The 57,671-nt window shown below is 37.5% G+C and carries 44 protein-coding genes and 1 pseudogene (1 of these 45 running past the window's edge); 37 read left to right on the top strand and 8 right to left on the bottom strand.

The window, feature by feature from the left end; all coding sequences use genetic code 11:
* From SP041_RS21350 to fliD, 3 genes are all read left to right on the top strand, one after another.
* Positions 1–1,661: the 3' portion of a flagellin gene (locus SP041_RS21350; RefSeq protein ID WP_025563173.1), read on the top strand. It extends 13 nt beyond the left edge of the window; the window shows 1,661 of its 1,674 coding nt (coding positions 14–1,674); its start codon lies beyond the left edge, outside the window; it ends in the stop codon at positions 1,659–1,661.
* Between the two features lie 88 nt (positions 1,662–1,749).
* Positions 1,750–2,184, top strand: coding sequence for a flagellar protein FlaG (locus tag SP041_RS07355; protein WP_025563174.1), 435 nt, complete (start codon positions 1,750–1,752; stop codon positions 2,182–2,184).
* Positions 2,185–2,490: 306 nt separating this feature from the next.
* Positions 2,491–4,551 carry a flagellar filament capping protein FliD gene (gene fliD, locus SP041_RS07350; protein WP_025563175.1) on the top strand — a complete coding sequence of 687 codons (2,061 nt, stop codon included), beginning with the start codon at positions 2,491–2,493 and terminating at the stop codon, positions 4,549–4,551.
* A gap of 140 nt (positions 4,552–4,691) precedes the next feature.
* Here the strand turns inward: fliD and SP041_RS07345 are convergent, their stop codons facing one another.
* Both SP041_RS07345 and fliS read right to left on the bottom strand, forming a co-directional pair.
* A complete protein-coding gene (locus SP041_RS07345) occupies positions 4,692–4,991 on the bottom strand; it encodes a hypothetical protein (protein ID WP_025563176.1) in 300 nt (99 codons plus the stop codon).
* Positions 4,992–5,046: 55 nt separating this feature from the next.
* Positions 5,047–5,442 (bottom strand): flagellar export chaperone FliS, encoded by a 396-nt coding sequence (gene fliS / locus SP041_RS07340; protein ID WP_025563177.1) that lies wholly within the window; start codon positions 5,440–5,442, stop codon positions 5,047–5,049.
* Positions 5,443–5,792: 350 nt separating this feature from the next.
* Between fliS and SP041_RS07335 the strand changes: the two genes are divergently transcribed.
* From SP041_RS07335 to SP041_RS07305, 6 genes are all read left to right on the top strand, one after another.
* Entirely contained in the window at positions 5,793–7,238 is a 1,446-nt protein-coding gene (locus tag SP041_RS07335; protein WP_025563178.1) for a sigma-54-dependent Fis family transcriptional regulator, read from the top strand.
* A 207-nt stretch (positions 7,239–7,445) separates the two neighbouring features.
* Positions 7,446–8,552, top strand: a complete 1,107-nt coding sequence (locus SP041_RS07325; protein WP_025563179.1) for an ATP-binding protein — start codon at positions 7,446–7,448, stop codon at positions 8,550–8,552.
* Between the two features lies 1 nt (position 8,553).
* The gene (locus SP041_RS07320) at positions 8,554–10,110 is read left to right on the top strand and encodes a sigma-54 dependent transcriptional regulator (RefSeq protein WP_025563180.1); all 1,557 of its coding nucleotides are present in this window, start codon (positions 8,554–8,556) and stop codon (positions 10,108–10,110) included.
* Between the two features lie 267 nt (positions 10,111–10,377).
* A complete protein-coding gene (locus tag SP041_RS07315; RefSeq protein ID WP_137297506.1) occupies positions 10,378–11,397 on the top strand; it encodes a Fe(3+) ABC transporter substrate-binding protein in 1,020 nt (339 codons plus the stop codon).
* Entirely contained in the window at positions 11,387–13,021 is a 1,635-nt protein-coding gene (locus SP041_RS07310; protein WP_025563182.1) for an iron ABC transporter permease, read from the top strand. Before SP041_RS07315 ends, SP041_RS07310 begins: the two co-directional genes overlap by 11 nt.
* Entirely contained in the window at positions 13,021–14,088 is a 1,068-nt protein-coding gene (locus SP041_RS07305) for an ABC transporter ATP-binding protein (protein WP_025563183.1), read from the top strand. Before SP041_RS07310 ends, SP041_RS07305 begins: the two co-directional genes overlap by 1 nt.
* A 107-nt stretch (positions 14,089–14,195) precedes the next feature.
* On the opposite strand, the gene glnD is transcribed toward SP041_RS07305, so the two are convergent.
* Entirely contained in the window at positions 14,196–16,808 is a 2,613-nt protein-coding gene (gene glnD, locus SP041_RS07300; protein WP_025563184.1) for a [protein-PII] uridylyltransferase, read from the bottom strand.
* Positions 16,809–16,868: 60 nt separating this feature from the next.
* Positions 16,869–17,657, bottom strand: a complete 789-nt coding sequence (map, locus tag SP041_RS07295; protein WP_025563185.1) for a type I methionyl aminopeptidase — start codon at positions 17,655–17,657, stop codon at positions 16,869–16,871.
* A 399-nt stretch (positions 17,658–18,056) separates the two neighbouring features.
* Between map and rpsB the strand changes: the two genes are divergently transcribed.
* The 17 genes from rpsB (at position 18,057) to tilS (ending at position 37,960) form a co-directional block, all read left to right on the top strand.
* A complete protein-coding gene (gene rpsB, locus SP041_RS07290; RefSeq protein WP_025563186.1) occupies positions 18,057–18,788 on the top strand; it encodes a 30S ribosomal protein S2 in 732 nt (243 codons plus the stop codon).
* A 100-nt stretch (positions 18,789–18,888) separates the two neighbouring features.
* Complete coding sequence (gene tsf, locus SP041_RS07285; protein WP_025563187.1) at positions 18,889–19,758, top strand: translation elongation factor Ts; 870 nt, start codon at positions 18,889–18,891, stop codon at positions 19,756–19,758.
* 196 nt (positions 19,759–19,954) lie between these two features.
* A complete protein-coding gene (gene pyrH / locus SP041_RS07280) occupies positions 19,955–20,695 on the top strand; it encodes a UMP kinase (protein ID WP_025563188.1) in 741 nt (246 codons plus the stop codon).
* Positions 20,696–20,779: 84 nt separating this feature from the next.
* Positions 20,780–21,337 carry a ribosome recycling factor gene (gene frr / locus SP041_RS07275; protein ID WP_025563189.1) on the top strand — a complete coding sequence of 186 codons (558 nt, stop codon included), beginning with the start codon at positions 20,780–20,782 and terminating at the stop codon, positions 21,335–21,337.
* Between the two features lie 72 nt (positions 21,338–21,409).
* Positions 21,410–22,138 (top strand): polyprenyl diphosphate synthase, encoded by a 729-nt coding sequence (gene uppS, locus SP041_RS07270; protein WP_025563190.1) that lies wholly within the window; start codon positions 21,410–21,412, stop codon positions 22,136–22,138.
* 50 nt (positions 22,139–22,188) lie between these two features.
* Entirely contained in the window at positions 22,189–23,040 is an 852-nt protein-coding gene (locus SP041_RS07265) for a phosphatidate cytidylyltransferase (protein WP_025563191.1), read from the top strand.
* Between the two features lie 2 nt (positions 23,041–23,042).
* Complete coding sequence (gene ispC / locus SP041_RS07260) at positions 23,043–24,239, top strand: 1-deoxy-D-xylulose-5-phosphate reductoisomerase (RefSeq protein WP_025563192.1); 1,197 nt, start codon at positions 23,043–23,045, stop codon at positions 24,237–24,239.
* Positions 24,233–25,609, top strand: a complete 1,377-nt coding sequence (gene rseP, locus SP041_RS07255) for a sigma E protease regulator RseP (protein WP_025563193.1) — start codon at positions 24,233–24,235, stop codon at positions 25,607–25,609. Before ispC ends, rseP begins: the two co-directional genes overlap by 7 nt.
* Positions 25,610–25,724: 115 nt before the next feature.
* The gene (gene bamA / locus SP041_RS07250; RefSeq protein ID WP_025563194.1) at positions 25,725–28,142 is read left to right on the top strand and encodes an outer membrane protein assembly factor BamA; all 2,418 of its coding nucleotides are present in this window, start codon (positions 25,725–25,727) and stop codon (positions 28,140–28,142) included.
* A 98-nt stretch (positions 28,143–28,240) separates the two neighbouring features.
* Positions 28,241–28,750: an OmpH family outer membrane protein gene (locus SP041_RS07245; RefSeq protein WP_025563195.1), complete on the top strand. Its 510-nt coding sequence runs from the start codon at positions 28,241–28,243 to the stop codon at positions 28,748–28,750.
* A gap of 8 nt (positions 28,751–28,758) precedes the next feature.
* Positions 28,759–29,781: a UDP-3-O-(3-hydroxymyristoyl)glucosamine N-acyltransferase gene (lpxD, locus tag SP041_RS07240; RefSeq protein WP_205961181.1), complete on the top strand. Its 1,023-nt coding sequence runs from the start codon at positions 28,759–28,761 to the stop codon at positions 29,779–29,781.
* A gap of 11 nt (positions 29,782–29,792) precedes the next feature.
* Positions 29,793–30,245: a 3-hydroxyacyl-ACP dehydratase FabZ gene (gene fabZ, locus SP041_RS07235; protein WP_025563197.1), complete on the top strand. Its 453-nt coding sequence runs from the start codon at positions 29,793–29,795 to the stop codon at positions 30,243–30,245.
* The gene (gene lpxA / locus SP041_RS07230) at positions 30,245–31,033 is read left to right on the top strand and encodes an acyl-ACP--UDP-N-acetylglucosamine O-acyltransferase (protein ID WP_137297505.1); all 789 of its coding nucleotides are present in this window, start codon (positions 30,245–30,247) and stop codon (positions 31,031–31,033) included. Before fabZ ends, lpxA begins: the two co-directional genes overlap by 1 nt.
* Before the next feature lie 119 nt (positions 31,034–31,152).
* Positions 31,153–32,292 carry a lipid-A-disaccharide synthase gene (gene lpxB / locus SP041_RS07225; protein WP_137297504.1) on the top strand — a complete coding sequence of 380 codons (1,140 nt, stop codon included), beginning with the start codon at positions 31,153–31,155 and terminating at the stop codon, positions 32,290–32,292.
* A gap of 42 nt (positions 32,293–32,334) precedes the next feature.
* Positions 32,335–32,946, top strand: coding sequence for a ribonuclease HII (gene rnhB / locus SP041_RS07220; RefSeq protein WP_137297503.1), 612 nt, complete (start codon positions 32,335–32,337; stop codon positions 32,944–32,946).
* 6 nt (positions 32,947–32,952) lie between these two features.
* On the top strand, positions 32,953–36,495 hold the full coding sequence (gene dnaE, locus SP041_RS07215; RefSeq protein ID WP_240791432.1) for a DNA polymerase III subunit alpha: 3,543 nt from the start codon (positions 32,953–32,955) through the stop codon (positions 36,493–36,495).
* Between the two features lie 7 nt (positions 36,496–36,502).
* Positions 36,503–37,960 (top strand): tRNA lysidine(34) synthetase TilS, encoded by a 1,458-nt coding sequence (gene tilS / locus SP041_RS07210; protein ID WP_137297502.1) that lies wholly within the window; start codon positions 36,503–36,505, stop codon positions 37,958–37,960.
* Here tilS and SP041_RS07205 read toward each other — a convergent pair.
* Positions 37,940–38,833 carry a GGDEF domain-containing protein gene (locus tag SP041_RS07205; RefSeq protein WP_137297501.1) on the bottom strand — a complete coding sequence of 298 codons (894 nt, stop codon included), beginning with the start codon at positions 38,831–38,833 and terminating at the stop codon, positions 37,940–37,942. The two genes, tilS and SP041_RS07205, sit on opposite strands and share 21 nt — an antisense overlap.
* 366 nt (positions 38,834–39,199) lie before the next feature.
* Entirely contained in the window at positions 39,200–40,393 is a 1,194-nt protein-coding gene (locus SP041_RS07200; protein WP_137297500.1) for an NnrS family protein, read from the bottom strand.
* A gap of 81 nt (positions 40,394–40,474) precedes the next feature.
* On the opposite strand from SP041_RS07200, the gene frsA reads away from it, so the two are divergent.
* The 4 genes from frsA to SP041_RS07180 all read left to right on the top strand — a co-directional run bounded on the left by frsA (position 40,475) and on the right by SP041_RS07180 (position 44,750).
* Positions 40,475–41,734, top strand: a complete 1,260-nt coding sequence (gene frsA / locus SP041_RS07195) for an esterase FrsA (RefSeq protein ID WP_137297499.1) — start codon at positions 40,475–40,477, stop codon at positions 41,732–41,734.
* 53 nt (positions 41,735–41,787) lie between these two features.
* Positions 41,788–42,159, top strand: a complete 372-nt coding sequence (gene crl / locus SP041_RS07190; protein WP_137297498.1) for a sigma factor-binding protein Crl — start codon at positions 41,788–41,790, stop codon at positions 42,157–42,159.
* A 191-nt stretch (positions 42,160–42,350) separates the two neighbouring features.
* Positions 42,351–43,460: a glutamate 5-kinase gene (gene proB, locus SP041_RS07185; protein WP_137297497.1), complete on the top strand. Its 1,110-nt coding sequence runs from the start codon at positions 42,351–42,353 to the stop codon at positions 43,458–43,460.
* A 42-nt stretch (positions 43,461–43,502) separates the two neighbouring features.
* Positions 43,503–44,750, top strand: coding sequence for a glutamate-5-semialdehyde dehydrogenase (locus SP041_RS07180; RefSeq protein ID WP_137297496.1), 1,248 nt, complete (start codon positions 43,503–43,505; stop codon positions 44,748–44,750).
* 163 nt (positions 44,751–44,913) lie between these two features.
* Here the strand turns inward: SP041_RS07180 and xseA are convergent, their stop codons facing one another.
* A complete protein-coding gene (xseA, locus tag SP041_RS07175; RefSeq protein ID WP_137297495.1) occupies positions 44,914–46,245 on the bottom strand; it encodes an exodeoxyribonuclease VII large subunit in 1,332 nt (443 codons plus the stop codon).
* A 178-nt stretch (positions 46,246–46,423) separates the two neighbouring features.
* Between xseA and guaB the strand changes: the two genes are divergently transcribed.
* The 7 genes from guaB to lpdA all read left to right on the top strand — a co-directional run bounded on the left by guaB (position 46,424) and on the right by lpdA (position 57,409).
* Positions 46,424–47,890 (top strand): IMP dehydrogenase, encoded by a 1,467-nt coding sequence (gene guaB / locus SP041_RS07170; RefSeq protein WP_137297494.1) that lies wholly within the window; start codon positions 46,424–46,426, stop codon positions 47,888–47,890.
* A gap of 183 nt (positions 47,891–48,073) precedes the next feature.
* Positions 48,074–49,654 carry a glutamine-hydrolyzing GMP synthase gene (gene guaA / locus SP041_RS07165; RefSeq protein WP_137297493.1) on the top strand — a complete coding sequence of 527 codons (1,581 nt, stop codon included), beginning with the start codon at positions 48,074–48,076 and terminating at the stop codon, positions 49,652–49,654.
* 111 nt (positions 49,655–49,765) lie between these two features.
* Positions 49,766–50,311 carry a 1,6-anhydro-N-acetylmuramyl-L-alanine amidase AmpD gene (ampD, locus tag SP041_RS07160; protein ID WP_137297492.1) on the top strand — a complete coding sequence of 182 codons (546 nt, stop codon included), beginning with the start codon at positions 49,766–49,768 and terminating at the stop codon, positions 50,309–50,311.
* Positions 50,312–50,630: 319 nt separating this feature from the next.
* A complete protein-coding gene (gene pdhR, locus SP041_RS07155) occupies positions 50,631–51,380 on the top strand; it encodes a pyruvate dehydrogenase complex transcriptional repressor PdhR (protein WP_137297491.1) in 750 nt (249 codons plus the stop codon).
* 196 nt (positions 51,381–51,576) lie between these two features.
* A complete protein-coding gene (gene aceE, locus SP041_RS07150) occupies positions 51,577–54,237 on the top strand; it encodes a pyruvate dehydrogenase (acetyl-transferring), homodimeric type (RefSeq protein WP_137297490.1) in 2,661 nt (886 codons plus the stop codon).
* Positions 54,238–54,294: 57 nt separating this feature from the next.
* Positions 54,295–55,872 (top strand): dihydrolipoyllysine-residue acetyltransferase, encoded by a 1,578-nt coding sequence (aceF, locus tag SP041_RS07145; RefSeq protein WP_137297489.1) that lies wholly within the window; start codon positions 54,295–54,297, stop codon positions 55,870–55,872.
* A gap of 106 nt (positions 55,873–55,978) precedes the next feature.
* A complete protein-coding gene (lpdA, locus tag SP041_RS07140) occupies positions 55,979–57,409 on the top strand; it encodes a dihydrolipoyl dehydrogenase (protein WP_137297488.1) in 1,431 nt (476 codons plus the stop codon).
* 54 nt (positions 57,410–57,463) lie between these two features.
* On the opposite strand, the pseudogene SP041_RS21035 reads toward lpdA, so the two are convergent.
* Positions 57,464–57,671 (bottom strand): annotated as a pseudogene (locus tag SP041_RS21035) (IS4 family transposase); the annotation flags it as partial.

Raw genomic sequence — 57,671 nt, 5'->3', positions numbered from 1 at the left:
TAAACACAAATGTAATGTCGCTTAATGCACAACGTCAATTAGGCAAAACACAAATGGCGTCTAACGAAGCAATGGAACGTCTATCTTCTGGTTTGCGTATTAACAGCGCAAAAGATGATGCAGCCGGCCTTGCGATTTCAACCAATATGAATTCTCAAATCACAGGTTTGAATCAAGCAGTACGTAACTCAAATGACGGTATCTCAATGGCACAAACTGCCGAGGGTGCGATGGATGAAATGACCAATATCCTACAACGTATGCGTGAATTATCGGTTCAATCTGCCAATGATACAAACTCTGCAGAAAACCGTGGTGCAATTCAAGAAGAGGTCGATCAACTACACCAAGAACTTGACCGTATTGCAGATACAACAGAGTTTAATGGTAAGAAATTACTAGATGGTACTATGGGGTCAACTACCTTACAAATTGGTGCTAACGAAGGTCAAACATTGAGTTTTTCAATTGATTCTGTAACAACAAATGATCTTGGTTTGAATGGTGGTTTAAACAAAGATGAATTAAATAGTGGACGTGTTACTGCAGTAACAACGGGTACTGCTGGCGATCTATTAATTAATGGTGTTGATGTGGCTGCTTCTGACAGCGCTTCTGCAACTGATATTGCTAAAGCGATTAACTTAGATACTGCTGAAAGTGGTGTTACAGCAAGCGCATACAACGTTGTTCAAGGTGACCATGAAAGTACTACTGTTGATGGTATTACAAGTGGTATGTCGATTCAAGTTGGGACTGGTGCAGCAGTTGAACTAGGGGCAACGTCTTCTATGGATAACTTAGTAGAAACGATTAATCGTGATGTAGAGGGGGTGAATGCTTCTATAGGTGATGATGGTGAACTCATTATGACTAATGATACAGGGGAAGATATCACTGTTGCTGTGGGAACGGGAGGCGATATTGCCGGTTCTGGTATTGCAGCTGGTACATATAGTGGTTATCTAGCTTTAGATAGTGTTTCTGATGAACCAATTGCTGTTACAGGTACTGCTGCAGGTTTAGCTGTTGGTGGATTTGAAAAATCAAATGGTGCAGACTCAATGGTAGTTGCAACTGCCGGTGCTGGTGCTTTCACTGATGCTGATGCACTCACTATTAATGGTGTTGAAATCGCAGCTTCTACTGCTGCTTCTCCTGCGGATATAGCTGCACATATAAATTCATATAGTGATCAAACAGGTGTTACATTAAGTGCTGATGCTTTAACATTCTCAGCTGAACCTGGTAAGGGAATCGAAATCGGCTCAAATGCGGCAACTCAAACTGAACGTACAGCTGCACTGGCTAAGCTTGGATTGACAACTGAAATGGGTGGTAAACAAATAGATTCATTAGGCACAAACGTATCAACGATGGCTGGTGCTTCAAGTACGATCACTAAAGTTGATGATGCGTTAGCTCAAATCAGTGCTTCACGTGCGGGTCTAGGTGCGATTCAAAACCGTTTAGATTCAACTATCTCTAACTTAGAGAATGTTTCTCAAAATCTATCTGCCTCTAACTCTCGTATTCAAGATGCCGATTTTGCTGCTGAAACCTCTAACATGAGTAAAGCGCAAATCTTACAACAAGCGGGTACGTCAATCCTTTCACAAGCTAACTCATCTGCACAAAGTGTACTTTCACTACTTGGTTAAGCCACTAGGGTAAGCTAAGTAATTGATTTAAAGCCCCCTAGTGATAGGGGGCTTTTTTGCTTAATAGAGATACTGAAAGAGGTTGATTATGTCAGAACTCAATATCACTAATCCTGTCATGGGAAATCAAACGGTAAACACCGAAAAACCAATAGACGCTACAATACAATCAACAGCATCATCGACAAAAGAATCTGCTGCATCTTCCGTTTTAACAATAGGTAATGATGTAGATAAAATAGAAAAAGCGACTGCTGCTTCTGATCAGCGTGAAAATAATGAAGAAACCAAGGTGCTCACTGCAGATGAAATATCTGAAACAGTAGAAGAGATGAATAGTTTTTTACAGGAAATGAAGCGAAACTTATCTTTTTCGGTGGATGAGGATTTAGGTAAAAATGTTATTACGGTTAAAGACACTGAAAATGATGAAGTTATTCGCCAGATTCCATCAGAAGATTTAATGGTATTACGTAAAAAAATGGATGATGTTGCCGGTATTTTATTTGATACTAAGGTTTGACTTTTAGCATTACGTTTTAGCTTTCATTTCTCTTAGTTATTTTATGCGATAGATTTTAGTTTTTACCTTGGTTTGATATTACAGCGCTATATTAACTACCTATATTAAGCGTTTATATTAATTCGTTAATTCGTTTACTGAACTAAGTTAAATTGACTTTACAGTTAGTAAGATGGCTTGTTTTTTGCATTTCATATTAAGTTAATAACTTAACTGCTTTATAAGCATAAACTATAAAGCGTTAATAACATCAATAACGCACAAAGAAATAATACATTAGATTCAGTGAATGATTAAGGAACAACAATGACTTCAATTACATCAACAGGTTTAGGCTCTGGACTTGATATCAATAGTATTGTCACAGCCATTGTTGCTGCCGAGCAAGATCCCGCTGCCGCTTCTTTATTAGCGGATGCCACTGAAGCGACCGAAATGATTTCAGCTTTTGGTACTATTAACAGTGCGTTGTCTGATTTTCAAGATTCCTATTCAGACCTGTCTCGAGCGTCCACTTTTTCTGCTACTAGTTCAACGAGTAGTGATGAGTCTATTATAAGTGCAACACTCGGTATCGGTGCTGCAACGGGTAGCTGGAGTTTTGAGGTTGAACAACAAGCTCAAGCACAAAGTATTGTTTCCTCGTCTGCCAATTCTTATTCTGAAGCAACGTCTGAAATTGGCACTGGCACCATTAGTTTTAGCTACGGCACTTATGAAGATGATGGTTCTTTCTCAATTAACCCTGATAAAGCGGTTGAAACCTTAACCATTGATCCCGCTAATAACTCGCTTGATAAAATGCGAGATGCGATTAACGAGGGTGATTATAGTGTGTCAGCTTCTATTATCAATGATGGTACTAATTACCGTTTAATATTAACCAATAAAGAAACCGGCGCAGAGAACGCTCTGCAAATAACCGTTGCTGATGATGATGGTGATAATGTAGATGCCTCAGGTCTTTCTTCGTTGACTTACTCTAGTAGTGTCAAGCATATGGACGAAACCACTGTCGCTCAAGATGCTAAAATCATGATGAATGGCATTGAAATTACTCGACCAACCAATGATATAGCAAACGTGATTGAAGGGGTAACGCTCAACGTTGGTGGTAAAACTGAAGTGGGAAGCACTGTTTCTTTAACTATTAGCCCAGATAACAGTACCGTTGAAGAGCAAATTAATGCATTTGTTGAAAACTATAATAGCACGATCGCACAAATGAATACCTTGAGCGCCTATGGTGCGGACTCAGAAAGCAATGGCATACTAAGTGGCGATTCAACGGTACGTAATATTAAAAATCAAATGCGTGGTATTTTAAATACTTCTATATCTCATCTTGATGGTGCAGTGCGTAGTTTTGCTGATATCGGCATGCTAACCAATCGAGATGGAACGTTATCAATCGATTCGGAAACATTAAGTAATGTGATGGCTTCTGATATGGAAAGCCTTGCCGAATTTTTTACTGCGTCAGGTGGCGCATCAGATTCATTTATTGATTATGAAAGTAAAAGTAGCTTTACGATACCAGGCGCCTACGATATCGAGGTTACTAAATTAGCGACTCAAGGTGCATTAACGGGGTCATCTTCTTTCTCTGTGCCATTAACGATAGATTCAAGTAATGATACTTTTAAAATGCGTTTAGATGGCTTTTTATCTGATGATATTACGTTAACGTCGAAGACGTATAACACCATTGAAGAGTTTACCACTGAGCTTCAATCTAAAATTAATTCAGATACTAATTTTGTAGAGAATGGGCTCAATGCAAGCATTCTTGAAAGTGCAGGTATGTTGTCAATGACCTCCAATAGTTACGGCTCCTCTTCAACGGTTGCAATAACCGAAATTGAAGATGCTAGCTTTTTTGCTTCAGCATTAGGTTTATCTGTTGCTGGAGGCATTAATGGTGAGGATGTAGAAGGGTTAATTGATGGAAATGTTGCATTAGGTGATGGCCAGTCGCTGTTATCTGATATAGGCGATTCAAAAGGCCTGCAAGCCGTTATTACTGGTGGCGGCTTAGGTAATAGAGGAACTGTTTCTTATTCTCAAGGAATAAGTTCATTATTAGACAATACGTTAGATGGCATTATTGACTCTAATGTCAGTGCAACCGATGGTGATATCAGTAGTAGTGGTTCGACTATTGATAGTAAGTTAGATTCGTTATACAAAGAAATTACCTCATTGGAAGAGCAAGAGGTCACCTTAAATTATAGAATGGATAACTTGGAAGAACGTTTATATACGCAGTTTAATGCCATGGATATTGCGGTGTCTAACTTAAACTCGTTAATGGATTACTTAGATTCGGCTTTAGACTCATTACCTGGCTATACAAATAATAATTAATCGTTTTTTGGCGAATTAGATAAAACGAGTAAAGACAATTATTTATAGGGGCAATAAATATTGATTCATTCCCTTTACTCGTATTTAATATTAAAATTAGCATTGGATTTTTAATATATTCAAAACACAGTAAAACAATACTATTTATAGGCTTTTATCTTCTTTTTGTTACGTTGCAACATTAATGATTTTTCTTTAAGTTGCTTGGTGCATTGGTCTGCTCTATTTTGTAACTCTTTTACCATTACTTTCAAACGTTTCAATGACTCAATGACGGTTAATAAGTCCTCTTCTGAGTAGCTATTTAAACAGTCTTTAACTTGATCTCCAAAAAGATTTTGCTGTTGCAAAAAAAGTTCATGCTCTTCATCATCAAGTAGTTGATTTAGCTTTTTATCAAACTCGAATAAGATTTCAATTTTGGCTTGGATATTCGTCATTGTTACCTCTACTAACGCGCTTTGTTAGCGATGATTCTTTTGAACGATGTTACTGTTAACGACTATATTGTTGACGTATATCCAGAGGAATACCATCCCAACCCGATTTTATTTCTGTGATTAGTTTAAGGACCTCGGTTAAAGGATCTGCACTGTTTTTTCGTGTTGCTTGGTTAACTTGACGTATCATATAAGCGTATAAGTCATAAAGGTTCGTTGATATTTCACCTCCTTTCTTCATATCTAAGCTGTTTTGTAACTCGCCTATTAAACCGATAACTCTGGTTAACATTTTATTTCTATTTTCTATGTCTTTACGCTCAATCGCTCCTTTAGCACCGGCTAAATTTCCTTGTATATGCTGCATTATTAAAGAAATCAAAGTATGTGGATCTGCTTGTTCGATATTATTTAAGTTTGAGTTTTGGTATTTTTGGACCGAGCCGCGCATAGTACTTTCCTTGAAAAAAATTAATCTATTGTTATCAGCATGCTTTTACAGTTTGTAAATGCACTTTTATTTATTATTGTTTTTTATTTTTGAGATTCTTTGATCTCTCGCTTACTTAATTGTTCAACATCGTCACCTTTATGACAATATAAATAGCAATACTATTAACTAAGCAATATTTGAGCCTATTATTTTTATCGGTTATTTTACCTATTACTTTAGAAGTATTTTATTAAATGCTAAAATTAATGTGCCATTTTATAGTCATTGTCATATTTTTGACGATTTTTAATACAAATATAAAAAAATACTCTACACTGATGCTAGTTTAATTTTTATGGATATTGATTATGCAGCAAAGACAGCCTATTTATTTAGTTGATACAACAACGCAACAAACTGAAATATTACAAACTGTTTTACACTTTGTAGGTGAATCTTATCTAACTGTTAATGTTGAGGAACTAGGTAAACACGTAAATCAATTATCCCCTTCAGCGGTGATTTATAGTAACCAAGAGAATAACCTTTCTTCAATTGTTGCCAATTTCCCGAAGGTGCCATTTATTAGTTTAGCTGGAGAAGTAGACAATACTAATAGTAACCATATTGGCGTGCTTAATTTACCTATTGTTTATTCTGAATTAACGCAGTTATTGCATTACTGTCAAACTTTTCAAATCCCTAATCATCAATTAAATAAAGCCAATAAATATTTGATTTCTTCTTTAGTTGGTAAAGGTTTACGTATTCAAGAAATTCGCTATTTAGTGGAACAAGTGGCAGAAAGTAATGCGAATGTTTTAGTGTTGGGTGAATCAGGAACAGGTAAAGAGGTTGTTGCTCGCGCAATTCATGAAGTCTCTAATCGTAACAAAGGTCCTTTTGTACCTGTTAACTGTGGTGCCATACCCGCTGAGTTATTAGAAAGTGAATTATTTGGTCATGAGAAAGGGGCTTTTACAGGTGCATTTACTGCTCGTAAAGGTCGTTTTGAACTAGCTGAAGGCGGTACGCTGTTTTTGGATGAAATTGGTGATATGCCAATGCCCATGCAAGTTAAATTGTTACGAGTGCTACAAGAAAGAACTTTTGAACGTGTTGGTGGTACTAAATCATTACAAGCTGATGTGCGTATTATTGCTGCGACACATCGTAATTTGGAAGATATGATCATCGCTGGAACATTCCGAGAAGACTTATTCTACCGTTTAAATGTATTCCCAATTGAAAAACCTGCATTACGAGATCGCCAAGAAGATATTCCACTTCTTTTACAAGAGTTATTATCTCGCTTAGAAGTTGAACATAAAGCAACATTGCGTTTTACTCAGCGTGCGTTAGAGTCGTTAATGCAACATAGTTGGCCTGGTAATATACGTGAATTATCTAACTTATTAGAGCGCTTGCTGATATTACATAGCAATAAGATTATTGATATTAATGAGTTACCTGTTAAATATCGCTATCTTGATGATCAAGGCGTAATGGTTGAACATGTTCAATATAACCCTGAAGAAGAAGCACTACTGGAACGTGATGCTTTGTCGGGTATGTTTGGAGATGCGCCGATTTTATCTGACGAAAGTGACGAAGAGTCGCAAGGTTTTTTAGGGAATTTACCTGCTGAAGGAATGAATTTAAAAAATAAATTGGTTGAATTTGAAATGGAAATGATTCGTCAAGCAATTGATTCACAAGATGGTGTGGTATCACATGCTGCTGAGTTGTTATCTATGCGCCGTACGACGTTAGTCGAAAAAATGAAAAAGTATGGATTAAATAAAGAAGGCTAGCTCACTTACCTTTTTTCATCTCTAAAAATAGACCTAAAAATACATCTAAAAAACCGTGTAATGTTAATAGATTACACGGTTTTTTTCTGTCATTTTTATGGCGGGTTACTTTTATTTTTCTGTTATCTTACTGTTAAGTAATAGTATTTTTTGATTGGCATAATAAGTGCTTAGTAGTGATATCTATACTCATTTTTAGGTGTTGCTATGACAATCCATCAATCAACGAAGAATCCATCATTAGAAACAGAAAGCTATGTCGGCGAGCTTCAGCAATTACGTGCCCAAGCTAACTACATGGGGCAATTGTATAATGAATTACCTTCAGGACTTATTGTTATTGATGGGAATGGCATTGTTGGTCAAGCAAACCGTGTTGCCGTGCAATTATTAGGTGAGCCGCTAGAAAATATGCGCTGGAGCGATATCATTAAACGCTCATTTAGCCCTAAAAATGATGATGGCCATGAAATATCATTAAAAAATGGTCGTCGTATTCAATTATCAATTTCTTCATTAAAAGGTCAACCAGGCCAGCTTATTCTATTAACGGATTTAACACATACACGTCAACTACAAGAACATGTTGCTACCTTAAAACGTTTATCTTCTCTAGGTAAAATGGTGGCATCGTTAGCTCATCAAATCCGTACTCCATTGTCAGCCGCTATGTTATATGGTGCTAATTTAGCGAATAAAACCCTTAATGAAAGTTCTCGTTTACGTTTTCAAGGTAAGTTAATGAATCGTTTGCAAGATTTAGAAACACAGGTAAACGACATGTTGTTATTTGCTCGAAGTGGTGATCAAAAAATAGTTGAGGAAGTCTCTGTCGCAACATTGTTAGAACAAGTACAAGAGGCAAGTGATGCGATGATCAGTCATGTTGAAGGTAACTTACAATGTAAATTGCCTAACCCAGATTTGTTTATTTTAGCCAATAAAAATGCCTTAACGAGTGCAATGACTAATCTCATCTCTAATGCAGTTGAAGCGACTGGAAAAGGTGCTCAGCTTTATATTAGTGCAGTACAAAGAGGGGAAGATAAGGTAGAAATATCGGTTATGGATAATGGCCCAGGCATTGAAAAACAACGCTTAGCAAAAGTAATGGAAGCTTTTTATACCACCAAAGCGCAGGGCACTGGTCTAGGTTTAGCAGTGGTACAAGGGGTGGTTCAGTCACATAAAGGCAATGTTGAAGTGAAGTCTGAAGTCGGGAAAGGTAGTTGCTTTACACTCGTTTTGCCATTGCATCGTATCGGTGAATCTAAGCAATTCAACGCTCAACTTAATAAAGCGATAGGAGCTTAATATGTTGAATGCGAAGGCACAGGGTAAATTATTAGTTGTTGAAGATGATGCGGGTTTACGTGAAGCCTTAATTGATACGTTATTATTAGCAGGCTATGACTGCCAAGAAGTTGATAGTGCGGAATCTGCGTTAGTTGAGCTTAATAATGCAGCGCTCAATAAATTACATTACGATTTAGTGATTAGCGATATACAAATGGGGGGGATGAGCGGCTTAACCTTATTAAAAAACATTAAAAGTAAATACCCTGACACCCCTGTATTGCTTATGACTGCTTATGCCACGATCGACGATGCAGTCAAAGCAATACGCGATGGTGCGATCGATTATCTTGCAAAGCCTTTTTCTCCTGAAGTGTTGTTAAATCAAGTTAGTCGTTATGCACCTGTCTATAAAGTTTTGTCACAAACACCCGTGTTTGGCGATTCAAGTACAGCTGCGCTATTTAAAGTGGCAGATAAAGTCGCTGTAACAGATGCTTCCGTAATGATTACTGGGCCTAGTGGTTCTGGTAAAGAGGTTTTATCTCGATACATACATGATAAATCGACACGACATGATCAAGCATTTGTAGCGATTAATTGTGGTGCGATCCCAGATACTATGCTCGAATCTACTTTATTTGGTTATGAAAAAGGTGCCTTTACCGGTGCTATTCAAGCGTGTCCTGGTAAGTTTGAACAGGCACAAAACGGCACTATTTTATTAGATGAAATTACAGAAATGCCGTTAGAACTTCAGGTTAAATTATTACGGGTTTTACAAGAAAAAGAAGTAGAACGTTTAGGTTCTCGTAAAACCATTAAATTAAATGTGAGAGTGTTAGCGACAAGTAACCGAGACCTAAAAAAAGCCGTCGAAGCGGGCACTTTTCGTGAAGATTTATATTATCGTCTTAATGTATTCCCACTACAGTGGTTACCATTACAACAGCGCAAAGGCGATATTCTTCCACTTGCTGAGCATTTGCTAGCGCATCATGCGATGGAGCAATCATCGGCTATTCCTGTGCTATCTGAACAAGCGAAGCAGCGTTTATCGACTTATGCTTGGCCTGGTAATGTGCGGGAACTTGATAATGCCATGCAACGTGCATTAATTTTATCAAATAATCAGGTCATTGATTGTGATGCTCTCATTTTAGAAGATCAGCAGTTTGAACATATTTTGCAATCAATGAGTGATCAAACTTGTTTTGAGGAAGTCATTGATAGTAGTCACTCTATTCAAAACTCGGTAAGCAATGGTACCGGAGAAGCCAGTATTACTGAAGTTCATAGTGCTGCCGACGAAATGACAGAGATTGAATTTAATGTAACAGATAAAAAGAGTATAAATAGTGATTCTACAGTTAAGGTCACTGAAGGAATTAAACCGATTATCGAGGAAGTCTTAGGTAAAGGGTTAAAGCAACAAGAACAACAAATTATTTTAGATGCATTACAAACTTGTCGAGGCAAACGTAAAGACGTCGCTGAATTGTTAGGTATTAGCCCTCGTACTTTACGTTATAAAATAGCACGTATGAAGGAGCAAGGTATTGCTTTACCTGCCTAAGTCTTTTGATTTTTAAAACAACAATCAATAAACAATAATCAATAAACAATAAACAATAATCAATAATTATAAATAAGAAAAACTATATTTTATAGCTCGAACGTTGAGCATTGGCACTAATGTTATTACTTTTGCATTGTTTAGGTTTGTCGATATTTTTATATTATTTCTTATCATAAATAGTTATAAATATTAAGCTTGTAAATAGTAATTGTTATCATTACAATGCTTGCTCTTAATAATTATGGTTATTTAAAGGATTAATTTATGTTTATTAAAAAAGGTTTAACTGTCTTACTTGCAGGTGCATCAGTACTAACAAGTTCAATGTCTTTTGCTGCAGAAGAAGTCAATGTTTACTCTTACCGTCAATCGTTTTTAATTGAACCAATGATGAAAGAGTTTACTGCTGAAACTGGCATCAAAGTAAATATTTTATTTGCTAAGAAAGGTTTAATCGAACGTATTAAGCGTGAAGGCAATTTGTCTCAAGCTGACCTTATGTTAACGTCAGACTTCAGTCGCTTAGCTTTATTTACTGAAGATGGCTTAGCACAACCAGTTGAAAGTGAGATATTAGATAAAAATATCCCAAGTAAATTCCACGGTGCGACAAAAGAATGGTTTGCATTAACTAGCCGAGCTCGTAGCATTTATTCTTCAGTTGAGCGTGTTGGTCCTACACCAAATATTACTTACCAAGATCTAGCAACTCCTGCTTTTAAAGGTAAAGTATGTATGCGTTCTGGTAAACATCCTTACAATATCTCATTATTAGCCTCTATCATTGCTCACGAAGGTGAAGCGAATGCAAAAACATGGTTAGAAGGTTTAAAAGCTAATTTAGCACGTAAACCACAAGGTAATGACCGTGCTCAAGTGAAAGCGGTTAAAGAAGGTTTATGTGATTACGCGTTAACTAACAGCTATTACTTAGGCAAAATGTTAAACGATCCTAAACAAGTTTCTTGGGCTGAAGCGGTTCACATCAACTTCCCGAACCAAGCTACAACGGGTACACACGTAAACGTAAGTGGTGTTTCTTTAGCTAAATACTCTCCTAATAAAGAGAATGCTATCAAACTGATGGAATTTTTATCAGGTGATGTAGCACAAGGTATGTACGCTGAAATTAACTATGAATATCCTGTTAAAGAAGATGTTAAACCTTCTAAGTTAGTTGCATCTTGGGGCGAATTTAAACAAGACGATATCAAATTGTCTGATATCGCTGCGCAACATAAAACGGCTATTAAGTTAATGGATGAAGTGAAATTTGATCTCTAAGTCTTCAAACTTATACAAGTTACTGCCTTGGGTAGTAACTTGTATTTTATTATGTCCAATAATTGCTATTTTCTTAAGTGCTTTTGTCATCGATGAAAGTGGCAGTTTTTCACACCTTGTTGATACCGTTTTATTCACCTACATTAGCAATTCCATTCTGGTTATTTTATCCGTTGTGCTACTGAGTATTCTATTCGCCATGCCCAGTGCTTGGTTTGTCGCTTGTTGTGATTTCCCCACACGTAAAAAACTACAATGGGCATTAATGTTGCCTCTGGCTATGCCGCCTTATATTATTGCTATCGTTTATACTGATTTATTAGATTTCACCGGCCCCGTGCAACTGACTTTACGAAGGCTGTTTAGTTGGCAGTCTATTGATGATTATTACTTTCCTGATATTCGCACCATTTTTGGTGCTTCTGTCATTTTGGCGTTATCACTTTTCCCTTATTTATATTTGTTATTACGTAGTGCTTTTTTAACGCAATCTGCAGGCTTGTTTCAAGCGGCTAGAACACTGGGTTTATCTCCAATCCAAGCATTTTGGCGAGTCAGTATTCCTCTCTCTCGTTCTGCTATGGCGGTTGGTGTTTCATTAATTGCGATGGAAACCTTAGGTGATTTTGCGACGGTGAATTATTTTGCTGTGCATACTCTAACCACTGCAATATACGACACTTGGTTGGAACTCGGAAGTTTAACTACGGCTGCCAAAATATCTTCAATGATGTTATTAGCTATTGTGGTTCTTATCTCTTTAGAAAACTATAGTCGCCGTAAACAACAAGTTTATCAACGTAATAGTAATGGCAGTGTAGACCTTCGTTTTACCTTAACCGGTTGGAAGAAGTGGGGCGTATTGGGTTTTACTTGGTCTTTAGTCAGTTTTTCGCTGTTTATTCCTATTGCTACTTTAGTATATTATGCCGTTCACTATTTTACAGAGTCGTTAAATGATGACTTAATTCATTATACGATGAACAGTTTATGGCTCGCTTTTCTCGTCGCTATCTTAGCGTTAGCAGTTGCACTCATTGTTAATTTTTATCAACGTTTAAGCCCCGGGTTTGCTGCTAAATCAGCGATACGCTTATCTTCTCTTGGTTATGCCGTACCTGGCACGGTCGTTGCGATTGGTGTTTTGATACCGTTAACCAGTTTTGATTTATTGTTAAACGATTTCTTATTAAGTTGGGATTTACCTCCCGTAGGCTTAATACTATCAGGTTCATTAGTTATTTTAGTACTTGGTTATTTAGTACGCTTCAGCGCAATTGCGGTAGGCAGTGTGGATAGTAGTTTAGTGCAGGTTTCACCTTCTCTGGAACTGGCTTCTAGAACATTAGGCAATGGACCTATTAAAACATTGTGGCGAGTTAATATTCCTTTAATTAAAAAAGGTATGTTAACCGCATTTATTTTGGTATTTATCGAAGCAATGAAAGAGTTACCTGCCGCGTTACTTTTGCGCCCATTTAATTTTGAAACATTAGCAACTTATGTTTATCAATTTGTTTCTGACGAAATGATAGAATACGCAGCATTGCCTGCTTTGATGATAATCGCATTAGGCTTAATTCCATTTATTGTTGTGAATCGTTTGCTGGAGAAAAAGCGTTAATGAGTGCGTTAAAAATTGAAAACCTCAGTTGTTCATATCAAAAAACAGCTGTTTTAGAAGCCTTAGATTTAACTTTAAATGATAATGAAATAGTGTGTTTATTGGGTGAGAGTGGCTGCGGGAAAACAACATTGCTAAGAGCTGTTGCCGGCTTACAAACAGAACTAACAGGCAAAATTAGCATTCGACAAAAAGTGTTAAACGATGAAAAAACTTATACACCACCAGAGCAAAGAAAAATAGGGCTGATCTTTCAAGATTATGCACTTTTCCCGCATTTAAATGTATTTGATAATGTGGCTTTCTCATTGACTAATAAGCTCTCTAAAGCAGAGAAACAGCAGCGTGTTGACAGTGTTTTATCATTAGTTCAATTGAGTGAGTTGGCTAAACGCTTTCCACATCAGTTATCGGGTGGGCAACAACAACGTATTGCTATTGCACGAGCTCTCGCTTACCAACCTGAATTAATGTTATTAGATGAACCCTTTTCTAACTTAGATCAACATGTTCGTTTTCAACTTATTAATGAAATCCGCCAACTATTTAAACAACATCAAATGAGTGCATTATTTGTTACCCACTCGAAAGAAGAAGGTTTTGCTTTTGCGGATCGTATTGCATTAATGCAAGCGGGGAAAATTGTACAAATAGATACGGCACAAAAGTTATATCGTCAACCTAGTTCAGCGTACGTTGCTGACTTTATGGGGCAATCAAATTATATTGATGTCACTGTCGTTGATAAATTCAGTTATCAAGGCTGTTTTGGTTTATTAGGCAGTAATAGTGTCATTGAGCATAGTATTGGTAAACAACTGCGTTTATTACTTCGTCCGGAGCATATTAATATTATGCCTGATTTAAATGGATTGGCGATGGTTAAACAAGTCGATTTTCAAGGGGCAATGCAACAAATTACGGTTCAGTTTAATCAACAGAGTTTCATTGTTAGGCATAGTAATCACTGTAATGATTGTTTACAGTTTGAGGTTGGTGATAAAGTCACTTTAACTGTCTTAAACCATGACTTTGTAACCTTTGAGTCTGAAACTAATACTGAATAATATTAATGAAATGATTCATCATTAAAAAGCCCGTTATGTGGAAAACATAATGGGCTTTTTTTGTGATTTGAACTAAACGCTTTCATTTAAATAAGTTATTTAGAAAATTAAGTGCTTGGACTCAATTCATACATCAAACTCGCTTTTAAACTTTCTTCTTGCTCTTTAGTTAATGAATCGCCATCAGCTGTAGAGACAATAAATAAATCCTCTGCTCGTTCACCTATAGTCGATATTTTCGCGGTATCAAGCATTAAACCATGATCTACAAAAACCGTTCCAATATTGGCTAAAATACCTGGTGCATCAAATGCGACAACTTCGATTTGTGTACGTTTACGACGCGTTGGTAAGAAGGTGATTTTAGGTTCAAATTTAAAGGGACGTTTAACACGCTCTAATCGAATTAAGTTTGAGTTAATCACATCAGGTTTTAATAATGTATCAATAATGGCTTCACGTAAACGTTGGATTTTATCGTCATCAATATGTTCGCCATCTTCTTCCAATACTGTAAAAGTGCTTAGCGCATAGTTATCTCGACTGGATAGAATTTTTGCATCATGAACACTGAGCTTTTTATTATCGATTTCAGTCACAACAGAAGAGAACAAGATCGGCATATCTTTATGATAGACAAAGATCTCGCTACCACCGCGTGCATTTTTAGTACTTATTAATACCATAGGCTTGCTATGATCTTTATGCTCTAACAAGTGCTGCGTGTGCCAGCAAATTTGTGCCGAGGTATAACGGAAAAAGTAGTTTAATCTAAAACGTTTCCACAACGGTTTAACTTTATCTTCACTAATCCCTAACCCTGCTAAAATACCAAGCGCCTTAAGCTGACGATCGCGAATACGATCGCGAATATCTGGTGGGTTTTCTAAACCACGTCGTAACATGGTGAGTGTCTTATAATATAAATCTCTTAATAGAGAAGCTTTCCAACTATTCCATGTGTCTTCATTGGTTGCACAAATATCGGCAACGGTTAAGCAATATAATAAGTTAAGGTGTTTTTCATCTCTGACTGTTTTAGCAAATTCAATGATCACATTTGGATCACTAATATCTCGACGTTGAGCAGTCACTGACATGGTTAAGTGATGTTCAACTAACCAAGCAACCGCTTTACTTTCATAACGGCTAAGGCCATGCAACCCACAAAAGGCGAGTGCATCGACGGCACCTAAAGTTGAATGATCGCCTTGTTGCCCTTTGGCAATATCATGAAATATAGCCGCTAAAAACAATAACTCAGGTTTTTCTAATGATCGAAATATTTCATGTGCTAAAGGGTGATCGCTTTTACTTTTTGGATAATTATAAATAAATTTAGCAAGTTTATGTGTATGCGCATCTACGGTATAAGCATGGAATAGATCAAATTGCATTTGCCCCACAATACGGCTCCACTGTGGGATATAAGCGGCTAATACACCGTATTCATACATTAATGTGAAAGGCAGTCCCATACCGCGAGGATGCTTAATAATTTCCATAAAAATAGTGCGACACTCTGGAATATTTTGTAGCCAGTGTGTTAAACAACGTCTTGCTTCTCGAAGCTCACGTAAAGTGCTCGAGTAAATTCCTTTAATGCGTTTATCATCGGCAATGTGTACAAATAATTGTAAAATAGATTCAGGGTTATCCTGGAAATAACCAGAAGAGGTTAGCTCTATCTTATTACCTCGGATTCTAAAGTGTTCATCTATCTCATGAAACTCTGTCGCGACATTACCTAAAATAGCCTCATTAAAATATTGTAATAACATTTCATTAAGCTCTTTCACTCGGCGAATGGTTTGATAGAACATTTTCATCATTTGTTCTACGGCTTCATTACGTTGACCGGTATAACCTAGCAGTTTAGCAACATCACTTTGGAAATCGAAAAGTAAACGGTTATCAGGGCGGTTTGTAACAGTATGCAGGGCAAATCGAATTGTCCATAATTGCGACTGACAATCACTTATTTCATGATATTCAGCCTGAGTAATATAACCATATGACGTTAACTCTAAAAGGCTATGTGCATCAAAATGACGTTTTGAAACCCACGCAATAGTTTGTATATCACGTAGTCCACCACAGCCATTTTTAATATCAGGTTCTAGATTGTAACCATCGCCTCGGCAGTTTTTATGACGTCCAAACTGTTCTTCTTTTTTTACGGTAAAAAATTGTGCTGATGGCCAGAAGTCACTTTCACCAATGACGTTTTGTAATTTTTCAAAGGTTTTTTCATTACCTTTAATTAAGCGTGATTCGATCATGCTGGTTGCGATGGTAATGTCTGCTTTACCTTGTTCTATGCAATCATTTATTGTGCGAACACTATTACCAACATCAAGTTTTAAATCCCATAGTAGGGTGATCAGTTGTCCTATTTTTTCTTCAGACTCTTTACTAAAACCATGATCAGATAAAATTAATAAGTCGATATCAGACTTTGGATGTAATTCACCTCGACCATATCCGCCAACCGCAAGTAGACTTAAATCAAAGCTTTCATTTAACCCAACTAGATCCCATAAACGGCTTAATAATTCGTCCACATAAAGTGCACGCATTGATACGATATCATTAATGTGCTTTTTAGCTTTGAATTGTTCAAGTTGCCAGTCTGAAAATTGTTGTAGGTGTTGTTTGATAAAAGAAATGGTGAGATCTTGTTGCTGAATATGTAGCGGGGAATAGTGTTCAAAGTCCATTTAAAGCCTCAATGTTGAAGCCTGCATTACTTACGTTAAGAAAGCAGGCTTAATTCATATTTATTCTGGGTTAATGATACGCTCAATTGTTTCTTCTGGGCGCAGTGTCAAAATCTCAACACCTGTTTCAGTCACTAATAATGTATGCTCCCATTGCATAGATAATTTTTTATCTTTGGTTACAACAGTCCATTCATCTTTTAATACTTTACAATCACGTTTACCGGCATTAAGCATTGGTTCAATAGTAAAACATTGACCCGCTTTTAATACTTCGCCAGTGCCTTTCTTACCGTAGTGCAATACTTGCGGTTCTTCATGGAATCCAGCGCCAATACCGTGTCCACAATATTCACGTACGATTGAATAGTTGTGATTTTCTGCGTGTTTTTGGATAGCCGCACCGATATCGCCTAAACGAGCACCAGGCTTAACCATTTTAATACCGATGTATAAACATTCTTGTGTTACACGCGCTAAACGATCAGCTAAGATAGATGGTTTTCCAACCATAAACATTTTAGACGTGTCACCGTGATAACCATCTTTAATAACAGTGATATCAATATTTAATACATCACCTTCTTTTAACGGTTTATCGTTGGGAATGCCATGGCATACGACATAGTTTAATGAAGTACAAATAGATTTAGGAAAACCGTGGTAATTCAATGGAGCTGGAATCCCTCCTTGCTCATTAACAATAAAATCATGGCATAGTTGATTTAGTTCGTTAGTGGTAACCCCTTTTTTAACATAAGGTTCAATCATGGTTAATACATCTGCAGCTTGTTGGCCAGCAATACGCATTTTTTCTATTTCTTGAGCAGTTTTAATTAGTCCAGACATGTCATATCTCTATACTTTGAATAAAATGTTTATACCGTAACTATAAAGAGTTTTAGTCTCTGGTGCTAGATAAAATAACACTAACAAACCCTCACAGCGAACGTGGATTTCATCTCAGAAAAGGATGTTTAAAAATATGGTAATTAATACACTATTTATTGAGATATTTGCTTCGCTGTGGTATAAAGCGCTCCGAGATTGATAGATTAATTTTTTAGTCGCTTTCTTAAATAATCAGGATAATCCATTCATCATATTTAATGTGTTGAATTTAAAGGATTATTACTTAAATAACACACACGCATCGACACGTCACTCGGGGTGCCTTTTTCTGTTTAAGAAATTAATGGTCGAGTGTATGGGATGTGTGGAGGCCTAACCCCCTAAAAGGAAATTCAAATGGCAACAGTATCAATGCGCGATATGCTACAAGCAGGCGTTCACTTCGGTCACCAAACTCGTTACTGGAACCCAAAAATGAAACCATTCATTTTTGGTGCTCGTAATAAAGTTCATATCATCAACCTTGAAAAAACAGTTCCTATGTTTAACCAAGCGCTTAACTTCCTAGAAGCTAAAGCATCTAAAAAAGGTAAAATCCTTTTTGTTGGTACTAAACGCGCAGCTTCAGAAGCTGTTAAAGAAGCTGCAATCGCATGTGACCAATTCTACGTTGATCACCGCTGGTTAGGTGGTATGTTGACTAACTGGAAAACAGTTCGTCAATCAATCAAGCGTTTGAAAGATCTTGAAGTTCAAAGCCAAGACGGTACTTTTGACAAGTTAACTAAGAAAGAAGCGCTTATGCGTACTCGTGAATTAGAGAAACTTGAAAAAACACTTGGTGGTATCAAAAACATGGGCGGTATCCCAGATGTAATCTTCGTAATCGATGCTGATCACGAGCACATTGCAATTAAAGAAGCGAATAACCTAGGAATTCCTGTTATCGCTGTTGTAGATACTAACTCTTGTCCTGATAACATCGATTACATCGTACCTGGTAATGATGATGCTATCCGTGCAGTTAAGCTTTACTTAAATGCAGCTGCTGAAGCTGTTAAAGAAGGCCGTACTGTAGAAGTAGTAGTAGCTGAAGGCTTCGTTGAAGAAGAAACAGCTGAAAAATAAGTTCTTCTAATAATAGAAGCTCTTATTAACCAATCATTGGTTGGTTATCAGGGGTCTATATGACCCCTTTTTTTATAGAATTAAAATAGGAAATCAAACAATGGCTATTACAGCTCAGCAAGTTAAAGAACTTCGTGACCGCACAGCTGCGGGTATGATGGATTGTAAAAAAGCATTAGTTGAAGCAGATGGCGACATCGAGCTTGCAATTGAAAATATGCGTAAATCAGGTGCAATCAAAGCAGCTAAAAAAGCAGGCCGTATTGCTGCTGAAGGCGCTATTTTTGCAAAAACAAATGGTGCTACTGCGCTAATCATCGAAGTTAACTGTGAAACAGACTTCGTTGCTATGGATAAAAGCTTCTTAGCATTTGCTGAAAAAGTAGCTGATATCGCACTTGCAAACAAAATTGATACAGTTGAAGCACTTAGCTCACAAGCATTTGACGATTCTACAGTTGAAGAAGCACGTGAACTTTTAGTGGCTAAAATTGGTGAAAACATTTCTGTACGTCGTTTACAAATCGTTGAAGGCGAAAACCTTGGCGCTTACGTACATGGCCGTAAAATCGGTGTTATCTCTGTGTTAACTGGCGGCGACGCTGACCTAGCTAAAGATATCGCAATGCACGTTGCTGCAGCATCTCCTCAGTTTGTTAAACCTGAAAATGTACCTGCAGACGTAGTTGCTAAAGAAAAAGAAATTCAATTACAAATTGCAATCGAAAGCGGTAAGCCTGCTGAGATCGCAGAGAAGATGGTTAATGGTCGTATGGCTAAATTTACTGGTGAAGTAAGTTTAACTGGTCAATCTTTCATTAAAGACCCATCAATCTCTGTTGCTAAACTTCTTAAAGGTGCGAATGCAGACGTTGTCTCTTTCATCCGTTTAGAAGTTGGTGAAGGTATTGAAAAGAAAACTGAAGATTTTGCTGCTGAAGTTGCTGCTACAATGGCCGCTGCTAAGTAATTTTATTCAGACACAATAGGTGATGTTTTTTAGCATTGATCCGTTGTAAAAAAGAACCGCGGCATAGCTGCGGTTCTTTTATATTAAAAAGTAAGATAATTTGCCTGTTTAATGGCCAATTTAAGACCTATTTTTTAAATTTATTTTTATAATTTTTTTAAAAAATCGGTATTATTTCAACTTAAGGAATGAAATTATGAGCACTAACCCTAAATCTGCTTATCGTCGTATTTTATTGAAATTGAGTGGCGAAGCACTCGTTGGTGAAGAAGGGTTCGGTATTGATCCTAAAGTATTGGATCGCATGGCATTAGAGATTAAATCTTTAATCGAATCTGGTGTGCAAGTTGGTTTAGTTATTGGTGGTGGTAATATATTTCGTGGTGCAGGTCTAGCACAAGCTGGTATGAACCGCGTTGTTGGTGATCACATGGGAATGTTAGCAACAGTGATGAATGGACTAGCAATGCGTGATGCATTACACCGTTCACATGTAAACTCTCGTTTAATGTCTGCAATTCCATTAAATGGCGTTTGTGACGATTATAACTGGGCTGAAGCGATTAAATACTTGAAACTAGGTACGGTTGTTATTTTTGCCGCTGGTACAGGTAATCCATTCTTTACGACTGACTCTGCTGCTTGTTTACGTGGTATTGAGATTGAAGCCGATGCTGTACTTAAAGGTACAAAAGTAGATGGTGTTTATGATGCAGACCCAGTTAAAAATCCAGATGCTAAATTGTATAGTGTTTTAGATTACCAGACGGTTTTAGAAAAAGAATTACAAGTAATGGACTTAGCTGCCTTTACGCTTGCAAGAGACCATAGTCTGCCGATTCGTGTATTTAACATGAATAAACCAGGTGCATTAAGCCGTGTAGTATTAGGTGGTGATGAAGGTACAACGATCACTCATGCAGCAGAAAATATTTAATTAAATAAATAACTATCAAGAATTATTGTTGCCCAAGTACGTAACAAAATCTAATAATGATCTAATAAGTTAGGAAAGTAGAATATGATTAATGAAATCAAAGATGATGCTCAAACGCGTATGAATAAAAGTATTGAGTCATTTAAGAGTCAATTAGCGAAAGTCCGTACAGGTCGTGCTCATCCAAGTTTATTGGATGGTATTATGGTGCCATATTACGGTTCAAATACACCGCTACGTCAAGTAGGTAATGTATCGACAGAAGATGCTCGTACATTAACGATTACTGTATTTGACGCAACATTAATTGCAGCGGTAGAAAAAGCAATCATGGGTTCTAACTTAGGTTTAAATCCTATGTCTGCCGGTACTGTGATTCGTATTCCTTTACCGCCATTAACAGAAGAGCGTCGTAAAGATTTGATCAAAGTTGTTCGCGGAGAAGCTGAAAGTACTCGAGTTGCTATCCGTAATATTCGTCGTGATGCAAATGGCGATTTTAAAGAGCTAGAAAAAGAAAAAGAAATCAGTGAAGATCAACAACGTCAAGGTGAAGAATTAGTGCAGAAAGTAACTAATGAGAGCATCAAAAAAGTAGACGAAGTCTTAGCTGTTAAAGAAGCTGAATTATTAGAAGTTTAATTTTTAGTTCATATTCAATTTATGCACCTTTACCTCGTATTTGGTGCATTTTATTTTTTGTAAAGGATTACTGTGACGCCTGAAAATAATTTCCCTAAGCATGTTGCTATCATTATGGATGGCAACGGCCGTTGGTCTGAAAGGCAAGGAAAACACCGTATTTTTGGACACAAACACGGTGTAAAAGCGCTGCGTAAAACAATTACTTTTGCAAGAGATAGTAAACTTGAAGCGTTGACTATTTTTGCTTTTAGTAGTGAGAATTGGAAACGTCCTGAACAAGAAGTCAGTATGTTAATGGAGTTGTTTTTTATTGTGTTAGGGCGCGAAATAAAAAAACTGCATAAAAGTAATATCAAGCTAAACATTATTGGTGACATATCTGGTTTTAGTGACAGATTACAAAAAAAAGTACATGAAGGCCAAGAGTTAACAAAAAATAATACTGGTTTAGCATTAAATGTTGCTGCGAACTATGGTGGTCGTTGGGATATGACTAATGCGACTAGAAAGATTGCAACTCAGGTTCAAAATGGCGAATTAAATATTGATGATATTGATGAAGAGTTAGTCGGTCATACATTAACATTAGGTGATTTACCCGATGTTGATTTAATGATTCGTACTGGCGGTGACTATCGTATTAGTAACTTTTTATTGTGGCAACTTGCTTATGCTGAAATGTATTTTACTGATGTATTATGGCCAGATTTTGATGGCGAAGCCTTCCAATTAGCATTAGATGTATTTTCAGGTAAAGAGCGACGTTTTGGACAAACTAGCGCGCAAGTGAACTGCTAATTTTACCGGAAGCAACTTTATAGCCTACAGATAAAAAACGGGAATTTTCTGTGAAGCAACGAATTATAACTGCGCTTGTATTAGCGCCATTAGCCATTGCGGCTATTTTCTTTTTACCACTTAAATTCTTTATGTTATTTGCCGCTGGTGTGTTTTTACTTGCAAGTAAAGAATGGGCTGGTTTTGTGAGTAAAGAACCTTCTTCTGCCATTCTTTATATTTTTGGTTTAATACTGGGTATTACGTTAATGTTAATGCCAGTAAATGCTATTTGGGCTGGTGAGTTACCAAATCAATATATTATTTATGGACTTTCTGTTGCTGCTGTTTGGTGGTGTATTGCTTTAGTCATGGTCGTTCGCTACCCAACCTCGGCAACACTTTGGCGATCAAATAAAGTGATCAAAAGTATTTTTGGCTTATTAACGTTAATTCCATTTTTTTGGGGACTCGTTGTATTACGTTCAATGAATATGCATCATGACTTTTATTTTGGTGCACAACTCGTAATGTACGTGTGTTTATTGGTCTGGTCTGCAGATTCTGGTGCTTACTTTGCTGGCAGAAAATTTGGTAAACGTAAATTAGCCCCTAACGTGAGCCCTGGTAAAACAATTGAAGGATTGCTTGGTGGTTTATTAAGTGCGCTTATTGTTGCTTATTTCGCGAGCTCTTTCTTTGCTATATCGTCTGATAAAATGACATTGTTTTTTGCTGCTTCAGTCATCACGACTTTAGTCTCAGCTTTAGGTGATTTAACTGAAAGTGTGTTTAAGCGAGAAGCTGGCTTGAAAGACAGTAGTAATTTATTACCAGGACATGGCGGCATATTAGATCGTATTGATAGCTTAACAGCTGCTGTTCCGGTATTTGCCTTTATCTATATCTACTGGCTAATTTAATGATGAAAAATCTAGCGGTATTGGGTGCGACAGGGTCTATTGGTGATAGCACGTTAAGTGTATGTCGTCATAACCCTGGTTTATACAATGTTCAGTTTTTATATGCAGCAACTAATGTCGATAAGATGTTAGCACTGTGCATCGAATTTGAACCTGCTTATGTCGCGTTATCTAATGAGCTAGCTTCATTAAAGTTAAAACAACAATTAAAAGATCACAAACTCAATTGCCAGGTGTTACCTGAAACTGAAGTACTTTCTTTATTAGGTAGTGCTGAAATAGATTCTGTTATGGCTGCAATTGTAGGCGCAGCAGGTTTGCAAACAACACTTGCTGCAGTTTATGCAGGGAAAGAAATTTTCTTAGCGAATAAAGAATCATTAGTCATGTCCGGTGCATTGTTTATTGATGCAGTGAAGCAGTCTGGTGCCAAATTATGGCCAGTGGACAGCGAACATAATGCCATCTTTCAATCTATGTCACCAACGTTACAAGATAACATTGGGCATTGCGACTTAAGTTTAGGTGGTGTTTCAAAGATCTTATTAACGGGATCTGGCGGACCATTCTTAAATAAACCATTAAATGAATTTAGTGCGATTACGCCTGATGCTGCTATTAAACATCCTAATTGGTCGATGGGACCTAAAATTTCTATCGACTCTGCGACAATGATGAATAAAGGCCTTGAGTACATCGAAGCAAGGTGGCTATTTAATACGAATAAAGATCAGCTAAAAGTGATCATCCATCCTCAATCAGTTATTCACTCAATGGTTCAATATAAAGACGGTAGCGTTATTGCTCAAATGGGTAATGCCGATATGAGAATCCCTATCGCTCATGTGATGGGAGGAGAAAAGCGAATTATAAGTGGTGCAGAAGGCTTTGATTTCTTCAATAGTGCTAACTTTACTTTTGTTGAACCGGACTATAATCGCTACCCATGTTTGAAATTAGCAATACAAGCCTGTTATGAAGGGCAACATGCAACCACTACACTTAATGCCGCTAATGAAATAGCAGTACAAGCCTTTTTAGATGAACGTATTAAATTTACAGGTATTCCAACTGTTGTCGACCATGTGTTAAATCAATTAACGCATCAAGCTGTATCTTCAATTGACGAGTTGTTAGTTATAGATAAAATGGCAAGAGATTCTGCTGTTGGATTTATTAATAGAGGTACAGTTTGTTAGATTTTATTTGGAATACTGCTGCATTTATTATTGCTTTAAGCATCTTAGTCGCGATTCATGAATATGGTCATTTCTGGGTAGCTCGTCGTTGTAATGTGAAAGTACACCGTTTTTCTATTGGTTTCGGTAAAGTACTTTTTAAAAAATTAGATAAGCATGGCACTGAGTTTGTTATTGCTGCTATTCCATTAGGCGGCTATGTTAAAATGCTTGATGGACGTGTCGAAGAGGTATCAGATGAATTGTCTGAATTTGCCTTTGATAAAAAAACAGTTTGGCAACGCATTGCGATTGTTGCTGCAGGGCCTATTGCCAACTTCTTATTAGCAATTGTTGCATTTTTCTTGATGTATACTATTGGTGTAAACAGTGCTAAGCCTATTATTAGCCATGTTGCTGACAATTCACCTGCAAGTGTTATCTCCGAACAAAAACAATTTCAAATAACATCAGTAAACGGACATGTTGTTAACGACTGGGAAGCTTTAAATCTGCTACTTGTTGATCAAATTGGTGAATCTAATTTCGAACTACGCATTACACCATTTATGAGTACTGACTCACAAATAGTTAATGAACCAAGCCAAACTTATACAGTCTCATTAAACAATTGGAAATTTGATCCCAAAAAAGAATCTGTTATCAGAAGCTTAGGTTTTGTTCCTTACTCTCCTAAAGTGTACCTTGTAGCTGACTCTATTGCTGATGATAGTGCATCTCAACGCAGCGGTTTAATGGTAGGCGATAAACTTATTTCAATTGACGGCATCGAGTTAAATGACTGGCAACAGTTTGTTAAACTTATTCAAAAAAATGCTAATAATTCACTTAAATTGACCATTGAAAGAAAAGGTGATGAACAAGTTTTAGCTTTATCGCCGGATTCTCGTGAAACTGCCGATGGCATACTTCAAGGCTATATAGGGTTAGCGCCAAAGGTAGATGTATATCCTGATGAGTTCAGAGTTAGTTTAAAATATGGTGTAGTAGAAGCGTTTACTAAAGGCCTTGATAAAACATGGCAACTAACAGAATTAACTTTTTCTACTCTTGTTAAATTAGTAACGGGTGATTTGTCTGTTAAAAACTTAAGTGGCCCGGTTGGCATTGCAAAAGGTGCTGGAATGAGTGCTGATTATGGGTTAGCTTACTTCCTAGGTTTTATTGCCTTAATTAGTGTTAACTTAGGCATTATGAATTTAATTCCATTACCGGTGTTAGATGGCGGACACTTAATGTATTACTTTATTGAAGCAATAACAGGGAAACCTGTTTCTGAAAAAATACAAGAAGTTGGCTTTAAAATAGGAGCAGCTGTATTAATGACATTTATGTCAATTGCACTGCTGAACGACTTTAATTTATTATAAAATACGAACACAATCATGATGATAACTGTTATCATTTGGTTGTGTTGGTTTTTAGCTCTATTACGAGTGCATTTTAATTATTTTGCACAAAGTGCACTAAAGGATTTTGTAAATAATGTTTAAGAAATATTTATTGGCTATGACGTTAACGGTCACAGGGTGCTTTACGAGTCTTGCTTCGGCGGAAGAATTTACTGTCTCTGATTTACAGTTTAAAGGACTTCAACGCGTTACTACTGGGGCTGCCTTGTTAAGTTTACCAATACGTGAAGGCGATGTGGTCGATGATTATGATTTATCACAAGCAGTTAAAAAATTATATAGCACAAGCTACTTTGAATCTATTCAACTATTTAGAGATGGCTCTGTTCTTATTTTTAAAGTTAAAGAACGCCCTACGATCAGTGCCATTGAGTTGACGGGGAATGATAAATTATCTGAAGAGCAAATATTAGACTCACTTAAATCTTCATCTATTCAAGTGGGTGATGCGCTTGATAGAACAACATTAAGTAGTATTGAAAAAAGTTTAGAAGATTTTTATCACAGTGTGGGTAAATATAGCGCACAAGTTGAAACTATTATTACACCTTTACCAAGAAATCGAGTTTCGGTACAGTTTGTATTTCGTGAAGGTCTAACCGCAAAAATAGAACAAATTAATATCGTTGGTAATAATGTTTATTCAGATACGCAATTATTGAAACGATTAACGTTGAGTGACTCTGGTGGTTGGTGGGATCTATTCGCTGATGATAATTATCAGAAACAAAAGCTAGCGGGTGATTTGGAAGTTATTAAAAGTTATTACTTAGATCGAGGTTATATTCGTTTTAAAATTGATGAAACACAGGTGTCATTACGACCTAATAAAAAGGGGGTTTATGTCACTGTAAATATCAATGAAGGCGATATTTACAAAGTTAAAGATACTACTTTCATTGGTGATTTACTTGGACATGATGAAGATATTAAAAGTTTAGTTGCATTCGCTAAAGGTGATATTTATGCCGCATCTGATGTATCTGCTTCTGAACAAAGTATTCGCAAATATTTTGGTCGCTTAGGTTATGCTTTTCCTGAAATCAATACCTATCCAGAAGTTGATGATAAAACTAATACCGTTGTTGTGAACTTTTCTGTTGATCCTGGTCAAAGAGGTTACGTTCGACATATCAATATATCGGGTAATACAACAACAAAAGATGTTGTATTACGTCGAGAAATGCGTCAAATGGAAGGCGGTTGGTTATCTAGCGAAGCGCTTGAAACTTCCCGTGCTCGTTTAAATCGTTTAGGGTTCTTTTCTAAAGTAGATATTAACACTGACCGTATAAGTGATGATTTAGTGGATGTTAATGTAAATGTTGAAGAACAGTCATCTGGTAGTTTTAATGCAGGTGTAGGTTTTGGTACTGATTCTGGTGTTAGTTTAAGCGGTGGTATCCAACAAAGTAACTTCTTAGGAAGTGGTGATAAAGTTTCATTACAAACAAAATTCAATGATTTTAGCGTGAGTACAGACCTTAGCTATGATACGCCTTATCTGACTAAAGATGGTGTCAGTGGTGGGGTTCGTCTTTACTATGATAAGTTCGAAGCTGCCGACGCTAATATCGTAGACTTTACTAATACAACTTATGGATTACGTCTTAGCTCGGGTTTCCCTATCAATGAAATTAACCGTTTAGGCCTTAGTGTTGGATGGGAAAATAATGGTATTTCACAAGTAAATGGTTTTGCTCAATTAGATAAGTTTTGGGATATTTATGGTTCACTACAAGATTCAGATGGTAGTGCAAACTTTAAAAACTTTGATCTAACAGGAACTTGGACACGTAATAATCTCGATAGAGGGCAGCTTGCTACCCAAGGGATGTCGCATACCTTACGCGCTAAAGTAACAGTGCCTGGGTCTGACCTTCAGTACTTTAAACTTAATTTTGATATTCGTAATTATCAACGTTTGAGCGATGATGGCGATTGGACAACCTTATTAAGAGGTAGTCTAGGTTACGGAAATGGTTATGGAAAATTTGAAGGTAGTGATCAAATTTTACCTTTCTTTGAAAACTATTATGTAGGTGGTTATCGTACCGTCCGTGGCTTTGCGAGCAATAGTATCGGTCCTCGTGCTATTAATACTGGGACAGATAGCGGTAATGCAACTGCAAGTTATACAGATAGTTCGATAGGAGGGAATGCAAAATATACATTAAGTGCGGAACTTATTTTCCCTGTACCGTTCTTAGATGAAGCTTATTCTCGTCAAGTTAGAAGTAGTTTGTTTATTGATGCTGGTGAAGTGTGGGATACCGAATTTGATTATGATGCCTATAAAGACATTTGTTCATTCAATTGTGATTTTGCAGGTGATTTTTCTAAACCTGGACGTATTCGTGCGTCATTGGGTACTCAGTTAACTTGGGTTTCTCCTTTAGGACCTTTAGTATTTACTTTAGCGGTACCATTAAAAGATTATGCTGGTGATACGACTGAAGTATTCTCATTTAATATCGGTGATACATTTTAGTTAGGTTCTTAACTAAACAGTAAATCTAAATAGTGTGCTTTATTGCGCACTTCTTTTTATCTATTTAAATAACAATATTATTAATACGGAGTTACAACATGAAGACCTTTTTTAAAGTTATTACATTAGCAACTGCAATGGGTACAATTTCTGCGGCTAATGCTGCTGATGTACAAAAAATTGGTGTGGTATTTCCATCAAAAGTGATGCAAGAGTCTCCACAACGCGAACGTATCATTAAAAAGTTAGAGTCTGAATTTAAAGGCCGTTACGAAAAGCTTCAATCTTTAGAAAAAGACATTAAAAAACTACAAACTAAAATCAAAAAAGATGGCGAATTATTAGGTAAGACTGAAGTGACAGGTTTACAGCGTCAAATTGAAGTTAAAGTATCTGAGTACAAATTAAGCCGTAAAGCATTTGAAGAAGACCAACGTCGTCGTCAAAGTGAAGAGCAACAAAAGTCGTTAGCAGTCGTTCGTGATGTTATTAATACCATTGCTAAAGAAGGTCAATATGATCTTATTTTAAATGGAGAACAAATTGTATTCTCAAAACCAGGTTTAGATATTTCAGACAAAGTTATTCAAGAAATCAGTACTAAATAGGTTTAATTATGGCTTATTCATTAGCAAGTTTAGCAACTCAGTTATCAGCTCAATTAGGTGGTGACGGAGAGTTAGAGATACTGCGTTTAGCTACCTTTGATGGTGCTAAACAAGGAGACATTACTTTTGTCTCGGATAAAAAATTATTAACTCGTTTAGATGAGTGTCAAGCGAGTGCTATTGTTTTACCTACGGCATTAAAAGAGTCTTACCAAGGCAATGCTTTATTTATGGATAACCCTTATGTGGGTTATGCAATGTTAGCGCGTTTATTTGATACCACACCAAACCTTTCGGTAGTGATTGCCGATTCGGCTCAGGTACATGAATCTGCGATCATCGGTGAAAATGTAGCGATTGCTGAAAATGTGGTCGTTGGCGCGAATGTTAAGATTGGCGATAACAGCCAACTCTTTGCTAATACTGTGATCGCACAAGGGACAGAGTTAGGTGAAGGTTGTAAGATTTATCCAAATGTTTCTATCTATCATGATAGCCAAATAGGCAGTGGTGTTATTATCCATGCTAATTCTGTTATCGGTTCAGATGGCTTTGGTAATGCCCCTTATCAAGGAACTTGGGTTAAAATCCCACAAATTGGTAAAGTGATTATCGGCGATAATGTTGAGATTGGGTCATGTACTACAATTGATAGAGGCGCGTTATCAGATACGATCATTGGTAAGGGTGTTAAAATTGATAACCAATGTCAAATTGCACATAACGTACAAATTGGTGAGCATACCGCTATTGCTGGCGGCAGCAATGTTGCAGGTAGTACAACTATTGGTAAAAATTGTATTGTTGGTGGCAGTGTGGCAATGAATGGCCATATTAGCGTCGTTGATAATGTCATCATTACTGGTGACAGTATGGTTATGCGTAGTATTAAAAAAGCAGGGGTTTACTCTTCAGGTGTTCCTGCCCAAGAAAATAAGACGTGGCGTAAAACCACGGCTTATACATTAAAAATTGAAGAGTTATTCAAGCGAGTTAAGTCACTTGAGAAACAAATTGAAGATAAAAACTAAGGAAATCAATCGTGTCTAACGAATTAAATAGTCTTGATATTAAGGAGATCATGGATCTTCTACCGCATCGTTACCCATTTTTATTAATCGATCGCGTAGTTGATTATGTACCTGGTGAAACATTATCAGGTTACAAAAATGTCTCTTTTAATGAACCTCAGTTCACAGGGCATTTTCCAGGCACGCCAGTTTTTCCTGGTGTAATGATCGTAGAAGCCTTAGCACAAGCAACAGGTGTCTTAGCTTTTGCAACTTATGGTAAACCAGCTGAAAATGAATTATATTTTTTAGCATCTATTGATAAAGTGCGCTTTAGAAAACCAGTTGTACCTGGTGATAGACTTGACTTAGAAGTTATTTACCTTAAAGAACGACGTGGAATGGGTAAATTTGAATGTGTTGCAAAAGTTGACGGTGACATAGTCTGCCAAGCAATGATTATGTGCGCAAGAAGAGAGATTTAATGATTGATTCAACAGCAAAAATTCATCCAACTGCAATAATTCATGAGAATGCGATTATTGGAAAGAACGTAGAGGTCGGTCCTTATAGCATCATCGGCGATAATGTTGAAATTGGTGATGATTGCTGGATTGGTCCACATGTTGTCGTTAAAGGCACCACTAAAATGGGCAAAGGTAATAAAATTTACCAATTTGCTTCAGTGGGCGAAGATTGCCAAGATTTAAAATATAACGGCGAAACAACTTTTTTAGAAATTGGCGATAATAATGTTTTTCGTGAAAGTTGTACTATTCATCGTGGTACTGCTCAAGATGAAAGTCTGACTAAAATTGGTAATAATTGTTTGTTAATGGCTTACGTACATGTCGCTCATGATTGCATACTTGGTAATAATATTATCTTGTCAAATAATGCAACGTTAGCGGGGCATAGTAAACTGGCTAATAATGTTATTATTGGCGGGTTAACTGCGTTGCACCAATTCACTCGTGTAGGTGAGTATGCAATGATAGGAGGTTGTTCTGCTGTGAATAAAGATATTCCTCCTTACTTTATGGCGTCAGGTAATTATGTGCAAGCACAAGGCATTAACTCTGTAGGTTTGAAGCGTCATGGATTTAGTAGTGCGACGATTATGGAAATCAAACGTGCTTATAAATCACTATGTCGTAACGGTAATACGCTAGCGGAAGCAAAAGCTGAAATTGCAGAAAATGTTGCTGATTGTCCTGAATTAAAAATCCTTTTAGATTTTATTTCAGATGAAAATCGCGGTATTGTTCGTTAAAGCATTTGCTTATAGCGTCTAAAAACTAGGCTCTTTTGAGCCTTTTTTTTTACCTGATTTTTATTTTAATATATGAAAGTAAATACGCTGTTGCGTTAATTATACAAAAGAAGAAAATAATGACTAAACCATTACGTATTGGATTAATAGCAGGTGAAACATCCGGTGATATTCTGGGTGAAGGTTTAATTAAAGCACTTAAAATACAATATCCTGATGCTATTTTTGAAGGAATTGCGGGTCCTAGAATGATTGCTCAAGGTTGTACTGCTTTGCATCCTCTCGAAGCTTTATCGGTGATGGGCTTTGTTGAAGTGTTAGGTAAATTACGTAGTATTTTGCGCATTCGAAAATCAATTACCCAACATTTCATTAGTAATCCACCTGATATATTTATTGGCATCGATGCACCTGATTTTAATTTAACGGTGGAGCTTAAATTAAAACAAAAAGGCATTAAAACTATCCATTATGTTAGTCCTTCTGTGTGGGCTTGGAAGCAATGGCGTATTCATAAAATAGCAAAAGCCACCGATTTGGTGTTAGCATTCTTACCTTTTGAAAAAGCTTTCTACGATAAATTTGATGTGCCATGCCAATTCATTGGTCATACACTTGCTGATCAGTTACCTCTCATTCGTGATAAATCAGGTGCACGAGAGCAACTTAATATTCCACTAAATGATAAAGTTTTAGCTATTTTACCTGGTAGCCGTAAAGCCGAAATTGAAATGCTTGGTCCTATCTTTTTACAAGCTGCTGAGATTATTCATCAAAAATACCCTGATTATCGATTTACAGTACCAATGGTCAATGATCGTCGTAAAGAGCAATTTCAAGCACAAATAAATGAATTTACACCTGCATTGCCAATTACTTTATTTGATGGACAATCTAGTGCTATTTTACAATCTGCGGATATGGTTTTATTAGCTTCTGGTACCGCAGCATTAGAAGCGATGTTAGCGAAAGCGCCGATGGTTGTAGCTTATAAAGTAAAACCTATTACGTATTTAATTGCTAAATCATTAGCTAATATTAAATATACGTCACTGCCTAATTTAATCGCAGATAAAGAAGTGGTAAAAGAATTAAATCAACATGACTGTACTGTTGATAAAATTGTAGATGAGCTACAACGGTTAATTGATCATGATGCGCAGAAGATGATTGATACTTTTACTGAATTACATCAGTTAATTCGCTGTGACGCTGATACACAAGCAGCCAATGCTGTGATTAAGCTATTAAACCGTTAATCTTTTAATAAATATTTGCCCTAAAAATTGAGACCGCCAGAAATGAAAGTAGATTTTCCCGACGTTATTTACCCTGACTTACAATATATTGCTGGAGTTGATGAAGTAGGGCGTGGCCCATTAGTTGGCGATGTTGTTACCGCTGCGGTTATTTTAGATCCTAATAAACCGATTATAGGTTTAACGGATTCAAAGAAACTAAGTGAAAAAAAGTTAGCGCTATTATTTGATGCTATTAATGAAAATGCATTAGCTGTTAGTATCGGACGAGCTTCTCCATCAGAAATAGATCAGTTAAATATTCTACATGCCACTATGTTAGCAATGCAAAGAGCAGTAGAAGGTCTTTCTGTTACGCCTGATTTTGTATTTATTGATGGGAATCGTTGCCCAGCTTTGGCAATGCCAAGCGAAGCTATTGTTAAAGGTGATTTACGCGTCGCTGAAATAAGTGCTGCTTCTATTATTGCTAAAGTGACACGTGACCGTGAAATGGTTGAGTTAGATAAGCTTTACCCTCAATATGGTTTTGCCAAACATAAAGGTTATCCAACAAAAGCACATTTTGAGGCGATAGAAACTCATGGTGTCACTGATGAATATCGACAAAGTTTTAAACCAGTTAAAGCTATTTTAGCTTTGACTTCAAAGTAGAGTGTTATGCCAGAAATGAGCAATGAAGTATCTATAATAACTACATCGGAAAACGCACCTAAATTTGTACATCTACGAGTGCATAGTGACTTTTCAATGGTTGATGGTTTAACTAAAGTTAAACCGCTCGTTGCAAAAACGGCTGCACTAAAAATGCCGGCGCTTGCGATAACCGATCAAACTAACTTTTGCGGTTTAGTCAAATTTTATAGTGCTGCGCATGGTGCAGGTGTTAAACCTATTATTGGTGCCGATTTTTGGGTTAAGAGTGAGTTGTTAGGCGACCAACAATTTCGTTTAACAGCATTAGCAATGAATGCCGAAGGTTATAAAAATGTGACTGAGCTTATCTCTAAAGCTTATTTACGCGGACATGTTAAAGGGCGAGCAGTAATAGAGCAATCTTGGTTAATAGAGCATCAAGAAGGTGTTATTTTATTATCGGGAGCCAAAGATGGTGACCTAGGTAAAATGCTATTAAAAGGGAACCAAGTTGCCATTGCTGAAATCACTGCATTTTATAAAACACATTTTCCAAATCGTTATTATGTAGAGTTAATTCGCACTAATCGAGTAAACGAAGAGAATTATTTACATCTAGCCATTGATTTAGCTGCCCAGCAAGATCTACCAGTTGTTGCCACGAATGAAGTTATTTTTGCAGATGAAACGTTGTTTGATGCACATGATATTCGAGTCTGTATTAACCAAGGTTATGCCCTAGGTGATGAGAAACGTCCTAAAGATTACAGTCCAGAGCAATATTTACGTAGCGAAGAAGAAATGTGTGAACTCTTCTCTGATATTCCTGAAGCACTACAAAATAGTGTTGAAATAGCCAAACGTTGTAACGTTACTTTACGCTTAGGTGAGTACTTTTTACCTGATTTCCCAACCAACGGCATGCCGATGGATGAGTTCTTCTGTGAAGCATCACGTGAGGGGCTAGAAGCGCGCCTAGAATTCCTGTTCGATAAAGACAGCCCAGAGTTTGCTGCAATAAGAAAACCTTACGATGAGCGCTTAGAGATTGAATTAGGCGTTATTAACAAAATGGGATTCCCTGGTTACTTCTTGATCGTAATGGAATTTATTCAATGGAGTAAAGATAACAATATTCCAGTCGGGCCCGGCCGTGGTTCAGGTGCTGGTTCATTGGTGGCTTATGCATTAAAAATTACCGATTTAGACCCATTAGAATTCGAGTTGCTTTTTGAACGATTCTTAAATCCTGAGCGTGTTTCTATGCCCGATTTTGATATCGACTTCTGCATGGATAGACGTGATGAAGTAATCGACCATGTTGCAGAACTTTATGGACGAGATGCCGTATCGCAAATCATTACCTTTGGTACGATGGCTGCGAAAGCGGTTATCCGCGATGTAGGTCGTGTATTAGGCCATGCCTATGGTTTTGTTGATGGTATTTCAAAGTTAGTTCCACCCACACCGGGCATGACTTTAACTAAAGCATTTGAAGAAGAGCCTCGTTTACAAGAACGTTATGATGGAAGTGAAGATGTACGCGCCTTAATTGACATGTGTCGTACTCTTGAAGGGACTATCCGTAATGCTGGTAAGCATGCTGGTGGTGTGGTTATATCGCCAACCACTATTACAGACTTTGCACCATTATATTGTGATGATGAAGGTAATAACCCTGTCACACAATTTGATAAAAATGATGTTGAAACCGCTGGTTTAGTTAAGTTCGACTTCTTAGGCTTAAGAACATTAACCATCGTTCAGTGGGCATTAGATATGGCGAATGCACACAAACATGACCGTGGTGAAGAACCTATTTATATCGAAAAAATAGATCTTACTGAGCCGGCTTGTTTTGAACTGCTAAAGCGTTATGAAACAACGGCTGTTTTCCAGTTAGAGTCTCGCGGTATGAAGGATCTTATTCGCCGCCTACAGCCTGACTGTTTTGAAGATATGATCGCATTAGTGGCCTTGTTTCGTCCAGGTCCACTTCAATCAGGCATGGTAGATAACTTCATCGAACGTAAGCATGGTCGTGAGGTGGTATCGTATCCAGATGAAAAATGGCAGCATGAGTCACTAAAAGAAATTCTGTCACCCACTTACGGTATTATTTTATACCAAGAACAAGTTATGCAGATTGCACAGGTATTATCTGGTTACACGCTGGGTGGCGCCGATATGTTACGTCGTGCGATGGGTAAGAAAAAACCAGAAGAAATGGCAAAACAACGTGCTACTTTTGAATCTGGTGCGATTGAGAATGGTATTGATGGCGAGCTTGCCATGAAAATATTTGACTTAGTAGAGAAGTTTGCCGGTTACGGATTTAACAAATCTCACTCTGCTGCCTATGCATTAGTGTCTTACCAAACCCTATGGATGAAAACCTTTTATCCATCTTATTTCATGGCTGCGGTTATGTCTGCCGACATGGATAACACTGATAAAGTCGTTATCTTAGTCGATGAATGTCAGAATATGGGATTAACGCTATGCCCACCTGATGTGAATGAAGGTTTATTTAAATTTAATGTCGATAAAAATCTACGCATTATTTACGGTATCGGCGCTATTAAAGGGGTAGGTGAAGGACCGATTGATGCCATTATCGAAGCGAGAACTGAAGGTGGAAAATTTAAAGACTTATTTGATTTCTGTACTCGTGTTGATTTAAAGCGTTGTGGTAAACGTATTATTGAAAAACTTATTCTTGCTGGTGCGTTAGATAACCTAGGGCCGCATCGTGCTGCATTAATGGCGAATTTAAGTGATGCATTAACGGCCGCTTCTCAGTATAAAAAAGCAGAATCATCAGGCCAATCTGATTTGTTTGGCGTATTAACGACTGATGATGATGAAATTGAGAACAAGTTTTCAGTGGTAGAAAAGTGGCCTGAAAAACAATGGTTAAAAGGCGAAAAAGATACACTTGGTTTATATTTAACCGGTCATCCTATCAATCAATATGAACCTCATTTACGTTCAATTAACTGTCTAAAGTTAGTTAATTTAGCAGTTAATGGACGAGGTCAAAATAGCCGTGTTTGCGGACTCGTCTTAGCGATGCGTGTGATGGTTACAAAAGCCGGTAAACGCATGGGTATTTTGACCCTGGACGATAAAAGTGCACGTATGGATGTCACTGTTTTTGCTGATCTGTTAGACCAACATGAAGCGTTGTTATTTACTGATAATATCGTGGTATTGCAGGGGCAAGTCAGTGAAGATTATTTCAATGGCGGTTTGAAAATGAATGCGCGTGAAGTAATGAGCATTGACCAAGCAAGGGAGCGCTTTGCGAGTAAATTACGTTTGAATATTTCATCAAATATCTTACAACATCAATCAATGCCAGAATTTGAGTCTCGTTTAAAAAGTATTTTAACGCCTGCTTCTGGTGGTTTATGCCCTGTGTTTATTAATTACCAAAACCATCAAGCACAGACAGAAATTGAACTTGGTATTGAGTGGTCTATTACACCTAGTGACGATCTGTTATTTGAACTTGGACGTTTATTAGGTGAAGCAAACGTAGTCTTACATTTTGATCAAGGTTAAGCGAATAATGCACAATAAGATGGAGGCCAAATTTAATCTACATTTGAAGGCGTTATTAGACCTCTTGCCTGAAAATACTTCAATATTGGAGCACTTTCCAGTCTCTTCATCTGAAAAGCTATTATCAGAAACGCCAGTAAATGAAGCACCACAACTTGTCGTTGCACTGAGTGGTGGCGTTGATTCAGTTGTGCTATTACATTTACTTGCAAACTTTAAAAAATGTCATCCTACTTATAGTGTTATAGCACATAATGTTAATCATGGACTGAGTGAAAATGCAGATCATTGGGGGATGTTTTGTGCTGAACTTTGCCAAAAATTAAAGGTTCCGTTTATAAGCTCTACCGTTAAGATTGAAAAAAAATCAAGAAGTAGTCTAGAGGCGCTTGCACGGGATGCTCGTTACCAATGTTTTAAAGATCACATGTTAGGAAACGATGTTATTTTGACAGGGCATCATCAAGACGACCAACTTGAAACCTTATTATTAGCACTAAAAAGAGGTTCAGGCAGTACTGGATTGCAAGGCATTAGAAGTACTCAGCCTTTTTTTAATGGGCACTTAGTTAGGCCGTTATTAATTTTTTCTCGCCAAGCATTAACCGATTATGCAGAGTTTTATCAACTGCAATGGATTGAAGATGAAAGTAATCAAGATATAGATTTTGATCGTAACTTTATTCGCCATCAAATATCACCTCTATTAACACAGCGTTGGCCTGCAATGGCTCAATCTGTTTCTCGAACTGCACTGTTATGTCAAGATCAGCAAAGCTTATTAGATGAAATAGCACAACAAGATTTACAAGAATGCTTATTAAATAAATATCTATTAAAGGAAGGTAAAGGCTTAATTAATCGGTCGTCTTACCAAGCATTAGATATTGCCTTGCTTTCAGTTTATAGCAACGTAAGGCGTAATAACATTATCCGCTTTTGGCTTAAGTCTAATGGATTACAATATCCAAGTAGTAAACAGCTGACTATATTATGGCAGGAAGTTGCGCTTGCTGACGCCGATAAACAACCTAAGTTACAGTTAGAATCGAATACGATTTGTCGTTATCAAGAGGCGCTTTACATTGTTCCTATACCATCGATAAAAACACTTAAAGAGCCTTTAACTTGGTCAGGTGAGTCTTTTTTATGGTTGGATAAAGATCGGTTAGGAGTTGATTTTTCTCAGGTAGATCCTGCTGTGGCTAAACAACATCAAATACAGTGTTGTTTACGTCAACACCTTGACGCAAAGTTAACGTGTTTGCCTGAAGGGCGTAATAAAGCAAGAAGTATTAAAAAATTGCTACATGAATACCAAGTACCGCCATGGTTACGAGACCAAGTTGTATTTATCTTGGTGGATAATCAGTTAATTGAGGCTGTCGGTTTATGGCGCTGCCAACCTAATGCCTCTACTGTATCAAATATTCCTGTAATGGACTTATCGTTGTATTCTCGCTAGGGCTTTATTTTCATAAAGGTTTTGATCTGCTAACTCAAATAACTGCGTTGCACTAGTCCCTATTTCCCAATGGCTATAACCAATGCTTGTTGAAAAGTTAATTTCTTTTAAGCTTGGATTGTTGTCTATTTCTTCTTTAATACGCTGATGAACCTTATCAATTGAGCAAGGTGCTGATGGCTGTAAAATAACCACAAATTCATCTCCACCTAATCGAAATACGATATCTGATGTCCGAATACTTTTTGTTAATACTTGTGCAAAGCTATTTAAAACTTGATCGCCTTTTAAGTGACCATAAGTATCATTAATCGCTTTGAAGTGATTAATGTCTAATACCATCAATGACAAGCCTAAATTAGCACGGTTACTTTGCTCAATCGCATGGAAGATAGTTTCTTCGTAATACGCTCGATTGCCTATATTCGTTAAATAATCTTTGTAGACCATAGAATTTAGTTCAGAAAATTTTAAGGCATGTTTTAAGTTAGGTAATAATAACGTATGTAATTCGGTTAATAGTTTATCTTCATTGACAGTAAAGGGCGTCTCACTTTGATAGGTCATTGTGCCCAATCTTGGTGACTGTCCTGAAGAGCCTAAATTAAAGTTTTTAGTAAAGTTATTTTGTTGCAATTTTGGCAAGCTAAAAAAACCAAAAGCAGATTGAAAGCGGATATTTAAAGGGCGGTTAAATGTTGCCACTAGGGTGGCAAAATTGTCCATCATCTCTTTTAAATCTAAACTTTGTTGTAATGTTTCTAGTGTTAGTAGTTTATCTTTAACGCTTAGTAAGGGGTCATTAGAAAATACAGTGAATACCGGAGTGCGATGTCCTAGGGTACTGTGTTTATTATTATGGATAGTTTCCATATCATTTCCTTTCTTAATAGCGTTAATGACAGTAATTTGGCATTTGTTAATATCTATCTGTAGTTAAGCTATATTCATGCCAATTTAGGCATGAAAAAGGTCATTTCGATCTAATTCAAAAGAGTTATTTGTATTGTTTTTTTATATTTTCATTTAAATCAGTTGCTTGAGGTGGGTTTTGTGATTTATATTTTTAATAAAGGTAAGGTTTTACGCTTTTTTTTATTTAACTGTTAGTTTAATTTGGGGCATTAAATCGAGATTCGCTAACTATCCTTTAAATACAATGAAACACAATGCTTCATTGTATTTAAAAGGAGCTCAAATTGTCGATTGAAAAACAAGCACTTAAAAGTAGTATTGAACTTAACCTGGGCGTTTATCAAGGCGAGCTGAAAATAACATTTTTGCATAAAAAATAATAAACAATACAAATGCACTACACCAAAAAAGCGCACTAATTGCATAAGCCATTAAAGGTAAATCAGGTAATAAGTAGGGTAAAAATCCGCGCGCTAACGCAGAGAGGGCTGTTGCAATAAAAGCTATATTCATCCATTTAGACGGATTTAAAGGTCTGCCAGTATGACCTAAAGATACACGACTTATCATCGCTAATATCACCCCTCCAATCCCGCCAATAGCAGATAAGTGAATCATACTGGTGCTGTCTAATCCAGGCAGTAATATGCCTAAAGGATAAAAAATCAACCCTAAGGCAAGTAGAAAGTAGCTTAAATGTAATGACCATAATAAAGGTACAGGAAGGGTTGTTAACGGCTTCCAACGTAACAGTCTTATTAAATGAGCGAGTCCGCATGATAATGTTAACGGTACAGAGAAAGCGGATAATGATGGAAACCAAATGATAATCGCGAGTAATAATAATGGCGCAAGGCATAAATATTCTAAGCCTAATATAACAACAGGTTTCTCAGTGTTAGTTCCTTTTGCTGTAAAGAAGGGAATAACGCGCCCACCCATTACTGCAATAATAAATAAGACTAAAAAGAACATACTCCAAATTGCTTGTTGCGATGTTATATATTGATAGGAATGTACTGCCAATAAGCTAATTGCATTCAATGTGCTCATGATAATAAGAAGAGGAACAAAAAATAAATTCTTCCATTGTTTTGCTGAAATAACTGATTTTGCTAAGGCAATGGTGGCCAGTGGCATCCAGCTTACTTCCAGTATAAAGGTGATCCAAAATAATGATGGGGGAAGGAAAAATAAAGCTAAGCGTGAAAGTAACCATATTGTAAATAGTATTGCTAATTTTTTGCCTTTTAAGCCCGGAGTACCTGTCCAGTTTTGTACTGCTGTTAATAAGAAGCCAAGTATGATTGCGCCAGTAAAGCCAAATAACATCTCATGAGCGTGCCAAAAACTAGGAGGGATTTGCGAAGGTAAAGTGGTTTTACCAGTCAATAATGCAACCCATATTAATGCACTAATGACGCTGAAAATTGTGCCCGCTAAGAAAAAAGGTCTAAAACCTAATCTAAATACAGGTATTAATTGTTGTTCTTTAGCATTGTCGCTTATGTGGATCATGTTATTCTCTACCTTACTGAACTGACTTATATCGCTTAGATTCAAATGATAAGTTAAACCCTATTATTTAACGAGGAACTTATGTCGAAAAACCTATCTGAAGTTCTCTTTTCTGAAAAATTTAATATGCAAGAAACCTCCACTCTCATTGCAAACAGCTGTTCTAAAAAGAATACAAAATTGCATAACTCAACAATGGATGGTGGAGAGCAAGCTGGTTGGTATAGATTACTCAAATTATTACAATGGGCTTGGCAAGGTTTAGATATTATTGACTGTTATGAAGTCTTGGCAAAAATAAGCGCTTCTACTAACAAGCGTAGTGACCCTGAATTATTAGATACAGTGATTGGATTTCGCTCTGGTAATTGGAGTTACGAATGGTCTAAAAAAGCCATGCAATATCAGAAGCAAGCGAATGAGTTTGCTAACGATGGCAATAAAGACAAAGCTAAAAAATATTATTACCTTGCATCACAATATTACAGTGTCGCGAGTTATCCGCATTTAAAAGGGGATGAGAATAGTATTCAAGCTCAGACGTTGGCTCATAGTAATTATCGAAAGTCATTCGATAATGATAAAAGTGTTTTATTAAAAGAAGTTGAAGTGCCGTTTGAAGGTAAAAGCATTCGTTGTTACTTACACTTGCCAAATGATGATGTTATTCATCCCGTTGTAATTGTTAGCTCAGGGCTTGATGCTCTGCAATGCGATGTTTTACCTTTGTTTGAAAAGCTGCTTAAACCTGCAGGTATTGCAATGTTAACGGTTGATATGCCAGGTGTTGGGTTTTCTAACCACTTAAAATTAGATCAAGATACCTCTCGTTTACATCAAGCCGTTTTAAAGTATATGGCAGAAGTGCCTTGGGTTGATCAATCTCGCGTTGCTTTGATGGGGATGCGTATGGGCGGCAATGCATTAACGCGTCTTGCTTACGTTGAGCCGAAACTCGTTAGAGCTGGAGTGAGTGTTGGTGCCGCTGTTGGTAGTATCTTTGATAGCCTTGACAATTTTAATAAGTTACCTGCGATGACCTTAGATTGTTTAGCTAGCCGAATGCAATTAAACCATTCAGATGTAAATCATTTATATCAGCTTTGCGTGCCATTTTCACTGATTAAACAAGGGTTACTTGGGCGAAAACGTATTCAAACACCACTATTAAGCATTGGTCATGCTGAAGACCTTATGTGCAATGAACAGGATTTAAAATTGATTGCCAGAGCAAGCTATGAAAGTGAATCGAAGATTATTAATAAGCCGCCTATTTTTGATTCTTACCTACAATCTTTAGAATACTCTGCTAAATGGTTGACAAAACATTTACAAGAGTAAATGATAGGTAAACTATTTACTATTCATAAAAACAATGAAAGGAATCTTCTGATATGCCTGAGATCTTAATAAAAGGGCCATCGCGTGGTCGTTTGTTTAAGTTATTTACTGATATGGGACCTTATTTCCGTAAATTACAGTCCGATGAAAATAAATTTTTTTTTGACTGTTTAGAAATCTGTGTCGATGTAGAAGAAGAGCCTGAAAATAGAGTCTTTTTTGGTTGGTGGATGATTGTAACGCGGGACGATAACAAATTTTCCTATGAACGGTTCAATGGAATGTATGATATTGAAGCTAACTGGATCGCTAAAAAAATAAATAAGAAGCAAATGAAACAGCTTGATGAGTCTTTTGATCTCTTTGTCACAAAATTAACGGATTTAATAGATGTAGAAGTAGGTTGCGAACTAAAACCTATTTAGACATTTAATTGATATTGTTTAGTACGATGAAAGTGAATATTTATTTTGACTCTTTCATTTCTGCAATAATGGTATACTAGAAACAGCAACTCACTTAGTTGCTGTTTTTTTTTGAGCTCAATAGCAGTTATTATTAATACATCTCTTGATAAATTGAGCCTTTTTTATTTTTTGAAACGAAGCATAAACGAATGAATGCGAATAAAAAAACAATTGTAGTTAAATTAGGAACTAGTGTTTTAACGAGTGGAACCACTAAGCTCGACCGAGCTCAAATGCTCGAAATTGTTAGACAGTGTGCAATGTTGCATAAACAAGGGCATCCCATTATTGTTGTTACCTCTGGTGCAATTGCTGCCGGTAAAGAACATCTCAATATGCCAGATATTGAACCTACCGTTGCTAATAAACAAATGCTAGCAGCTGTTGGTCAAGGGCAATTAATAAGAGAATGGGAAAATCTGTTTAAAATATACGGTTTGCATGTTGGTCAAATGTTATTAACACGTGCTGATTTAGGTGATAAAGGGCGTTTTCTTAATGCGCGTGACACACTTAATACATTGTTAAAGCACCGTATTATTCCATTAATAAATGAGAATGATGCCGTTGCTACCCGTGAAATCAAAGTGGGCGACAATGATAATTTATCAGCATTGGTTGCGTTATTAGCCGATGCAGACCAACTTATATTACTGACCGATCAGCAAGGTTTATTTACAGCTGATCCACGCAATAATCCTGATGCTAAATTAATTACAGAAGTCACTGAGATAACCGATGCGATTCATAACCTTGCTGGTGGAAGCGTTGGCGGTTTAGGCACTGGTGGCATGGCGACAAAAATAGAGTCTGCTACTGTCGCTAACCGAGCTGGTATTGAAGTGGTGATCGCTTCTGGGCAGCGTAAAGATGTTATCATTGATGCGGCAAATGGCATGTCGGTTGGCACACGATTTGTGTCTGAAAATAACCGTTTAGAAGCTAGAAAAAATTGGATATTTGCAGGATCTCGTTCTGCAGGTGTTTTAGTGGTTGATCAAGGTGCAGAGAAAGCCATTCTTAATGATGGTAGTAGTTTACTCGCTAAAGGTATTCTATCTATTAAATCTCACTTTTTACGTGGTTATGTTGTTTCAGTTAATAATCAAAAAGGTAAAGAGATCGCACGTGGTATCGTTCGTTATAAAAGCGAAGATATCGAAAAAATAAAAGGTCAGCACTCAGATAAAATTGAAGAAATATTAGGTTATGAACATGGCACAGTGGTAATACACCGAGATGACCTAGTTATTTTATAATTAAGATCCTATCTACTGTAGGATCTGTTCAAAGGAGTAGAAATGAATTTACAACAAATAGGTCAACAAGCGAAAGATGCAAGTTACGAGTTGGCAATCACTGATACGACTACGAAGAATGCCGCTCTTGAGGCAATTGCAATTGAACTAGAAGCTAATGTTGCGGAAATAGTTGAAGCAAATAATAAAGATATTGAAGCAGGTAAAGCAGCAGGTTTAACTGATGCGTTATTAGATCGCCTGTTATTAAACGAAGAACGTTTAGCGGGTGTGATCGCTGATCTACGCAGCGTAATAGGACTTTCAGATCCTGTTGGCGAAGAGTTCGATGGCAAAGTATTAGAAAATGGCTTAAAACTCTGTAAACGCCGTGTACCGGTAGGTGTATTGGGTGTTATTTATGAAGCTCGCCCGAATGTAACCATCGACATTGCGGCATTAAGCTTAAAAACAGGTAACGCAAGTATCTTACGTGGCGGTAAAGAAACCATTAATTCTAACCTTGTGTTGGTTAAATTGATTCAAGCGGCATTAAAAAAAGTAGGCTTGCCAACTACGTCAGTACAGTACATTGAAAATACAGACCGAGCATTAGTCGGTGAGTTATTAAAACTAGATAAATATGTGGATATGATTATTCCTCGTGGTAACTCTGGCTTGCAAAAATTCTGTAAAGAAAATAGTACTATTCCAGTGATTATTGGTGGTATTGGTATTTGTCATTTATTTGCTGAAAAAACCGTAAATGTTGAAAAAGCATTAGCGATTATTGAAAATGCAAAAGTACAACGTCCAAGTGTTTGTAATGCTTTAGATACATTGTTAGTTGATGCTGACATTGCTGAAACATTTTTACCTAAACTAGCAGCACACTTATTACCATTAGGTGTCACGTTAGTCGCGGAAGAAAAAGCAAAAGCAATATTAGGTGATGACGCACAACTTGCACAAGAAGGTGACTTTTCTCGTGAATGGTTATCTCTAAATCTAGGGGTAAAAGTCGTTGCTGATTTAAGTGAAGCATTAGCGCATATACGTGAACATAGTTCAGAGCATTCTGACGGTATTTTGACTAATGACTTTACAGTGGCTAACAAGTTTATCAATGCAGTTAACTCTGCTGCAGTTTATGTCAATACAAGTACGCGTTTTACTGATGGTAGCCAATTTGGTTTAGGTGCTGAAGTAGCGGTATCAACTCAAAAGTTACATGCACGCGGCCCAATGGGATTACCTGAGCTAACTACTTATAAATGGATTGGTATCGGCGATAATTTAATTCGTTCTTAAGCTAACTACTTACCAATTGTTTTAGTTAACTAGCTTAACAAGCTAAAATACTAAAAAGGGCTTGATACAGTGTGTATCAAGCCCTTTTTTATACTTATTGATTTAAGGTCTGTCATTCATCGTTCGCATATTAGAGGATGATTAACCTTGTTATTCTTAGCGTTTATTCAATAACTTGCGCATTAAATTGACCTTTATCCAATGTTACTTGAATCGTTTCGCCCACTTTAAGTGTTGCCGGGTCAGTGCTGACTTTACCATTTTCATCTTTAACAATCGCGTAACCACGAGCCAGTGTTGCTAATGGACTAAAGGCATTAAGCTGTTGTATTTGATGATGTAGATTTTGCTCTGAATGAGTTAACTTCGCCGTCATCGCTTGTGTTAATTGTCGACTTAATTGCTGTTGTTTTTGTAATTCAATATTAATGTGATGACCTGGACTGGCTTGCAGCAATCGATTCTTCAGTTGTGTGGTTAAGTTATTCTGAACCTGCATTTTTTGCTGCATGGCATATTGTAAGCGCAAACTTAACTCATCTAGGTGTTGAACTTGTTGTTGTAACTTATGTTTTGGATCGTGTTGTAATAAGGTTTGCTTTAATACACTTTGCTGGTGGGTTTTATGTTGCATGGTATTAAGCATAGATTGTTTAAGACGATTAACTAACGTTGTTAACTGAGCAGAAACAAAGGTTTTGTGTTGGCTAACGAGTTCAGCAGCCGCAGAAGGGGTTGCTGCTCGTACGTCGGCAACAAAGTCACTAATAGTCACATCTATCTCATGCCCTACGGCACTGATCACTGGTAATTGACTATCATGGATAGCATAAGCCACTTCAGGTTCATTAAAACACCATAAATCTTCTAAAGAGCCGCCGCCACGCCCTACAATTAACACATCACATTCATGGCGAGCATTTGCTAATGCTATTTGTGATGCAACTGATAATGCACTGCCTTGCCCCTGAACTTGGCTTGGGTAGATAATAACTTGTAAACGCGGATCTCGACGCTGTAATACGCTCAATATGTCATGTAAAGCCGCACCCGTTGAAGAGGTAATGATACCGACACGTTTGATTATTTCAGGCAATGGTTTTTTTAAAGATTCAGAAAACAAACCTTGTGCTGCTAATTGGCATTTTAACTCTTCGAATTGCTGCTTTAATAAACCATCACCCTCTGGCGCCATTGTTTCGACAATCAGTTGATAATCACCACGTGCTTCATACAAACTGAGTTTTGCACGCACTAATACTTGTTGGCCGTGTTTAGGTGTAAACCCTGCTCGGCTATTATTGCCTCGAAACATAGCACATTTTATTTGAGCACTATGATCCTTGAGTGTGAAGTACCAATGCCCTGAAACCGCGATAGTCAGATTTGAAATCTCACCGGATAACCAAATAACACCTAATCCAGTTTCAAGTAAGGATTTTGCAGCGCGGTTAAGTGAACTTACACTGTATATATTTTTGTTTTGAGTCGCCATAACAGAGTTTTTTACCAAATAAATCAGGGCCTAAATATTAACACAGTAAAAACTCAGTATAAAAACATAAATAGTATTGTACTTATTGCTGATTACGATTAAAATCCCACCGCAATATCATACCCAAGCTATTTTGGGTATATCTAAAAATGCTCCCAACTATAAGTGAGATATTGCAATGCTAAGAATCGCAAAAGATGCGTTAACATTTGACGATGTATTATTAGTGCCAGCCCATTCGACTGTACTACCAAACACTGCCGATCTAAGAACCCAATTAACAGAAAATATCTCGTTAAATATCCCTGTTGTTTCCGCTGCAATGGATACGGTAACAGAGGCGCGTTTTGCTATTGCTTTGGCCCAAGAAGGCGGCATTGGTTTTATTCATAAAAACATGTCTATCGAAATACAAGCTGAACAAGTTCGTCTAGTAAAAATCCATGAAAGCGGTGTTGTTGCTACGCCTGTAACTGTTTCACCATCTACTACCTTAGGTGAAATCAAAGAACTCACTGAGCAACATGGCTTTGCAGGTTATCCTGTTGTTGAAGCATCAGGCGAATTAGTGGGTATCATTACGGGACGTGATGTTTTATTTGAAACTGATATGTCACGACCTGCTTCTGCGGTAATGACACCAAAAGCTGAGTTAGTGACTGCTAAATCAAATACACCGCGTGATGAAATTGAAGCGTTAATGCACAAGCACCGCATCGAAAAAGTATTATTAACTGATGATAACTTTAAATTGAAAGGTATGATCACAGTTAAAGATTTCCGTAAAGCAGAACAAAAACCAAATGCATGTAAAGACGAGTTAGGTCGTTTACGTGTAGGTGCGGCTGTTGGCGCTGGGGCAGGTAATGAAGAACGTGTTGATGCATTAGTAGAAGCGGGTGTTGATGTATTATTAATTGATTCATCACACGGTCACTCTCAAGGTGTATTAGATCGCATTAAAGCAACACGCGCTGCTTACCCTAACTTAGAAATTATTGGTGGTAACGTTGCCACTGGCGATGGTGCAAAAGCATTAGTGGCTGCGGGTTGTAGTGCAGTTAAAGTCGGCATCGGCCCTGGTTCAATCTGTACAACTCGTATTGTTACGGGTGTAGGTGTACCACAGATTACGGCTATTTCTGATGCGGTTGATGCATTAGAAGGTACTGGTATCCCAGTGATTGCCGATGGCGGTATCCGTTTTTCTGGTGATATTGCAAAAGCATTAGCAGCGGGTGCATCATGTGTCATGATGGGTAGTATGTTTGCTGGTACGGAAGAGTCTCCTGGTGAAATTATTTTATTCCAAGGACGTTCGTACAAATCATACCGTGGTATGGGGTCTTTAGGCGCGATGTCTCAAGGATCATCTGATCGTTACTTCCAATCTGATAATGCAGCAGACAAATTAGTACCTGAAGGTATTGAAGGTCGTGTTGCTTATAAAGGTAAAGTAAAAGAAATTATCCATCAGCAAATGGGTGGCGTGCGTTCATCTATGGGCCTAACGGGTTGTGCAACGATTAAAGAAATGAATACAAAAGCAATGTTTGTGAAAATCACAAGCGCAGGTATGGGTGAAAGCCATGTACATGATGTTGCTATTACTAAAGAAGCACCTAACTACCGTAGTGGTGGCTAAGTAGATAATGAGTTTAATGTGCAAATGGAAATGTAACTATCTATTGAGAATAAAAAGTTTTATTGATAAATCTTTTTGTAAATAAGCACTTAGCTCAGCTTCCTTAAGTTATAAATAAAAGACGATATATATCGTCTTTTATTATTTTTAGAAACTGAATAAAGAAAATTAAAGGACAATATAATGAGTAAGAACATTCATGAACAGCGTATTCTAATATTAGATTTTGGTTCTCAATACACACAATTAATTGCGCGTCGTATCCGTGAAATTGGTGTTTATTGTGAACTTTGGAGCTGGGATGTTAATGAAGAGGACATCAAAGAGTTTAATCCTAACGGTATTATTCTTGCTGGTGGCCCTGAAAGCGTTATAGCAGAAGGATCTCCACGCGCATCTGAATACGTATTTACAGCTGGCGTGCCAGTGTTGGGTATCTGTTACGGTATGCAAACTATGTCTCACCAATTAGGTGGAGCAGTCATCAAAGGTGAAGGCGAAGGCGAGTTTGGTTATGCTAAAGTTGAAGTGCAAGCTGAATCTGCATTCCTTAAAGGCATCCAAGACGCATTATCTGCAGACGGAAAACCATTATTAGATGTATGGATGAGTCATGGCGATAAAGTGTCGGCTATTCCTGCTGATTTCACTACCGTTGCTAACACGGCTACGTGTCAATTTGCTGTTATCGCTAATGAAGAAAAACGTTTTTATGGTGTTCAATTCCACCCAGAAGTAACACATACCGCGCAAGGCGAAGGTATGTTACGCAACTTCGTTGTCGATATTTGTGGTTGTGAAACATTATGGACACCTGCATCAATTATTGACGATGCCGTTGCTCGAATGAAAGAGCAAGTAGGTGATGATGAAGTTATCCTTGGTTTATCTGGTGGTGTAGATTCATCTGTTGTGGCGATGTTATTGCAACGTGCTATTGGTGATAAGTTAACGTGTGTATTTGTTGATAACGGTTTATTACGTTTGAACGAAGGCGCACAAGTAATGGAAATGTTCGGTGATAAATTTGGATTAAACATTATCCATGTTAATGCTGAGCACCGTTTCCTTGATCAAATGGCTGGTGAAAATGATCCAGAAGCTAAGCGTAAAATAATTGGTCGTGTTTTTGTTGAGATCTTCGATGAAGAATCTAAAAAACTAGCTAATGCAAAATGGTTAGCACAGGGGACTATTTACCCCGATGTTATCGAATCTGCGGCTTCTAAAAATGGTAAAGCACATGTGATTAAATCTCACCATAACGTAGGTGGTTTACCTGATGATATGGAAATGGGATTAGTTGAACCTTTACGTGAGCTCTTTAAAGATGAAGTGCGTAAAATTGGTTTAGAACTTGGTTTGCCATATAACATGTTATACCGTCACCCGTTCCCTGGGCCTGGTTTAGGTGTTCGTGTGTTAGGTGAAGTGAAGAAAGAGTACTGTGACTTATTACGTCGTGCAGATGCTATCTTCATTGAAGAGCTACACAAAGCTGATTTATACCATAAAGTAAGCCAAGCATTTGTTGTGTTCTTACCGGTACGCTCTGTGGGTGTAATGGGTGATTGCCGTAAATATGATTGGGTTGTTTCACTTCGTTGTGTTGAAACTATCGACTTTATGACGGCACGTTGGTCTCACTTACCGTATGAGTTAATCGGTCACGTTTCTAACCGTATTATCAACGAAATTGATGGTATCTCACGAGTTGTGTACGATGTGTCGGGTAAACCACCTGCTACTATTGAATGGGAATAATCATCAATAGATAATGACTGTTTAAATTAAAGCAGTGGTTTAATATAAAAAGGTGGCTTATTTGCCGCCTTTTTTTGTTTTTAACTTCTTAAGTTTTGATAAGGAAAAATAATGATCGATACATTTGGTTTGCTGAGTAATGCTACTTTTATTAAAAGTTCTTTTTATAATCAACGACCAAATCAGTCTGAAATTAGTTTACTGGTGATCCATTGTATTAGTTTGCCAGAAGGGCAGTTTGCAACAGAGCATATTAAAAACTTATTCACTGGGTGTCTAGATTGCTCCGCTGACCCTAGTTTTGCCGACTTACAAGGTTTAGAAGTGTCTGCTCACTGTGTGATTCGTCGAAACGGTGCAATAGAGCAGTATGTTCCCTTTGAGCAACGTGCATGGCATGCAGGCGTGTCTTCTTTTCAAGGTATAGAAGGATGTAATGATTTCTCTATCGGTATTGAAATGGAAGGGACTGATTGTAGTGCTTATACTGAATATCAATATCAAGCCTTAGCTGAAACGACTAAGTATATTCAAACTCGTTACCCTTTAATTACACGTGAACGTATTGTCGGGCACAGTGATATCGCGCCTGGTCGTAAAACTGACCCTGGTAGTGGCTTTGATTGGGATTACTATTTTAAGCTATTAACTGATTAGTTTGTTTTGATTGTTTTTTAAAAAATGAATCTTTTATTTAATTAAAAGCAAAAATTGGTTATTAAGTCATACATATTAAATGGATGAAATAGTGGGTTTTTAATTGCCCCTATGAAACTCAATATTAAAACCGCTCATATTGGTGATTAACGCAATGACCATCAACTTTATGAGGTTATTTAAAATGATAAAAATCTAGACATAAATCGCTAATTTTGTTAATTTCTATGGCTAAATATTAAATTGGTAATACCATTTTACATTTACTGTTATTTGTTCGCTGCAATAATGTATCAAGTTTAACTAAATTAAGGCTGTTATGACTTACGCAAAAATTAAACAACCTAAACTTGCTGATGTGATCGAATCACAACTTGAGAGCATGATTTTAGAAGGTAGTTTAGAGCTTGGCGAAAAGTTATTACCAGAGCGAGAGTTAGCTAAACAATTTGATGTTTCACGTCCTTCATTACGTGAAGCCATTCAACGTTTAGAGTCAAAAGGTCTACTAACACGTCGCCAAGGCGGTGGAACGTACGTTAAAGAAGAATTGCGTGAGCAATTGACCGATCCTTTATTTGAATTATTAAATTCACACCCTGAATCTAAATATGACCTATTAGAATTTCGTCATGCTATTGAAGGATTCTCTGCTTATTACGCTGCTTTACGTGGTACTTCTGAAGATTTTAAAAAAATAAAAACAAGTTTCGGTGCTATTGATATGGCAAACACAACTGGTAATATTGAACTTGAAATAGCATCTGTTGCGGAGTTTTATTTAGCCGTCATCGAAGCATCGCATAATGTGGTCTTTTTGCATTTAGCACGCGGCATTAAACCTCTGTTACAAAAGAATATTTCAGACAACGTTAAACAGTTGTATTTGTATCCAGAAGTCGCGAAAAAAATACATGAACATCGTTTACAGTTGGTGGATGCTATTTTATCTAAGCAACCAATGAAAGCGAAAGAAGCGTCGGATAAGCATCTTAATTATATTGAAGAAACGCGCTTGGTTATGTTGCGCGAAGAAAGTGCCTTTAAACGTGAGTTAGGCGGTTTTTAAAAGTAACCTCCGTTTTATAGTGTGGCGGACACAATCAACAATGTGGAACATACTTATAGACATAACTATTTAGATTACTTATTGCCGAAATGGCATGCAAACGTGCTGTAAAGCAGGTAGTGGTTAATGTAAATAATTATAACAAAACGCTTAGCTTTCGAGCTGAGATTATCTAGTGATATAGAAGGAAAGTGTCATGACTGACATCTTAAAAGATATTGATGCACAAGAAACTTCTGAATGGCTTGAAGCATTAGCAACCATTCTTGAAGATGAGGGCTCTGAACGTGCTCAATTTGTCCTTGAACAAGTGATTGAAAAAGCACGCGTTGAAGGTGTTAACTTGCCGACTGGCATTAACACTAACTACGTGAATACTATTCCTACAAGTGAGCAACCTGCTTATCCTGGCGATCTGAAAATAGAACAACGTATTCGTTCAATTATTCGTTGGAATGCGATCATGATCGTTATGCGCGCTTCTAAGAAAGATTTAGACTTGGGTGGCCACATGGCTTCTTATCAGTCTGCCGCTGCATTTTACGAAGTATGTTTTAACCACTTCTTCCGTGCACCAAATGAAACAGATGGCGGTGATTTAGTTTATTACCAAGGCCACATTTCTCCTGGTATTTATGCTCGTGCATTTCTTGAAGGTCGTTTAACTGCTGAGCAGTTAGATAACTTCCGCCAAGAAGTAGACGGTAAAGGTTTACCATCTTACCCGCATCCAAAACTACTTCCTGAATTTTGGCAGTTCCCTACGGTATCGATGGGTCTTGGTCCAATCGCTGCTATTTACCAAGCACGTTTCTTAAAATACCTTGACGGTCGTGGTTTAAAACCAACATCTGCGCAACGTGTTTACGCGTTCTTAGGTGATGGTGAAATGGATGAGCCAGAATCTCGTGGTTCATTATCATTCGCTTCACGTGAAAAACTAGATAACTTATGTTTCTTGGTTAACTGTAACTTACAACGTCTAGATGGACCTGTAATGGGTAACGGTAGCATCATTCAAGAACTAGAAGGCCTATTTACAGGTGCTGGTTGGAATGTTGTTAAAGTTATCTGGGGTGGCAACTGGGATTCACTAATCGCTAAAGATACGTCTGGTAAATTATTACAATTAATGGAAGAAACTGTTGATGGTGATTACCAAACATTCAAATCTAAAGACGGTGCTTACGTTCGTGAACATTTCTTCGGTAAATACCCTGAAACAGCTGCACTAGTTGCAGACATGACAGATGAACAAATCTTCGCACTTAAGCGTGGTGGTCATGATTCATCTAAACTGTACGCTGCATTTAAAAACGCAGAAGATACAGCGGGTAAACCTACTGTCATCTTAGCTAAAACTGTTAAAGGTTACGGTATGGGCGCAGCGGCTGAGGGTAAAAATATTGCTCACGGCGTGAAGAAAATGACTGAAGAGCATATCGAAACCTTACGTGATCGTTTAGGTCTACAAGATTTATTAAGTGATGAGCAAGCGGCAACACTACCTTACTTAACACTTGAAGAAGGTTCTGAAGAATACAACTACTTACACGGTAAACGTGAAGCGTTATTAGGTTACACACCTAAGCGTCTACCTAAGTTTACTGAAAAACTAGCCGTGCCTGAATTAGATAAATTCTCAGCACTATTAGGTGAGCAGAAACGTGAAATTTCAACAACTATGGCTTACGTACGTATCCTAAATGTATTGTTGAAAGATAAAGGTATTGGTAAAAACATCGTGCCGATCATTGCCGATGAAGCGCGTACATTTGGTATGGAAGGTCTATTCCGTCAAGTGGGTATCTATAACCCACACGGTCAAGAATACACACCTGAAGACCGCGGCGTGGTTTCTTACTACAAAGAAGCAACATCGGGTCAAGTACTGCAAGAAGGTATTAATGAACTAGGTTCAATGTCTTCTTGGGTTGCTGCTGCAACATCTTACAGTACGAATGACTTACCAATGATTCCATTCTACATCTACTACTCTATGTTTGGTTTCCAACGTATTGGTGATATGGCATGGATGGCAGGCGACCAACAAGCACGTGGTTTCCTATTAGGCGCTACGGCTGGTCGTACTACGCTAAATGGTGAAGGTCTACAGCATGAAGATGGCCACAGTCATATTCAAGCAAATACTATCCCTAACTGTATTTCTTACGACCCTACATTTGCTTATGAGCTAGCAGTTATCGTTCAACATGGTATTGAGCGCATGTACGGCGAGAAACAAGAAAATGTGTTCTATTACTTAACAGTAATGAATGAAAACTACGCAATGCCAGCAATGCCAGAAGGCGTTGAAGAAGGTATTCGTAAAGGTATTTACAAGTTTGCTTCACTACCAGGTAAGAGCAAAGTACAACTATTAAGTTCAGGTACTATTATGAACGAAGTACGTGCTGCTGCGACGATACTAAGTGAAGAATATGGCGTTGCTTCTGACATCTTCTCTGTTACTTCATTCAATGAATTAACACGCGATGGTCAAGACGTTGAACGTTACAACATGTTAAACCCTGAAGCAGAGCAAAAAACACCATACATTACGTCTGTATTAGGTGATGAGCCAACAATTGCTGCAACGGATTACATGAAAAACTATGCTGAGCAAGTACGTGCGTTTATTCCTGCTGATTCATACAAAGTACTTGGTACTGATGGTTTCGGCCGTAGTGATAGCCGTGAAAACTTACGTCGTCACTTCGAAGTTAATGCGGGTTACGTTGTTGTAGCTGCGCTAACTGAGTTAGCAAAACGTGGTGATGTTGAACGTAAAGTCGTTACTGAAGCGATTGCTAAGTTTGATATCGATGTAAACAAAATCAACCCATTATTTGCATAAATCAGTCTCGGTGTTAGTAAAAGCTAACACCGACTTTTATTGATTAGGAAAATTATTATGTCTGAATTAAAAGAATTTTTACTACCTGATATTGGTGCTGATGCGGCTGATATTACTGATATCTTAGTTGCAGTCGGCGATACTATCGCTGAAGACCAAGATGTATTAACGATTGAAGGCGATAAAGCGTCAATGGACGTACCTTCATCAGTTGCTGGTGTTGTTAAAGAAATCAAAGTAAATGTTGGTGACAGCGTTTCTGAAGGTAACTTAGTATTAATCGTTGAAGTAGCTGGTTCAGCTGCCGCTCCTGCAGAAGCTCCTGCTGCTGAAACACCAGCTGCACCAGTTGAAGCTGCTGCGCCCGTTGCACAAGCAGCGACTGCAGTTAAAGAACTATGCGTTCCAGATATCGGTGGTGATGAAGTTGAAGTGACTGACATTCTAGTTGCTGTTGGCGATACGATCACTGAAGACCAAGATATCATCACTGTTGAAGGCGATAAAGCATCAATGGACGTACCTGCTCCATTCGGTGGTGTTGTTAAAGAAATTAAAATCGCGACTGGCGATAAAGTGTCTGAAGGCACATTAATTTTATTGATTGAAGCTCAAGGCGCTGCGGCACCTGTAGCGGCAGCTGCTCCAACAGCAGAAGCACCTAAAGCAGCACCTGCAGCGGCTCCAGCTCCTGCAAAAGCAGCTAAAGCTGAAGTTGTTGTAAACAAAGACGTTAAAGCTTCTCCATCAGTTCGTCGTATCGCACGTGAATTCGATTTAGACTTAAATGTAATTGCTTCTACTGGTCCTAAAGGACGCACAACAAAAGATGACGTACAAAAATACGTTAAAGCACAATTACAAGCGGCTAAATCTGGCGGCGGCGGTGGTCTAGCTGTTGCAGCTTCACCTAAAGTAGATTTTGCTAAATTTGGTGAAGTGGAAGTGAAAGAACTTTCTCGCATCCAAAAAATCTCTGGTCCTGCTCTACACCGTAACTGGGTAACTATCCCACACGTTACACAATTCGATGAAGCTGATATCACTGAATTAGAAGAGTTCCGTAAAGAACAAAATGCAATTGCGCTTAAACAAGATCTGGGTGTTAAAATTAGCCCATTAGTGTTTATGATGAAAGCAGTAGCTAAAGCATTACAACAATACCCTAACTTTAATTCATCTCTATCTGAAGATGGTCAAAGCTTGATTCTTAAGAAATACTTCAATATTGGTATCGCAGTAGACACACCAAATGGTCTAGTTGTACCAGTCGTTAAAGATGTACTAAACAAAGGTATTTTTGATATCTGTCGTGACATCGCTGAAATTTCTAAGAAAGCACGTGCTGGTAAATTAACATCTAAAGATATGCAAGGTGGTAGTATGACTATCTCTAGCCTTGGTGGTATCGGTGGTACTCAATTTACACCAATCGTGAACGCGCCAGAAGTTGCTATTTTAGGTGTGTCTAAATCAGCAATTAAACCACAATGGAATGGTAAAGAATTTGAACCTCGTATGATGGTTCCTCTTGCTCTTTCATATGACCATCGTGTAATTGATGGTGCTGACGGTGCACGCTTTATTACTGCCGTTAATAAGCACTTATCTGATTTACGTACGTTAATCCTATAATCTTTGTTAAGCAGGTCGGCAGTTATGTCGACCATTTATTTACATTCTATTAACATTTGAATAGACTACAAATCCTATTCGAGTGTTCTTATTTATAGAGGTCGTCATGAGTAAAGAAATTAAAACGCAGGTTGTTGTATTAGGTTCTGGCCCTGCAGGGTATTCTGCAGCATTTCGTGCAGCAGATTTAGGATTAGAAACTGTTCTAATCGAAAAATACAGCACATTAGGCGGTGTTTGTTTAAACGTAGGTTGTATCCCATCAAAAGCACTTCTACATGTTTCTAAAGTAATTGAAGAAGCAAAAGCGCTTTCTGAGCACGGTGTATTATTTGGTGAGCCTTCTACAGATATCGATAAAATCCGTATCTGGAAAGAAAAAGTAGTTTCACAGTTAACCGGTGGCCTACAAGGCATGGCTAAAATGCGTAAAGTAACATCTGTTACTGGCATGGGTCGTTTCACTGGTCCAAATACGATTGAAGCAACAGATCTTGATGGTGAAGTAACGACTATTACGTTTGACAACGCAGTTATCGCGGCAGGCTCACGTCCTATCAAATTACCATTCATTCCACATGATGACCCACGTGTTTGGGATTCAACAGATGCTCTAGAGCTTAAATCTGTTCCAAAACGTTTACTTGTATTAGGTGGTGGTATCATCGGTCTAGAAATGGGTACAGTGTATAAATCTCTAGGTTCAGATGTTGATGTTGTTGAGTTTGCTGACCAATTAGTACCTGCTGCCGATAAAGATATCGTGCAAGTTTATACTAAGAAAGTAAAAAATAAATTCAATATCATGCTTGAAACTAAAGTGACTGGCGTTGAAGCTAAAGAAGATGCGTTATACGTTTCTTTTGAAGGTAAAAATGCACCTGCAGAAGCAAAAGCTTACGATGCAGTCTTAGTGGCAGTTGGTCGTGTACCAAACGGTCTATCGCTAGATGCTGAAAAAGCAGGTATTACGGTAACTGAACGTGGTTTTATCGAAGTTGATAAGCAAATGCATACTAACGTACCGCATATCCATGCTGTAGGTGATATCGTTGGTCAACCAATGCTTGCACATAAAGGCGTGCACGAAGCGCATGTTGCTGCTGAAGTTATTGCTGGTAAAAAGCATTACTTTGATCCTAAAACAATTCCTTCAATCGCTTACACTGAGCCAGAAATGGCTTGGGTTGGTGTGACAGAGAAAGAAGCGAAAGAGCAAGGTCTTAACTACGAAAAATCAGTATTCCCTTGGGCTGCTTCTGGTCGCGCAATTGCATCTGATTGTTCAGATGGTATGACTAAGCTTATCTTTGATAAAGATACGCATCGTATTCTTGGTGGTTCTGTTGTTGGTACTAATGCTGGTGAATTACTAGGTGAAATCGGCCTAGCAATTGAAATGGGTTGTGATGCTGAAGATATTGCATTAACAATTCATGCACATCCAACATTACATGAATCAGTTGGCTTAGCGGCTGAGATTTATGAAGGTTCAATTACTGATTTACCAAATGCAAAAGCGGTAAAACGTAAATAGTTTAACAAGCTAATTGTTAATACTAAGGCAGCTCATTGAGCCAATGCCGTTCGGTTAAGAGATTTTAGGCTTATATCTTAACGGATATCTAGATGGAATATAGAGCACTGAACGTGAAAACGTTCGGTGTTTTCTTTTTTTGGGTAAAATAAAATGCTTAACATCTTCTCGCATAAGTTGAAGTTTTTTCGGAATAGTCCCATTACCTGATAGTGCATAGGCTCTTATTTGTGTATCTATAATACAAATGGCAGCAGTGAAA

Origin of the sequence: Psychromonas sp. SP041, from assembly GCF_000470315.2 — a bacterium.
Lineage (GTDB): Bacteria > Pseudomonadota > Gammaproteobacteria > Enterobacterales > Psychromonadaceae > Psychromonas.
Note: the sequence above shows the minus strand (reverse complement) of the source record. Positions and strands in the feature narration are given on the sequence as shown.

Excerpts from the sequence above, each read along its gene's own strand:
- SP041_RS07355 (WP_025563174.1), top strand. The coding sequence starts at position 1,750 with ATGTCAGAACTCAATATCACTAATCCTGTCATGGGAAATCAAACGGTA.
- fliD (WP_025563175.1), top strand. The coding sequence starts at position 2,491 with ATGACTTCAATTACATCAACAGGTTTAGGCTCTGGACTTGATATCAAT.
- SP041_RS07345 (WP_025563176.1), bottom strand. The coding sequence starts at position 4,991 with ATGACGAATATCCAAGCCAAAATTGAAATCTTATTCGAGTTTGATAAA.
- fliS (WP_025563177.1), bottom strand. The coding sequence starts at position 5,442 with ATGCGCGGCTCGGTCCAAAAATACCAAAACTCAAACTTAAATAATATC.
- SP041_RS07335 (WP_025563178.1), top strand. The coding sequence starts at position 5,793 with ATGCAGCAAAGACAGCCTATTTATTTAGTTGATACAACAACGCAACAA.
- SP041_RS07325 (WP_025563179.1), top strand. The coding sequence starts at position 7,446 with ATGACAATCCATCAATCAACGAAGAATCCATCATTAGAAACAGAAAGC.
- SP041_RS07320 (WP_025563180.1), top strand. The coding sequence starts at position 8,554 with ATGTTGAATGCGAAGGCACAGGGTAAATTATTAGTTGTTGAAGATGAT.
- SP041_RS07315 (WP_137297506.1), top strand. The coding sequence starts at position 10,378 with ATGTTTATTAAAAAAGGTTTAACTGTCTTACTTGCAGGTGCATCAGTA.
- SP041_RS07305 (WP_025563183.1), top strand. The coding sequence starts at position 13,021 with ATGAGTGCGTTAAAAATTGAAAACCTCAGTTGTTCATATCAAAAAACA.
- glnD (WP_025563184.1), bottom strand. The coding sequence starts at position 16,808 with ATGGACTTTGAACACTATTCCCCGCTACATATTCAGCAACAAGATCTC.
- map (WP_025563185.1), bottom strand. The coding sequence starts at position 17,657 with ATGTCTGGACTAATTAAAACTGCTCAAGAAATAGAAAAAATGCGTATT.
- rpsB (WP_025563186.1), top strand. The coding sequence starts at position 18,057 with ATGGCAACAGTATCAATGCGCGATATGCTACAAGCAGGCGTTCACTTC.
- tsf (WP_025563187.1), top strand. The coding sequence starts at position 18,889 with ATGGCTATTACAGCTCAGCAAGTTAAAGAACTTCGTGACCGCACAGCT.
- pyrH (WP_025563188.1), top strand. The coding sequence starts at position 19,955 with ATGAGCACTAACCCTAAATCTGCTTATCGTCGTATTTTATTGAAATTG.
- frr (WP_025563189.1), top strand. The coding sequence starts at position 20,780 with ATGATTAATGAAATCAAAGATGATGCTCAAACGCGTATGAATAAAAGT.
- ispC (WP_025563192.1), top strand. The coding sequence starts at position 23,043 with ATGAAAAATCTAGCGGTATTGGGTGCGACAGGGTCTATTGGTGATAGC.
- bamA (WP_025563194.1), top strand. The coding sequence starts at position 25,725 with ATGTTTAAGAAATATTTATTGGCTATGACGTTAACGGTCACAGGGTGC.
- SP041_RS07245 (WP_025563195.1), top strand. The coding sequence starts at position 28,241 with ATGAAGACCTTTTTTAAAGTTATTACATTAGCAACTGCAATGGGTACA.
- lpxD (WP_205961181.1), top strand. The coding sequence starts at position 28,759 with ATGGCTTATTCATTAGCAAGTTTAGCAACTCAGTTATCAGCTCAATTA.
- lpxA (WP_137297505.1), top strand. The coding sequence starts at position 30,245 with ATGATTGATTCAACAGCAAAAATTCATCCAACTGCAATAATTCATGAG.
- lpxB (WP_137297504.1), top strand. The coding sequence starts at position 31,153 with ATGACTAAACCATTACGTATTGGATTAATAGCAGGTGAAACATCCGGT.
- rnhB (WP_137297503.1), top strand. The coding sequence starts at position 32,335 with ATGAAAGTAGATTTTCCCGACGTTATTTACCCTGACTTACAATATATT.
- dnaE (WP_240791432.1), top strand. The coding sequence starts at position 32,953 with ATGCCAGAAATGAGCAATGAAGTATCTATAATAACTACATCGGAAAAC.
- tilS (WP_137297502.1), top strand. The coding sequence starts at position 36,503 with ATGCACAATAAGATGGAGGCCAAATTTAATCTACATTTGAAGGCGTTA.
- SP041_RS07205 (WP_137297501.1), bottom strand. The coding sequence starts at position 38,833 with ATGGAAACTATCCATAATAATAAACACAGTACCCTAGGACATCGCACT.
- SP041_RS07200 (WP_137297500.1), bottom strand. The coding sequence starts at position 40,393 with ATGATCCACATAAGCGACAATGCTAAAGAACAACAATTAATACCTGTA.
- frsA (WP_137297499.1), top strand. The coding sequence starts at position 40,475 with ATGTCGAAAAACCTATCTGAAGTTCTCTTTTCTGAAAAATTTAATATG.
- crl (WP_137297498.1), top strand. The coding sequence starts at position 41,788 with ATGCCTGAGATCTTAATAAAAGGGCCATCGCGTGGTCGTTTGTTTAAG.
- proB (WP_137297497.1), top strand. The coding sequence starts at position 42,351 with ATGAATGCGAATAAAAAAACAATTGTAGTTAAATTAGGAACTAGTGTT.
- SP041_RS07180 (WP_137297496.1), top strand. The coding sequence starts at position 43,503 with ATGAATTTACAACAAATAGGTCAACAAGCGAAAGATGCAAGTTACGAG.
- xseA (WP_137297495.1), bottom strand. The coding sequence starts at position 46,245 with ATGGCGACTCAAAACAAAAATATATACAGTGTAAGTTCACTTAACCGC.
- guaB (WP_137297494.1), top strand. The coding sequence starts at position 46,424 with ATGCTAAGAATCGCAAAAGATGCGTTAACATTTGACGATGTATTATTA.
- guaA (WP_137297493.1), top strand. The coding sequence starts at position 48,074 with ATGAGTAAGAACATTCATGAACAGCGTATTCTAATATTAGATTTTGGT.
- ampD (WP_137297492.1), top strand. The coding sequence starts at position 49,766 with ATGATCGATACATTTGGTTTGCTGAGTAATGCTACTTTTATTAAAAGT.
- pdhR (WP_137297491.1), top strand. The coding sequence starts at position 50,631 with ATGACTTACGCAAAAATTAAACAACCTAAACTTGCTGATGTGATCGAA.
- aceE (WP_137297490.1), top strand. The coding sequence starts at position 51,577 with ATGACTGACATCTTAAAAGATATTGATGCACAAGAAACTTCTGAATGG.
- aceF (WP_137297489.1), top strand. The coding sequence starts at position 54,295 with ATGTCTGAATTAAAAGAATTTTTACTACCTGATATTGGTGCTGATGCG.
- lpdA (WP_137297488.1), top strand. The coding sequence starts at position 55,979 with ATGAGTAAAGAAATTAAAACGCAGGTTGTTGTATTAGGTTCTGGCCCT.